The organism is Vibrio sp. 2132-1 (assembly GCF_033344315.1).
In genome coordinates this window covers 173,014-230,684 of record NZ_JAWPON010000008.1, presented here as the reverse complement: position 1 = coordinate 230,684, position 57,671 = coordinate 173,014, and the positions used below count along the sequence as shown (strand labels likewise).

The 57,671-nt window shown below is 44.3% G+C and carries 54 protein-coding genes and 1 other annotated feature (2 of these 55 only partly in view); of the genes, 16 read left to right on the top strand and 38 right to left on the bottom strand.

Annotated elements, in window-relative coordinates:
* Both R8N47_RS11440 and R8N47_RS11435 read right to left on the bottom strand, forming a co-directional pair.
* Positions 1-225: the 5' portion of a hypothetical protein gene (locus R8N47_RS11440; RefSeq protein WP_005381911.1), read on the bottom strand. The gene continues 48 nt to the left of window position 1, outside the view; the window shows 225 of its 273 coding nt (coding positions 1-225); the start codon lies at positions 223-225; the stop codon falls past the left edge of the window.
* Between the two features lie 113 nt (positions 226-338).
* Positions 339-680: a DUF2799 domain-containing protein gene (locus R8N47_RS11435; RefSeq protein ID WP_064353640.1), complete on the bottom strand. Its 342-nt coding sequence runs from the start codon at positions 678-680 to the stop codon at positions 339-341.
* 280 nt (positions 681-960) lie between these two features.
* On the opposite strand from R8N47_RS11435, the gene R8N47_RS11430 reads away from it, so the two are divergent.
* The 4 genes from R8N47_RS11430 to R8N47_RS11415 all read left to right on the top strand — a co-directional run bounded on the left by R8N47_RS11430 (position 961) and on the right by R8N47_RS11415 (position 5,614).
* Positions 961-2,445 carry a carbon starvation protein A gene (locus R8N47_RS11430; RefSeq protein WP_064353639.1) on the top strand — a complete coding sequence of 495 codons (1,485 nt, stop codon included), beginning with the start codon at positions 961-963 and terminating at the stop codon, positions 2,443-2,445.
* A gap of 193 nt (positions 2,446-2,638) precedes the next feature.
* Positions 2,639-4,309, top strand: coding sequence for a sensor histidine kinase (locus tag R8N47_RS11425; RefSeq protein WP_005381915.1), 1,671 nt, complete (start codon positions 2,639-2,641; stop codon positions 4,307-4,309).
* 31 nt (positions 4,310-4,340) lie between these two features.
* A complete protein-coding gene (gene btsR / locus R8N47_RS11420) occupies positions 4,341-5,069 on the top strand; it encodes a two-component system response regulator BtsR (RefSeq protein WP_064353638.1) in 729 nt (242 codons plus the stop codon).
* A 71-nt stretch (positions 5,070-5,140) separates the two neighbouring features.
* A complete protein-coding gene (locus R8N47_RS11415; protein WP_064353637.1) occupies positions 5,141-5,614 on the top strand; it encodes a low molecular weight phosphatase family protein in 474 nt (157 codons plus the stop codon).
* A gap of 46 nt (positions 5,615-5,660) precedes the next feature.
* Here R8N47_RS11415 and ispH read toward each other — a convergent pair whose 3' ends face one another.
* From ispH to murJ, 6 genes are all read right to left on the bottom strand, one after another.
* Positions 5,661-6,626 (bottom strand): 4-hydroxy-3-methylbut-2-enyl diphosphate reductase, encoded by a 966-nt coding sequence (gene ispH / locus R8N47_RS11410; protein WP_017636164.1) that lies wholly within the window; start codon positions 6,624-6,626, stop codon positions 5,661-5,663.
* A 24-nt stretch (positions 6,627-6,650) separates the two neighbouring features.
* Complete coding sequence (gene fkpB / locus R8N47_RS11405) at positions 6,651-7,082, bottom strand: FKBP-type peptidyl-prolyl cis-trans isomerase (RefSeq protein WP_005381922.1); 432 nt, start codon at positions 7,080-7,082, stop codon at positions 6,651-6,653.
* Positions 7,083-7,226: 144 nt separating this feature from the next.
* Positions 7,227-7,733, bottom strand: coding sequence for a signal peptidase II (gene lspA / locus R8N47_RS11400; protein WP_005385948.1), 507 nt, complete (start codon positions 7,731-7,733; stop codon positions 7,227-7,229).
* Between the two features lie 73 nt (positions 7,734-7,806).
* Positions 7,807-10,635, bottom strand: coding sequence for an isoleucine--tRNA ligase (ileS, locus tag R8N47_RS11395; protein WP_064353636.1), 2,829 nt, complete (start codon positions 10,633-10,635; stop codon positions 7,807-7,809).
* A 64-nt stretch (positions 10,636-10,699) separates the two neighbouring features.
* Positions 10,700-11,635, bottom strand: coding sequence for a bifunctional riboflavin kinase/FAD synthetase (gene ribF / locus R8N47_RS11390; protein ID WP_005381933.1), 936 nt, complete (start codon positions 11,633-11,635; stop codon positions 10,700-10,702).
* 69 nt (positions 11,636-11,704) lie between these two features.
* Positions 11,705-13,267: a murein biosynthesis integral membrane protein MurJ gene (gene murJ, locus R8N47_RS11385; RefSeq protein ID WP_064353635.1), complete on the bottom strand. Its 1,563-nt coding sequence runs from the start codon at positions 13,265-13,267 to the stop codon at positions 11,705-11,707.
* 305 nt (positions 13,268-13,572) lie between these two features.
* Here murJ and rpsT point away from each other — a divergent pair, with 305 nt between their 5' ends.
* Positions 13,573-13,833 (top strand): 30S ribosomal protein S20, encoded by a 261-nt coding sequence (rpsT, locus tag R8N47_RS11380; protein ID WP_005381938.1) that lies wholly within the window; start codon positions 13,573-13,575, stop codon positions 13,831-13,833.
* A 304-nt stretch (positions 13,834-14,137) separates the two neighbouring features.
* Here rpsT and R8N47_RS11375 read toward each other — a convergent pair whose 3' ends face one another.
* Positions 14,138-14,446: an ArsR/SmtB family transcription factor gene (locus tag R8N47_RS11375; protein WP_005381940.1), complete on the bottom strand. Its 309-nt coding sequence runs from the start codon at positions 14,444-14,446 to the stop codon at positions 14,138-14,140.
* Between the two features lie 288 nt (positions 14,447-14,734).
* Positions 14,735-15,625: a transcriptional activator NhaR gene (nhaR, locus tag R8N47_RS11370; RefSeq protein ID WP_005381942.1), complete on the bottom strand. Its 891-nt coding sequence runs from the start codon at positions 15,623-15,625 to the stop codon at positions 14,735-14,737.
* A 386-nt stretch (positions 15,626-16,011) separates the two neighbouring features.
* Between nhaR and R8N47_RS11365 the strand changes: the two genes are divergently transcribed.
* Positions 16,012-17,157: a Na/Pi symporter gene (locus R8N47_RS11365; RefSeq protein ID WP_025768431.1), complete on the top strand. Its 1,146-nt coding sequence runs from the start codon at positions 16,012-16,014 to the stop codon at positions 17,155-17,157.
* Positions 17,158-17,304: 147 nt separating this feature from the next.
* Positions 17,305-18,447, top strand: a complete 1,143-nt coding sequence (locus R8N47_RS11360; RefSeq protein ID WP_053306894.1) for a flavohemoglobin expression-modulating QEGLA motif protein — start codon at positions 17,305-17,307, stop codon at positions 18,445-18,447.
* A gap of 70 nt (positions 18,448-18,517) precedes the next feature.
* On the opposite strand, the gene R8N47_RS11355 is transcribed toward R8N47_RS11360, so the two are convergent.
* From R8N47_RS11355 to rppH, 5 genes are all read right to left on the bottom strand, one after another.
* The gene (locus R8N47_RS11355) at positions 18,518-19,369 is read right to left on the bottom strand and encodes a thymidylate synthase (RefSeq protein WP_005381947.1); all 852 of its coding nucleotides are present in this window, start codon (positions 19,367-19,369) and stop codon (positions 18,518-18,520) included.
* Positions 19,370-19,378: 9 nt separating this feature from the next.
* Positions 19,379-20,200: a prolipoprotein diacylglyceryl transferase gene (gene lgt / locus R8N47_RS11350; RefSeq protein WP_005381948.1), complete on the bottom strand. Its 822-nt coding sequence runs from the start codon at positions 20,198-20,200 to the stop codon at positions 19,379-19,381.
* Positions 20,201-20,287: 87 nt separating this feature from the next.
* Complete coding sequence (locus R8N47_RS11345; protein ID WP_005385965.1) at positions 20,288-21,079, bottom strand: sulfite exporter TauE/SafE family protein; 792 nt, start codon at positions 21,077-21,079, stop codon at positions 20,288-20,290.
* Between the two features lie 6 nt (positions 21,080-21,085).
* Entirely contained in the window at positions 21,086-23,332 is a 2,247-nt protein-coding gene (gene ptsP, locus R8N47_RS11340) for a phosphoenolpyruvate--protein phosphotransferase (RefSeq protein ID WP_054574288.1), read from the bottom strand.
* A gap of 2 nt (positions 23,333-23,334) precedes the next feature.
* Positions 23,335-23,856: an RNA pyrophosphohydrolase gene (gene rppH / locus R8N47_RS11335; protein ID WP_005381953.1), complete on the bottom strand. Its 522-nt coding sequence runs from the start codon at positions 23,854-23,856 to the stop codon at positions 23,335-23,337.
* A 620-nt stretch (positions 23,857-24,476) separates the two neighbouring features.
* Here rppH and mutH point away from each other — a divergent pair.
* Positions 24,477-25,157: a DNA mismatch repair endonuclease MutH gene (gene mutH / locus R8N47_RS11330; RefSeq protein ID WP_005381770.1), complete on the top strand. Its 681-nt coding sequence runs from the start codon at positions 24,477-24,479 to the stop codon at positions 25,155-25,157.
* A gap of 15 nt (positions 25,158-25,172) precedes the next feature.
* On the opposite strand, the gene R8N47_RS11325 is transcribed toward mutH, so the two are convergent.
* Positions 25,173-25,484: a DUF6482 family protein gene (locus tag R8N47_RS11325; protein ID WP_005381772.1), complete on the bottom strand. Its 312-nt coding sequence runs from the start codon at positions 25,482-25,484 to the stop codon at positions 25,173-25,175.
* 154 nt (positions 25,485-25,638) lie between these two features.
* On the opposite strand from R8N47_RS11325, the gene R8N47_RS11320 reads away from it, so the two are divergent.
* The gene (locus R8N47_RS11320) at positions 25,639-26,673 is read left to right on the top strand and encodes an NADP(H)-dependent aldo-keto reductase (protein WP_005381774.1); all 1,035 of its coding nucleotides are present in this window, start codon (positions 25,639-25,641) and stop codon (positions 26,671-26,673) included.
* A gap of 131 nt (positions 26,674-26,804) precedes the next feature.
* On the opposite strand, the gene R8N47_RS11315 is transcribed toward R8N47_RS11320, so the two are convergent.
* The 7 genes from R8N47_RS11315 to xerD form a co-directional block, all read right to left on the bottom strand.
* Positions 26,805-27,056, bottom strand: coding sequence for a hypothetical protein (locus tag R8N47_RS11315; RefSeq protein ID WP_005381776.1), 252 nt, complete (start codon positions 27,054-27,056; stop codon positions 26,805-26,807).
* 529 nt (positions 27,057-27,585) lie between these two features.
* A complete protein-coding gene (gene vpsR / locus R8N47_RS11310) occupies positions 27,586-28,920 on the bottom strand; it encodes a cyclic-di-GMP-binding transcriptional regulator VpsR (RefSeq protein ID WP_017635067.1) in 1,335 nt (444 codons plus the stop codon).
* Between the two features lie 242 nt (positions 28,921-29,162).
* The gene (gene lysS, locus R8N47_RS11305) at positions 29,163-30,680 is read right to left on the bottom strand and encodes a lysine--tRNA ligase (protein ID WP_005382861.1); all 1,518 of its coding nucleotides are present in this window, start codon (positions 30,678-30,680) and stop codon (positions 29,163-29,165) included.
* A gap of 34 nt (positions 30,681-30,714) precedes the next feature.
* Positions 30,715-31,813, bottom strand: a protein-coding gene (gene prfB, locus R8N47_RS11300) for a peptide chain release factor 2 (protein ID WP_100068604.1) whose coding sequence is annotated in 2 segments (ribosomal slippage) — positions 30,715-31,737 and positions 31,739-31,813 — 1,098 coding nt in all. Because the reading frame shifts where the segments join, the coding sequence is not laid out codon by codon here.
* 173 nt (positions 31,814-31,986) lie between these two features.
* Positions 31,987-33,726 (bottom strand): single-stranded-DNA-specific exonuclease RecJ, encoded by a 1,740-nt coding sequence (gene recJ, locus R8N47_RS11295; protein WP_064353634.1) that lies wholly within the window; start codon positions 33,724-33,726, stop codon positions 31,987-31,989.
* Positions 33,727-33,769: 43 nt separating this feature from the next.
* Complete coding sequence (gene dsbC / locus R8N47_RS11290) at positions 33,770-34,558, bottom strand: bifunctional protein-disulfide isomerase/oxidoreductase DsbC (RefSeq protein ID WP_213913665.1); 789 nt, start codon at positions 34,556-34,558, stop codon at positions 33,770-33,772.
* A gap of 59 nt (positions 34,559-34,617) precedes the next feature.
* The gene (gene xerD, locus R8N47_RS11285; RefSeq protein ID WP_005381788.1) at positions 34,618-35,535 is read right to left on the bottom strand and encodes a site-specific tyrosine recombinase XerD; all 918 of its coding nucleotides are present in this window, start codon (positions 35,533-35,535) and stop codon (positions 34,618-34,620) included.
* A gap of 157 nt (positions 35,536-35,692) precedes the next feature.
* Between xerD and fldB the strand changes: the two genes are divergently transcribed.
* Positions 35,693-36,211, top strand: a complete 519-nt coding sequence (fldB, locus tag R8N47_RS11280; protein ID WP_005381790.1) for a flavodoxin FldB — start codon at positions 35,693-35,695, stop codon at positions 36,209-36,211.
* 85 nt (positions 36,212-36,296) lie between these two features.
* On the opposite strand, the gene brnQ is transcribed toward fldB, so the two are convergent.
* Complete coding sequence (gene brnQ, locus R8N47_RS11275) at positions 36,297-37,607, bottom strand: branched-chain amino acid transport system II carrier protein (RefSeq protein WP_005381792.1); 1,311 nt, start codon at positions 37,605-37,607, stop codon at positions 36,297-36,299.
* A gap of 330 nt (positions 37,608-37,937) precedes the next feature.
* On the opposite strand from brnQ, the gene R8N47_RS11270 reads away from it, so the two are divergent.
* The gene (locus R8N47_RS11270; RefSeq protein WP_017635070.1) at positions 37,938-38,657 is read left to right on the top strand and encodes a tRNA1(Val) (adenine(37)-N6)-methyltransferase; all 720 of its coding nucleotides are present in this window, start codon (positions 37,938-37,940) and stop codon (positions 38,655-38,657) included.
* 107 nt (positions 38,658-38,764) lie between these two features.
* Positions 38,765-39,988: an ATP-dependent RNA helicase SrmB gene (gene srmB / locus R8N47_RS11265; protein WP_064353633.1), complete on the top strand. Its 1,224-nt coding sequence runs from the start codon at positions 38,765-38,767 to the stop codon at positions 39,986-39,988.
* Positions 39,989-40,097: 109 nt separating this feature from the next.
* On the opposite strand, the gene yaaA is transcribed toward srmB, so the two are convergent.
* Positions 40,098-40,874 carry a peroxide stress protein YaaA gene (yaaA, locus tag R8N47_RS11260; RefSeq protein ID WP_005382848.1) on the bottom strand — a complete coding sequence of 259 codons (777 nt, stop codon included), beginning with the start codon at positions 40,872-40,874 and terminating at the stop codon, positions 40,098-40,100.
* Between the two features lie 110 nt (positions 40,875-40,984).
* Positions 40,985-42,418, bottom strand: a complete 1,434-nt coding sequence (locus tag R8N47_RS11255; RefSeq protein WP_005381800.1) for an alanine/glycine:cation symporter family protein — start codon at positions 42,416-42,418, stop codon at positions 40,985-40,987.
* Between the two features lie 721 nt (positions 42,419-43,139).
* Between R8N47_RS11255 and R8N47_RS11250 the strand changes: the two genes are divergently transcribed.
* Entirely contained in the window at positions 43,140-43,325 is a 186-nt protein-coding gene (locus R8N47_RS11250; protein WP_005381805.1) for a DUF3545 family protein, read from the top strand.
* A gap of 236 nt (positions 43,326-43,561) precedes the next feature.
* On the opposite strand, the gene R8N47_RS11245 is transcribed toward R8N47_RS11250, so the two are convergent.
* From R8N47_RS11245 to nfo, 3 genes are all read right to left on the bottom strand, one after another.
* The gene (locus R8N47_RS11245) at positions 43,562-44,113 is read right to left on the bottom strand and encodes a hemerythrin domain-containing protein (RefSeq protein WP_005381807.1); all 552 of its coding nucleotides are present in this window, start codon (positions 44,111-44,113) and stop codon (positions 43,562-43,564) included.
* A 113-nt stretch (positions 44,114-44,226) separates the two neighbouring features.
* Positions 44,227-44,907, bottom strand: a complete 681-nt coding sequence (gene ung / locus R8N47_RS11240) for a uracil-DNA glycosylase (protein ID WP_005382846.1) — start codon at positions 44,905-44,907, stop codon at positions 44,227-44,229.
* A gap of 289 nt (positions 44,908-45,196) precedes the next feature.
* The gene (gene nfo, locus R8N47_RS11235; RefSeq protein ID WP_176311275.1) at positions 45,197-46,081 is read right to left on the bottom strand and encodes a deoxyribonuclease IV; all 885 of its coding nucleotides are present in this window, start codon (positions 46,079-46,081) and stop codon (positions 45,197-45,199) included.
* A gap of 326 nt (positions 46,082-46,407) precedes the next feature.
* Here nfo and grcA point away from each other — a divergent pair, with 326 nt between their 5' ends.
* On the top strand, positions 46,408-46,785 hold the full coding sequence (gene grcA, locus R8N47_RS11230) for an autonomous glycyl radical cofactor GrcA (protein WP_005381814.1): 378 nt from the start codon (positions 46,408-46,410) through the stop codon (positions 46,783-46,785).
* Between the two features lie 111 nt (positions 46,786-46,896).
* Here the strand turns inward: grcA and R8N47_RS11225 are convergent, their stop codons facing one another.
* The 5 genes from R8N47_RS11225 to thrL form a co-directional block, all read right to left on the bottom strand.
* Positions 46,897-47,556: an NADPH-dependent FMN reductase gene (locus R8N47_RS11225; RefSeq protein WP_054822993.1), complete on the bottom strand. Its 660-nt coding sequence runs from the start codon at positions 47,554-47,556 to the stop codon at positions 46,897-46,899.
* A 140-nt stretch (positions 47,557-47,696) separates the two neighbouring features.
* Positions 47,697-48,977, bottom strand: coding sequence for a threonine synthase (gene thrC, locus R8N47_RS11220; RefSeq protein WP_061007749.1), 1,281 nt, complete (start codon positions 48,975-48,977; stop codon positions 47,697-47,699).
* On the bottom strand, positions 48,974-49,930 hold the full coding sequence (gene thrB, locus R8N47_RS11215; RefSeq protein ID WP_064353631.1) for a homoserine kinase: 957 nt from the start codon (positions 49,928-49,930) through the stop codon (positions 48,974-48,976). The genes thrC and thrB overlap by 4 nt, the downstream gene beginning before the upstream one ends.
* 20 nt (positions 49,931-49,950) lie before the next feature.
* Positions 49,951-52,410 carry a bifunctional aspartate kinase/homoserine dehydrogenase I gene (gene thrA / locus R8N47_RS11210; protein ID WP_053304351.1) on the bottom strand — a complete coding sequence of 820 codons (2,460 nt, stop codon included), beginning with the start codon at positions 52,408-52,410 and terminating at the stop codon, positions 49,951-49,953.
* Between the two features lie 53 nt (positions 52,411-52,463).
* Positions 52,464-52,583 (bottom strand) — a sequence feature (Thr leader region).
* Positions 52,519-52,596, bottom strand: coding sequence for a thr operon leader peptide (gene thrL / locus R8N47_RS11205; protein ID WP_074192076.1), 78 nt, complete (start codon positions 52,594-52,596; stop codon positions 52,519-52,521). (Overlaps the previous feature by 65 nt.)
* 423 nt (positions 52,597-53,019) lie before the next feature.
* Between thrL and R8N47_RS11200 the strand changes: the two genes are divergently transcribed.
* On the top strand, positions 53,020-53,490 hold the full coding sequence (locus tag R8N47_RS11200; protein ID WP_053306887.1) for a hypothetical protein: 471 nt from the start codon (positions 53,020-53,022) through the stop codon (positions 53,488-53,490).
* Here R8N47_RS11200 and R8N47_RS11195 read toward each other — a convergent pair.
* Together R8N47_RS11195 and R8N47_RS11190 are read right to left on the bottom strand one after the other, a co-directional pair.
* A complete protein-coding gene (locus tag R8N47_RS11195; RefSeq protein WP_005381822.1) occupies positions 53,487-53,969 on the bottom strand; it encodes a putative 4-hydroxy-4-methyl-2-oxoglutarate aldolase in 483 nt (160 codons plus the stop codon). The two genes, R8N47_RS11200 and R8N47_RS11195, sit on opposite strands and share 4 nt — an antisense overlap.
* Positions 53,970-54,033: 64 nt before the next feature.
* A complete protein-coding gene (locus tag R8N47_RS11190; protein ID WP_053306886.1) occupies positions 54,034-54,441 on the bottom strand; it encodes a DUF3293 domain-containing protein in 408 nt (135 codons plus the stop codon).
* 361 nt (positions 54,442-54,802) lie between these two features.
* Here R8N47_RS11190 and arcA point away from each other — a divergent pair, with 361 nt between their 5' ends.
* Positions 54,803-55,519 (top strand): two-component system response regulator ArcA, encoded by a 717-nt coding sequence (arcA, locus tag R8N47_RS11185; RefSeq protein ID WP_005381824.1) that lies wholly within the window; start codon positions 54,803-54,805, stop codon positions 55,517-55,519.
* Positions 55,520-55,604: 85 nt separating this feature from the next.
* Here the strand turns inward: arcA and R8N47_RS11180 are convergent, their stop codons facing one another.
* Positions 55,605-56,054, bottom strand: a complete 450-nt coding sequence (locus R8N47_RS11180; RefSeq protein WP_005381825.1) for a hypothetical protein — start codon at positions 56,052-56,054, stop codon at positions 55,605-55,607.
* A gap of 1 nt (position 56,055) precedes the next feature.
* On the bottom strand, positions 56,056-57,671 hold the 3' portion of the coding sequence (gene arcB, locus R8N47_RS11175; protein WP_053306885.1) for an aerobic respiration two-component sensor histidine kinase ArcB. Its footprint extends 739 nt past the window's final position; the window shows 1,616 of its 2,355 coding nt (coding positions 740-2,355); its start codon lies beyond the right edge, outside the window — the gene reads right to left on this strand; it ends in the stop codon at positions 56,056-56,058.

Here is a 57,671-nt window from a genome sequence, read left to right as displayed (position 1 = left end):
GTCACTGAACATATGAACCATTGCTGGGTATGGTTGTGCTCCAGGGTAGACAACTTCTGCATTACAGAAAAACGCATAGTTTTGTCCGGCTACGACTTGAGTAGCCACAACCAAAGGGGAGTATTTGACACCGACAAACCCCTCGATACCTTTAGCAAATACTTCTTTATTCTCTGCTGTGAGTTCATGAAATGGACTCCAGCCACCAGCCATTTGCGTTGACATAATGTGATTCCTTTTTTCTGTGCTCACTATCAAGCAATATGAACATAGTTTAATAAGGAAGACTTTGCCACATTTATGTGATGCAGACAGTGTAACAACGGCTTTATTGACTATTAATTTGAGTATTCATTCCAACCACGTTGCCATTCCATGCGGAATTTTTGCGCTTGCTCAGTACCTTCACAAACCCCTTCGTAATACTGACCAGATAACCCCATTTGATACGCAAAAGCAGGATTACAGTACTCACGTAAACCTTCTAAATAACCTTGGTCGTAGTCACTTTGCTTAACACTACCCAATTCACGAAGCTCGCCCATCGTGCGCGATGTGTGTCCGGTTATGCCATCTTGATATCCGATCTGATGCCAATCTCCCGACTTGGCAAGATCTGCTGTCGTTGCTGTGCATCCTGCAAGTAAAGCCAGTGCCAGACCTACCGTTACCTTTTTCATGGTTCTTCCTTAAGTAATTGTTTTCAAAAATAAGCTTACCACTAATTATTGGCGCTTGCCGCTGAGCTTGCAGATTTAACCACTGATGACTCAAATCAGCCGCTCAAGACTGTCATCAACCTTTCGCCATTTTTAAAAACCGCTCAAGCAGCATATCGACCACTCAGTGCTCTATTCGACCACTCATCTACTAACCGAATGCATTTAACACAAGTGACGCATAACATGCATCCTGAGATTAAAAAATTACCCTACCCAACTAAGACCAAGGACAATTGCTATGATGTGGTTTCTAACCTGTGTCGCAGCCCTAATCGGCGGATACTTCATCTACGGTGCTTTCGTCGAGAAGATTTTCGGCATCAATGAAAAACGCCAAACGCCAGCTCACACCAAATCGGACGGTGTTGACTTCGTTCCAATGTCAACAAAGAAAGTTTACCTAGTTCAACTACTTAACATCGCAGGTGTTGGTCCAATTTTTGGCCCGATCATGGGGGCACTATACGGTCCTGCGGCGATGCTTTGGATTGTAGTCGGTTGTATTTTTGCTGGTGCAGTACACGATTACTTCTCAGGCATGCTTTCAGTGCGTAACGGCGGTGCATCTGTACCTACCATTACAGGTCGCTACCTAGGTAATGGCGCAAAACACTTTATGAATATTTTTGCCATTGTCCTATTGCTTCTAGTTGGCGTAGTGTTCGTTTCAGCCCCTGCTGGCATGATTACTAACCTCATCAATGATCAAACAAGCTTGAGCGTAAGCATGACTACAATGGTTATTGCTATCTTTGCTTACTACATCATTGCGACGATTGTTCCTGTCGATAAAATCATTGGTCGTTTCTACCCACTGTTTGGCGCCCTACTTATCTTTATGTCTGTTGGTCTAATGACAGCCGTTGCTTTCTCTAGCGAACACACAGTAATGGGTGACTTCCAAGTTTCGGACATGTTCTCTAACCTCAACCCAAATGACATGCCGTTATGGCCTGCATTGTTCATCACTATCGCATGTGGCGCTATCTCTGGCTTCCACGCAACTCAGTCTCCACTGATGGCGCGTTGTATGGAAAATGAGAAAAACGGTCGCTTCGTATTCTACGGTGCAATGATTGGTGAAGGTGTTATCGCGCTAATTTGGTGTGCTATCGCTCTGTCTTTCTTCGGCTCTCTAGACGCTCTATCAGAAGCTGTGAAAAACGGTGGCCCTGGTAACGTGGTATACAGCGCATCATTTGGTCTGCTAGGTGTGTTCGGTGGTATCCTTGCGTTCCTGGGTGTGGTTATCCTACCAATTACGTCTGGCGATACAGCGTTCCGTTCAAGCCGCTTGATCCTTGCTGAATACTTCAACATGGAACAAAAAACGCTACGTAACCGTCTACTGATGGCACTTCCACTGTTCGTTATCGGCGGTATCTTAACTCAAGTAGACTTCGGCATTATCTGGCGCTACTTCGGTTTTGCAAACCAAACAACAGCGGTAATGATGCTTTGGACTGCGTCCGCTTACCTACTGCGTCACAACAAGCTGCACTGGATTACCACTATCCCAGCTATCTTCATGACCACGGTATGTGTCACGTTCATCTTAAACAACAGCTCGCTAGGTTTTGGTCTGCCAATGCAACTATCAACTATCGTAGGTATTGTGTTTGCCCTAGCTGTGACAGGTTACGTTATCAAAACCTCTAAGGGTAAAGGTGAAACTGAACTGGCTAACGAAGAGAAACCACAAGCCGTATCAGAAACAGCGTAATACTCGTCACATCTGAGTGACTAAGATAGGAGCCTGCCAATTGCAGGCTCTTTTTGTTTTATACCCAAGTCACTTTAAGGTTCAGAAAGCACAGCGCAGCATCATTTACTTAGCTGTTCTTATCTATCTGAGCCAAGCATCTTGAGGTTACTTAGGTATACAATAACAACATTGATTCTAGGTTAGGTTCACTATGGAACTGGTCATCTCCCTTTTACAACAGATGTGTGTGTACTTAGTTTTGGCTTACATGCTAAGTAAAACGCCAATCATCTTACCTTTGCTGAGTATTTCTTCGCGCTTAAGCCACCGCCTAATTTGTTACGTACTCTTCTCTGGCTTTTGTATTCTCGGCACCTATTTCGGTCTGCACATCAACGATGCTATTGCCAATACTCGTGCGATCGGCGCAGTTATGGGCGGGCTGTTTGGTGGACCTGTTGTAGGTTTCGCCGTCGGATTTACTGGTGGCATCCATCGATACTCTCTTGGTGGCTTTACTGACCTAGCCTGCGCAATTTCAACCACCGCCGAGGGCGTAATTGGTGGCTTGCTCCACGTTTACCTTATCAAGCGAAATAAAGGCGCATTGCTGTTTAATCCAAGCGTCGTATTCAGCGTCACGTTTGTTGCAGAAGTGGTGCAAATGATTTTGCTGCTCGCCGTCGCGAAACCTTTTGATCAAGCCTATGAACTGGTGTCCGCTATTGCAGCGCCTATGATCATCGCGAACTCATTTGGTGCGGCGTTGTTCATGAGTATCCTGCAAGACAGAAAAGCAATCTTTGAAAAGTTTTCTGCGACGTTTTCGCGTCGAGCGCTCACCATTGCTGATCGCTCAGTGGGAATTCTAAGCAACGGCTTCAACACCGAAAACGCAGAGAAAATCGCACGTATTATTTACGAAGAAACCAAAGTGGGCGCTGTCGCGATTACTGACCAAGAAAAGATCTTGGCGTTTGTGGGCATTGGCGATGATCACCATAAACCAAACACGCCGATTTCATCGCAAAGCACATTAGACTCCATGGAGAAAAACGACATCATTTATCTTGATGGCGCGGAGCGTCCATACCAATGCTCCATTGCAAAAGATTGCAAGCTCGGATCTGCGCTGATCATCCCACTGCGTGCAGGGAAAGAGGTCATTGGTACCATAAAGCTGTATGAACCGAAGCGTAAATTGTTCTCGACGGCCAACATGTCGATGGCGGAAGGAATAGCCCAGCTTCTATCTAGCCAAATCCTTTATGGCGATTACCAACAACAACAAGCCTTACTCGCCCAAGCAGAAATAAAATTGCTTCACGCTCAGGTGAATCCACACTTTTTGTTTAATGCACTCAATACTATTAGTGCGATTACTCGTCGTGACCCTGACAAAGCGCGCGAGCTAATCCAAAATTTATCGCACTTCTTCCGCAGCAATTTAAAGCAGAACATTAATACCGTGACGCTAAAGGAAGAGCTTGCACATGTGAACTCGTACTTGAGCATCGAAAAAGCGCGTTTTACGGACCGCTTAGAGGTTGAAATCGATATTCAACCTGAATTGCTGGACATCAAATTACCAAGCTTTACACTCCAGCCTTTGGTTGAGAATGCCATTAAGCATGGCATTTCAAACATGCTTGAAGGTGGTAAAGTTCATATATACAGCGAAGCACACCCACAAGGTCACTTGATTACCGTCGAAGACAACGCAGGCAGTTTTGAACCGCCAAAAGAAAACCACTCAGGGCTAGGTTTAGAAATTGTCGACAAACGTCTCACTAATCAATTTGGACGTGATGCAGCGCTAAAAATTACGTGCGAGCCACATCAATTTACTAAAATGAGCTTTATCATTCCCCCAAAATCATAAAAGCACGCTGAAGCAATAAAGGTAATGTTGGATGTTAACCGCACTCGTCATTGATGATGAACAGTTTGCTCGTGAAGAGCTAGCAGAGTTACTGGATGAAACAGGCCAAGTTGAGGTCGTGGGCGATGCCTCAAACGCAATCCTTGGCCTAAAAAAAATCAATGAACTTAAGCCTGATGTAGTGTTTCTCGATATCCAAATGCCTCAAGTCACGGGGATTGAACTACTTGGGATGCTTGATCCAGAAACCATGCCTTATGTGGTTTTTGTCACGGCTTATGATCAGTATGCGATTCAAGCATTTGAAGACAATGCCTTTGATTACTTGCTCAAACCTGTCGACCCATGCCGGTTAACTAAAACGGTCAAACGACTAAACAAAGTCATTAGCCAATCCGCCCTAACGCAACAACTGTCTGCTATTACACCTGACACGTTGGCTCAGATACCGTGCATCGGACACAACCGCATCGTTATCATGGCCACCGACACGGTGGAATGTGCTTACAGTGATATCAGCGGCGTGCATGTACGCTCCACCAGCCAGACCGCGAGCACCCAACTGACATTAAAAACGTTGGAAGAGAAAACCCCTCTAGTCCGCTGCCATCGTCAATACTTAGTCAGTATTAAAGCGATTAGCGAAATCAAGTTACTGGAAAATGGGTTAGCGGAAATCATTACCAAAACAGGCTTTGAGATACCAGTAAGCCGCCGCTACTTAAAGGTGCTCAAAGAGATGCTCGGCATTAGCCACTAACACAAAAACTTCACACATCATCGCTGAGTTTCCGCTAGCGTATAAATAGGACGCTCTGAAAAGACGAGGCGATGATGTATAAAGTTTTATTCATATGTAAGCACAACGCTGGACGAAGCGTCCTCGCGGAGTCAATCGCAACCAATATCCTGCCAGCAGATTTTAGTGTCACCAGTGGAGGCTCACATCCCACAGGCAAGGTGCACCCAGTGGTACAAAAATATTTAGATGACCACCAACTCCCCATTCCGCATATCCACACGCATTCATGGGAGGAGCGAACTCAGTTTCTTCCCGACATCGTTATTATTCTCTGTGATTCTTTACATAAAGAAACCGCTCCTCAGTGGCTTGCAGGTGGTGTTCGAGTAAACTGGCAAGTTGATGCTTTTCCGACCGATGGTTCTGATGAAGACATGTACGCACATTGCGAAAAGGTTGCTCAATCGCTTGAGCGAAGAATCACGAAGATGTCTGATATGATTATCGATGGTTTAGGAAAAGACCAAATTCGTGATTACCTAAATGAGTTAAGAGAGATGTAAAAAAGGCGACCCACAGGTCGCCTTTTGAATATTCGATAAATGGAGATTAATCCACTTGCTTGATTTGCAGTTCTTTAGGTACTTCAAAGAACATATTCTCTTCGCGACCAAGTACTTCATCAACCGCTTCGGCACCAACGAGTTCTTTGATTCGCTCTAGAATCTGATTAACGAGCTCTTCCGGAGCAGATGCTCCCGCAGTCACGCCGACCTTTGTTTTGCCTTCGAACCACTCAGGTTTGATATCTTCCGGACAGTCGGTTAAGTAGCCAGGTGTCCCTAGCTTTTCAGCTAGCTCTTTAAGACGTGTAGAGTTTGATGAGTTTTTAGAGCCCACCACAACCATCACATCTACGTCACCAGCTAATTCACGTACGGCATCTTGGCGGTTTTGTGTCGCGTAACAGATATCGTCTTTACGTGGACCTTGGATATCTGGGAACACGCGGCGTAGCTCTTCGATAACATCGGCAGTTTCATCGACAGAAAGCGTCGTTTGGCTTACGTAATGAAGATCGGATGGATCTTTCACAATCGCCTTCAGTTTCTCAACATCGGCTGGAGTTTCAACCAAGTACATACCACCGGTTTCACTGGCGTATTGCCCCATCGTACCTTCGACTTCAGGGTGACCTGCGTGACCAATCAGAACCACTTCCATATTACGACGGCTCGCACGCGCCACTTCCATATGCACTTTGGTTACTAAAGGACACGTTGCGTCAAATACGGTCAAATCACGCAGCTTGGCTTCCTGACGAACTGCCTGCGATACACCATGAGCAGAAAAAATCACAATGTTGTTGTCTGGCACTTCGTGCAGTTCTTCAACGAAGATAGCACCACGCTGTTTTAGACCTTCAACCACAAAACGGTTATGCACCACTTCATGACGCACATAAATCGGTGGCTGATACATCTCTAGCGCACGCTCTACGATGCTAATCGCGCGGTCAACACCAGCACAGAAACCACGTGGGTTAGCTAACAGGATTTTCATTTCATTGCTCATGGAAGTTATCTTTTATTTGGTTCGCTATTCTACTGACAAAATTTCAACTTCGAAAGTCACGTCTTGTCCCGCTAGAGGATGGTTGAAGTCCACAGTGACTGAATCGCCTGCAATCTCTGTAATAATGCCCGGGATTTCCATGCCATCAGGGCCACTGAAGGCCATGATTGTACCAACTTCCACTTCTGCATCACCTACAAATTTAGTGCGATCCATATAGTGAATATGATCAGGGTTTGGCATACCAAACGCGTCTTCTGCCTTTAGCTCAATCGCTTTTTGTGCGCCTGTTTCGAGGCCTATCAAGCACTGCTCAAAGTTTTCACTCAAGCTGCCATCACCCATAACAAACTTCGCTGGTTTACCCATGTTATGAGTACTATCTGCAACCGATCCGTCTTTCATTTTAATCGTAAAGTGAAGGGTTACTACCGATTCATTGGTTATTGTTGTCACGTTAATGCTTCCTTGTTCTTGGGTTATTACGCTGTCAGCTTGGTCTTTTTATACATTGATATGCTGATTGGCGCTCCAACATAATAAAAAGCGTCGCTCGAATCAACGGACGACGCTTAGGGTTATTCGATATACCGCAAAAGATTACTTGTCAGCGTCTTTTTTACGGAAGCCATCCAGAATAATCATTGCCGCACCAATACAGATCGCCATGTCAGCAAGGTTGAATGCTGGCCAGTGGTAGTTACCCCAGAAGAAGTCTAGGTAATCAACAACAAAGCCATGAACGACGCGGTCAAACACGTTGCCCACTGCACCACCAATAATCAGTGCATAAGCAATGTTGTTCCATTTTTCTTTTGCTGGAAGCTTGCTCATCCAGTAGGTCAAAAGACCCGTCACAACAAACGCGATACCTGTAAATAACCAACGCTGCCAACCGGCTTGATCGCTCAAGAAGCTGAATGCAGCACCGTAGTTATGAACATAAAGTAGGTTGAAGAATGGCAACACCTCAATTCGGTTTGCCCATCCGTAGCCCATGTTGTCCATCACCACCAATTTGATGCCAATATCTGCAATAAATACCAGAATTGCTAACCACAGCCAGCGAACTCCAGATTGCTTTAACGTCAGTGCTTTTTCACTCATTACTTTACCTACAAACAGCCCCAGTAAATACTGGGGCTGTTAATTTTAAAAAAAGTTCAGTCGTTCTAGGCAATTACGCGAATTTACGTACTTCACCTTCGCCGTCTACGTTAGACACACAACGACCACAGATCTTCTCGTGACCTTCGATTGTGCCTACGTCTGGCGTGTGGTGCCAACAACGGTCACACTTCTCGCCTTCAGCTGCTGCTACTTCAACAAACAAGCCTTCGATATCTGTCGCTTGTACTGCATCAGTCTTCTCACCTAGAGGCTTAACTTTCGCCGCAGAGGTTAGTAGAACAAAGCGCAGTTCATCTTCAAGTTTGTTGATCTTCGCCGCTAGTGCGTCATCAGCAAATAGAGTCACTTCAGCTTGTAGTGCACCACCAATGGTTTTCTCTTTACGCGCATCTTCTAGAAGTTTGTTAACCGCACCACGAACCGCTTGGATCTCAGTCCAGAATTCGTTGTTCAGCTCTTCACCTTCAGCAAGACCGAATAGGCCGTCGAACCACTCACCAGTGAATACGAACTTGTCGCGCTCGCCTGGCATTTCGTTCCAGATTTCATCTGCAGTGAACGACATGATTGGCGCCATCCAACGAACTAGCGCTTCTACGATGTAGTAAAGTGCTGTCTGACAGCTACGTTGAGCGTTGCCGCCACGTTTTGCTGTGTACTGACGGTCTTTAATTACGTCTAAGTAGAAAGAGCCCATTTCGATTGAACAGAATTGCATTAGACGCTGAGTTACACCGTGTGTGTTGTACTCTTCGTATGCTTTAACAATCTCTTCTTGTGCTGCTAGTGCACGACCTACTGCCCAGCGATCTAGCGCAACCATCTCTTCAACAGGAACGATGTCTGTTTCAGGGTTGAAGCCGCTCAGGTTAGCTAGGAAGAAACGCGCTGTGTTACGGATACGACGGTAAGCATCTGCGCTACGTTTTAGGATTTCATCAGAAACCGCAACTTCACCAGTGTAGTCTGTTGAAGCAACCCATAGACGAAGAATGTCAGCACCTAGCTTGTTAGTTACGTCTTTTGGCGCAACCACGTTACCGATAGATTTAGACATCTTACGCCCCTGACCGTCAACCACGAAACCGTGTGTCAGTACTTGTTTGTAAGGCGCTTCGTCTTTCATCGCGATAGATGAAATTAGAGAAGACTGGAACCAACCACGGTGTTGGTCAGAACCTTCTAGGTATAGGTCTGCACTGTTGCCGTTGTACTCTTCACGAGCATCAACAACAGAGAAGTGAGTGACACCTGAATCGAACCATACGTCTAGCGTATCTAGCACTTTTTCGTATTGGTCAGCGTCAGCACCTAGTAGTTCAGCGGCATCTACATCCCACCATGCTTGAATGCCTTTCTCTTCAACCAGCTTCGCGACTTTCTCGATCAGCTCTAGCGTGTTTGGATGAAGTTCTGCTGTTTCTTTATGAACAAACAGAGCAATTGGCACACCCCAAGTACGTTGACGAGAGATACACCACTCAGGGCGACCTTCGATCATACCTTCGATGCGGCTTTGACCCCACTCAGGCATCCACTCTACATTCTTGATTGACTTTAATGCTTTAGCACGTAGGCCAGCTTGGTCCATAGAAACGAACCATTGAGGCGTAGCACGGAAGATGATTGGAGTCTTATGACGCCAACAGTGTGGGTAGCTGTGCTCGTAAGCGTGGTGGTGTAGTAGTGCACCTTTTTCTTTTAGTACTTCTACTACTACATCGTTCGCTTTAAATACGTGCTGACCAGCAAATAGCTCTGTATCTGGTAGATAAACACCGTTTGAGCCAACTGGGTTTGCTACTTCTAGGTTGTACTTGTTACCAACCGCGAAGTCTTCTTGACCGTGACCAGGAGCAGTGTGAACAACACCAGTACCTGAATCAGTCGTAACGTGATCACCAAGGATCGCCGGTACAGTGAAATCGTAGAATGGGTGTTGGAATTGAGAAAGCTCTAGGTCCGCACCTTTAGCAAAGCCAAGGTTGTGGAAGTGCTCGATACCCGCACGGTCCATTACGTCTTTCGCCAGCTCAGCAGCAACGATGATACGCTCAGCGTTGTCGCCTTCTGTTTGGATAAGCACGTACTCTAGATCATCACGTAGACATACTGCGCGGTTTGCAGGCAGTGTCCAAGGTGTTGTTGTCCAGATAACGATAGATACGTCACCGTGACCTTCATGACCTTCTGTCAGTTCAAATTTAGATAGCAGTGCCGCTTCGTCAGCCGCTTTAAAACGAACGTCGATAGATGGCGATACTTTATCTTTGTATTCTACTTCCGCTTCAGCAAGAGCAGAACCACAGTCTGTACACCAGTGAACAGGTTTGAAACCTTTTAGTAGGTGACCATTGCTTGCGATCTTACCAAGAGCACGAATAATGTTCGCTTCAGTTGCGAAATCCATAGTGCGGTATGGCTTGTCCCACTCACCCATGATACCAAGGCGTTTGAAGCTCTCTTTCTGACCTTCAACCTGACCTGCTGCGTATTCACGACATTTCTCGCGGAATTCCGCTGCTGTCACTTTTTGGCCTGGCTTACCTACTTTCTTCTCTACCATTAATTCGATTGGTAGACCGTGGCAGTCCCAGCCTGGGATGTAAGGTGCGTCAAAACCTGAAAGTGTTTTGGATTTAATAATAATGTCTTTAAGAATCTTGTTTAGTGCGTGACCAATATGAATGTCACCATTTGCGTAAGGAGGGCCATCGTGCAATACGAATGACTTTTTGCCTTTCTTAGCTTTACGGATTTCACCGTAAAGATCTTCTTTGTACCAACGCTTAAGCATTTCTGGCTCACGATTGGCCAGGTTGCCGCGCATTGGAAACCCTGTTTCAGGTAAGTTCAGGGTATCTTTATACTCACTCATCGATTCTTAATTCCGTTATATTGGGCGAAAATTAGACATTATGTTGAACGGTGGAATAAACCGCTCAACGCTTAAGCTGACGCAGCCACACCCTTGCTGCTTCAGCATCCAATTCGATTTGTTGTTTAAGTGCTTCAAACGATTCAAACTTTTGCTCATCTCGAAGTTTATGCAAAAGTTCCACTTCTAGTTGCTTGCCATATAAATTGGCATGAAAGTCGAATAAGTGCACTTCTAACTGTTGGCGAACACCATTGACGGTTGGTCTTTGACCAATATTAGCAACACCACCAACTGGCTTATTTCCTAAGCCAAGCGCTTGAACAACATAGACTCCGGAAACCGGAGAAACACAGCGTTTCAAAGGAATATTTGCAGTAGGGAACCCAATGGTTCGACCTAGCTTTCTTCCGTGAGAAACACGACCGCTGATGCTGTAGTTTCTTCCCAGCATCTGTTGCGCGGAATGCAAATCGTCACGCGCCAGCGCTTGACGGATAGCCGTACTGCTGACACGTAATTGTTGTAAACAAAAGCTCTGGGTACTTACGACATCAAAGCCGTATTTTTCCCCTGCTTCCTGCAGCATTGCAAAGTTACCTGTACGGCCTTTGCCAAAGCAGAAATCATCACCAACGACAAGAAACTTAACACCCAAACGCTCGACCAACAAGTCACGGATAAACTCTTCCGCGGTTAAACTTGCAAAATGGCGATTGAAATTGACACACAGTAAGCGGTCAATATCGAGCTTACTCAATTGCACGAACTTATCGCGTAATCGCGTCAACCTTGCAGGTGCCTTGTCTTTGGCAAACAGCTCCATCGGCTGAGGTTCAAAGGTCATCACAACAGAAGGCAAGGATAGCCTGTCCGCTTGCTCAGACACTTGCTGCAATACTTGTTGATGGCCTTTATGGACACCATCGAAATTGCCAATAGTCAGCACACAACCATGATGTCGCGGGTTGATATTGTGAATGCCTCTAATCAGTTCCATTGGATACTGCTTTCTGCCTCTGTTTTACTTTACACTGTGTGAAACTGACGGATTATATACTAATCACCCTCAGTCTGTCCCAGCTTTTAGGTCTTTTAAACGCGCACCAGTTAAAAATAGAACCACTAGGTAAACGACGGCTCCTAAACCAATCAACATCCCTAGCACCGCGCTTCGGTGAGCAAAGCTCCAGCCCAGCCATACTGACATATCTTCCAGTTGCCATAAGATTGCCGCAACCATCGCCGCGCCAGCAATAGCTAAACGTATAATAAAGAAGACGGTTCGCTTAGTGATTTGGTATACCTCTGCGATGTGCAGGCCACGATACAGCAGTGCCATATTCACAAATGCCGATAGTGCTGTCGCGATAGCCAAGCCAACGTAGCCATAGAAGTACGCAAAAATTGCATTAAATACCATGTTGGTCACCATCGCAATGATGCCGTATTTCACTGGCGTTTTGGTGTCTTGACGCGAGTAATAACCCGGAGCAAGCACTTTAATCAGCATAAAGTTCAACAAGCCTGAAGCGTAAGCAAAGAGTGACAATGATGCTTGATGTACGTCTTGTGGCGAAAACTCACCTCGCATGAATAACACCATCAACATAGGTTTTGCCAGTACCATCAAACCAAGCATTGCAGGAAGGCCAAGTAAGATCACCATGCGCACCCCCCAGTCCATGGTTTGTGCGAATCCTTCATTTTGTGCGTCAACATGTTTGCGTGATAATGCTGGTAAAATCACCGTTGCAATAGCAATACCAAACAGACCTAACGGGAATTCCAACAAGCGATCTGAATAGTACAACCAACTGATCGAACCGGTTTGCAGAAAGCTGGCAATAAAAGTATCAAACAACAAGTTGATTTGGCTTACCGACACACCGAACAAAGCAGGAATCATTAAGGTTCGGATCTTCACCACGCCCGGATCGCGCCAGCCCCATTTCGGCTTAACCATAACCCCCGCTTTAATAAGGAAAGGGATTTGAAATAAGAACTGAACCAAACCACCAAGGAAAACACCGATGGCAAGACCAATCTCTGGCTGTGACATCTGCGGCGAGATAAACCATGCTGCCAAAATGATCATTACGTTGAGGAAGACGGGAGTAAACGAAGAAACCGCAAACTTACCTAGTGTATTGAGAATGGCTCCCGATAGGGCAACAAAAGTGATGAACCATAAATAAGGAAAGGTAATCTTGAGCATCACGCTAGCAAGTTCGAACTTCTCAGCCGCGGGACCACCATGCATCCAGTCTAGGAACCAACCAAAACCAAACAGTGCAGTCACCACACCGGAACCTAGAATACCTAAGATGGTAACAATTGAGACTATCACCCCCAATGTGCCCGCTGCACGAGCAATGAGCTCCCGAGTTTTATCCATGTCGCCTTGAGCATGGCTTTCCGTTAAAACAGGTACAAACGCTTGGGAAAAAGCACCTTCAGCAAACAAACGTCGTAAAAAATTAGGAATTTTATTGGCGAAGAAAAAGACGTCTGCGCTTGCTCCTGCCCCCATTAAATTTGCCACTACAACATCACGAACTAGGCCAAGAACGCGGGAAATAAATGTCATAGCACTGACGATCATGCCAGACTTGAGTAGTCGTTTACTCACTGTAACCTCGGAATATCACCATAAGACAGCTAACCCTATACTGTTTCTCTGACAGGTGCTGTAAATAGACGTCAAAAATCTATCCGCGGGTTGTAAGGAATAAGTGTGCCTTTCGCGGATAATTATTAGCATTGGTATAAAAATGCTGTTAGAATCCCCGCCATCTTAACCGCGATAACCTCTCTTACCAAAATTTGTTTTGGCTTAGATCGGTTTTTGCACAAATCATTTGACATTTAAGCGCAAATGAGGGATATTCCTCGCCCTTAAATTGTCACAGAACTAAGTTTTTGGGAGTTAGACCCTTGGCAAATAGTAAATCTGCTAAGAAGCGCGCTATCCAAGCTGAGAAACGTCGTCAGCACAATGCTAGCCGTCGCTCAATGATGCGTACTTACATGAAGAAAACTGTTGCTGCTATCGAAGCAGGCGACAAAGAAGCTGCAACTGCTGCATTCGCTGTAGTTACACCTATCCTAGACCGCATGGCAACTAAAGGCCTTATTCACAAGAATAAAGCAGCTCGCCATAAGTCTCGTTTCGCTGCACAAATCAAAGCTCTTTAATAGAGTCCTGATTTTACAGTGAAGAAAAAACCGACCTTGTGTCGGTTTTTTTATATCTACAAAATTTTCTTAATAAAAAAAGCTGGCAATGCCAGCTTTTCTTTTTCTGAATGTCCCATTTAAAGACATCAGCTTATTCATTACCCATATAACGCTCAAACTAGAAAGCACTAATAAAACACTTGAGAACAAAGCAAATTGGTCGATGAGTAGTACCCTATCATCAAAAGTTTAACGCCACTCTCAAATATTCCAACAAGTTAGATTCACACTCTAAGATGAGCAGTATATTAGGACTATTTAATTAATGTTGAGCACTCTCAGCACAATAAAGACTATGCAGTGTTTTTATTAACGCTTTCACTTCATCACTCTTTAATGTGTAGTACACCGTTTGTGCTTCTTTCCTTGTCGTGACTAACTCATCACGGCGAAGCCAAGCAAGATGCTGAGATAATGCCGACTGGCTTAGCTCTAACTTTGCACACAGCTCTCCCACGGACAGCTCTTGGTTATGCAGCATACAAAGGATTTGTAGGCGTCTCTCGTTTGCCATCGCTTTGAGCAACACGACGGCTTTTGCGGAGTTCTGCTCCATTTCTTGTAGATTCATGTGTTGGACCTCTAGCTACAACTTACTTATTCCAACCCTGGCCAGCTTGTTGTGTTGCACTGATTTATATATCTAAGAAAATCAAGATACACTTCCAGAGTCTTCATTATTAGAACCTCTAATTTAGTTGTTAGTGATACACCAATATTATCCACCAAGGATTTTAATTGGTGCGCCATCAATAATTAATAGTTTTGCTCACTAAAACAAGTATCTTGCTTACTTAGATATTATTTAGAATTATATTTTTATTGATAGTAATCTATTTATTTACGCAACGATACGGGTTTACTCAAACATTTGACTGAAATCAGCATCACAAACATTTTTTACCGCGGGGTGTTGGATCATTCGTTCCGCAAAAATCACGTAGTACTCTTCTTTTAGCCCATCGACATGGCCAATTAGCTGTAAATTTCGGTCGTCTTCAATCTCCGACATGTATACGGTCGGTGCCAAGAAAATCACATCATCGTGGTACCGAGCAAAAGCTTTCATCAACGCAACATCATCAAACTCCCCCAGCACATTGGGTTGAAGGCCTTGACGATCAAACCATTGAATAACTTTACGCCCCATAGCCGTTCGGCTCGCGGGAATCAGAAGTTTTTTTTGTTCCAAGATCTCAGGGAATCGCACATTTTCAATTTCAGAAGAAGCAAAAAAGCTCATGCTACTTTCACCTAACTTTTTGCTATAAAGGCCAGGACTTTGAGTAGAATCAACGGGACAATCCGAAAGGATCATATCTAGCTTGTGCTGAGAAAGGCGTTCAAGTAGCAGTTCGTGGGTCGATTCATAACAGCGTAAATGAATACTGTTATCTTCCGGGACGGTCGTCATCAGTACTTTACTGACCAAGCGTTTAGATAATGCATCGGCTACACCAACTTCAAATAGAATGTTCGAGTGCTGGCTGTAATTGACGATATCTAACATCTCATAGCTCAAACCGAACATCCGGTCGGCGTACTTAAACACAAGCTGACCTAACTCAGTGGGCTCAACTGTACGACCATTGCGCTTGGTTAACTTTCCTTTCATGCGCTCTTCAAGCGCTTTAATCTGTCCTGTCACGGTTTGCGGTGTCAGGAAGAGCGCGTCAGCCGCCTTAGTTACAGAGCCCTGTTTGCACACCATCCAGAAATAATAGAGATGGTTGTAGTTTAGATGTGACATGATCGAGTCCCGAAAAGAAAGTGATACTTTTTATACCAAATGTGACAGAGACAAACAATAAACTCGACAAAACCATACAATACCTTACAAAAGCATAAGTTTTACCGAAAGTATAAAGTCAACACTGTCATAAAAGTTGAACTGAGGCGCATTTTCTCTACAAAAAAAACGCAAAAATCAAACAAAAAGAAATCAAAATTCAACCATTAAAATCAACAAGTTAAAAATTAATTTTCTTCCTCTTTTACGCCATTATCAAAAAGAACAATAAAAATCTCTCACAGCAAGAAATCTGTAATATTACTGAAATATTTGTTCTCTAACATCGCCCGCAGATTCAACTACAGACCGAAAAATGAACTGAAAGGTCAACGGAGAAAATTATGATGAACCAAGCTACTTCAACAGTGGCACCAATTTCGAGCACAGCTCGTTGGTTACGCTGGGCTAACTTGGCATTCATGTTATATCTGCTTCTTCTAGCAGTATCTATGGTTGGTAGTGGCTTTAAATGGGCAACTGGCGATCAAGCTAAGGTGCTATTTGAATTTGCCGCACACCCAGTTGCAGGTCTAATGATCGGCTTGGTGGCAACAGCCTTAATTCAGTCTTCAAGTACTGTAACGTCTATTATTGTAGGCTTGGTTGCAGGTGGCTTACCTGTAGAAACCGCTATCCCTATGGTGATGGGTGCTAACATTGGTACCACAGTGACCAATACGCTTGTGTCTCTTGGCCACGTGCGCTGTAAAGAAGAGTTCAAACGTGCATTTGCAAGTGCAACCATTCACGACTTCTTCAACTTGCTTGCTGTCGCTATTTTCCTTCCGTTGGAAATGATGTTCGGCATTTTAGAGAAAGTTTCTCACTGGCTTGTTTCTCCACTGCTTGCTACTGGTGATATGAGCATTAAGGGCTTCAACTTTATTAAACCAATTACAAAGCCAGTCGTAGGCGCAATTAAAGAGCCACTTTCTACCTTCGGTGATACTGTTGGCGGCGTCATGCTTATTGCTTTGGGTATTGCGACTATCTTCGTTGCAATCACAGTGATGGGTAAATTGATGAAGAGCCTAATGGTTGGTCGCGCACGTGAAATTTTGAAAAACGCCATCGGTCGTGGTCCTATTCACGGCATCGTATCAGGCTCAATCGTGACCGTTCTAGTACAATCTTCCTCAACCACGACAAGTTTAATGGTTCCGTTGGTTGGTACTGGCGTGTTGAAAGTACGAGATATCTACCCTTTCACTCTGGGTGCTAACATTGGTACTTGTATTACGGCACTACTAGCAGCGACAGCGGTATCTGGAGAGTTCGCAGTATTCGCACTACAAATCGCTCTAGTCCACTTAGTATTTAACATCATGGCGACGCTGTTTATCTTTGGAATTCCATTCCTACGTGAGATTCCGGTTAAAGGCGCTGAGATGATTTCTGAAATGGCTATTAAGAATAAAGCAGTTGTTGGTGGTTACCTAATGTCAGTATTCGTTATTCTACCAGGTGCAATTCTAGCCCTAACAACGTAACAACAACGACATACCATCGCTTATTGTTTAGGCTCCACATCGTGGAGCCTTTTTTATGATAATTAAACTGTTCAAATCGATTGTCCGGTGATAATTTGAGCCACATCAGCACGCTTATGCTGAGCTATCTCATTTGGAGTCGACAACATGACGCAGCTTAATGACGCTATTTCTGATCAGCTACTCGCAATAGACGAAAACCTAACCCAACTGGTTGCTGATATTGATATCCTCAGTAGCGTGAATCCTCTTAATTATGCTCAAGAAAGAGAACGTTTCATTAAAAACAAATATTCTCAAGAGCCTAATTTTCAATATTCAATTACTAACGTAGATACCCACAGCGCAAAGCGACGCCTATATGAGCTACCTCTAGAAAACATTCAAGACACCCAACTGCAGAGGCTGTACGCGGATGTAATTCAGTCTTATGCAGATAAACTGGATCAAGTGAATACCATAGGTACGCAAGAGTTTCTTTATAACTCCTTACGCTATTATGGGGAACCGAGCGCCAAAGATATTGCCAACGCCCATTTCATATTGCACCTTCCTACTGAAGAAGAAAAAGAACCTCAGCACGATAGCCGTGCAATAGCACGTTTCATGCAAAATTTTGCTCAACGCAATGGGTATGAATGTGAAATACAGGTGTTGGACGGGATGTTAGCAAACGCACTAGTTTCAGGGTCTCGAGTCAAAATTAACCACGCGGCGTACATCACCACTGATGAGCTGGAGGCTCTTGCACATCATGAAATGGGAGTACATCTCCTGACTACGCTTAACGGTCGTCAACAACCGCTAAAAGTCCTGAGCTTAGGTTGTCCTGCCAATACCAACACTCAAGAAGGGCTGGCTATATTATGTGAGTATCTGTCAGGACATTTCAGTATCAAGCGCCTAAGAACCTTAGCCTTACGAGTTCTGGCAGTAGAGTCGATGATCAAGGATCGCGATTTCCGCCATACGTTCATGCTATTAAAAGAACAGTATAAAGCTTCTGATCTTCAAGCATTTACAACGACTGCCCGAGTCTATCGAGGTGGAGGTTTAACGAAGGATTACTTGTATCTTAGAGGATTCCGAGAGGTGCTCAATGCCTATGATAAATTGGGCGATGACTTTTCACTATTGTTGTGCGGGAAAACAGAGCTGAAGTACTTTGAGCTTATCCGTTCATTAGTGAGTAAAGAAATATTCACTCAACCTAAGTTTATTAGCCCGGCACTGTCCACACCGATGCAGACCAACCCAATTCACCGTTATATTGTCAGTGCACTAAAATAATACCTTCTAAGTACAAAAAAGAAAAAAGCTCCATTCGGAGCTTTTTCTATATCTTGAAGAACGATACTCGTTACACTGAGAATGGGTAACGAATAGGATCGTGATGCTCGTACCCTTCAACCCAAAAGTCATCCAGTGTGACCCATGTTTCCAAATCTTCTAGAGATTTAATCTCTGGGTTGATATGGAACGTCGGCGCTTTTAATGGCTCACGCTTCAACTGAACATCGCGCATCAGTTCAAGCTGGTCTTCATAAATGTGAGCATTCACAATCTTATGAAATGCCTGACCAGGTTTCTTGCCCGTAATTTGCGCCATAATCGCCAAGAACACGTAAACTTGAACCATATTGAAGTTTAAGCCAAGCGGTACATCACACGAACGCTGAGTACTATTCAGGTAAAGCGTATCATCCAGCAATGAAAAATGGTGACTGTACATACAAGGACGCAAGCACCCCATGTGGAACTCACCCGGGTTGTAGAAGTTCAAGATTTCACCGCGGTCATCAACACCACGCGTTAAGTCATCCACTATCTTACGTAGCTGGTCAACATGACCACCATCAGGTTTCGCCCAGGCGCGCCCTTGAACCCCATAGACACGGCCCATGTCGTCTTCACCTTTACGGTATGGGTTATTCAACCAGGCATCATTTAGGTTGGCATTGGCATCCCAAGTTTTCGTGCCCAGCTTACGAAAATCTTCCGCATTATCGTAACCACGAATATACCCTAATAGCTCTGCAACGGCCGCTTTCCAAAAACTTTTACGTGTGGTGACCAACGGAAATTGATTGTTCGCAACATCGTAGGTTAAATCCGCGTTGATTACGGTCAGGCAGCGCTTGCCTGTACGCTCATTTTCAACCCAAACACCTTGGTCAACGATGCGTTGACACAAATCTAAATACTGTTTCACACCAATACCTTACTTCGTCTTTTGTGGTAATTCGTCTTTGTAATGACCACGTTTGTATGCCCAAACCATCATGAGGACACCGATAACCACCATTGGCAGGGATAAAATCTGTCCCATGGAAATAAAGCCACCGAATAAACCCAAATGAGCGTCTGGTTCGCGCACGTACTCAACTAAGAAGCGGAATGTACCATATCCAGCTAAAAATAGCCCTGAAACAGAACCTAGAGGACGAGGTTTCTTGATGAACCAATTCAAGATGAAGAAAAGTACGATACCTTCAAGCGCCATTTCATAAAGCTGTGATGGATGACGTGGCAGTGGACCGCCATTTGGGAAAACGATCGCCCAAGGCACATCCGTTACTCGGCCCCACAACTCGCTGTTCATGAAGTTACCTAAACGCCCCATACCCAAACCAAATGGCACAAGCGGCGCGATAAAGTCAGCAACACCGAAGAAAGTTCGCCCGTTTTTGTGTGCATACCAGAACATCGCGGTAATCACACCCAGTAAGCCCCCGTGGAAAGACATACCACCGGTCCACACTTTAAATAGATACAAAGGGTCAGCCAGGAAGAGCTCAAAATTGTAGAAAAGCACGTAGCCTACACGGCCACCAATCACCACGCCAAGGAAGCCTGCGAACAACAAATCAGAAACCTGCTCTCGTGTCCAACCACTTCCAGGCTTATCCGCACGTCGGTTCGCTAACCATAGAGCAAACATAAAGCCCACAAGGTACATCAAACCGTACCAACGAACCGAAACAGGACCAATAGAGATTAAAACCGGATCAATATTGGGAAATTCAATATATCCCTGAGACATAAATCATTCTCTTCTTATCACAACAAAATAAATATACCCAAGTAACCTCTAGATGCTTGGTTCAGCGAGAATGACTTGGGTACAAACTTAGAGCAGCATGGTCGCTGCAACAAACATTAAGAACACCGCGAATATCTTTTTTAATACCGCAGTTGGAAGGTTAGTTGCCAGCTTCGCACCCACTTTTGTTGTGAGCATCGAGGCCATAGCAATCGCTAATAAAGCGGGAAGATAAACATAGCCAATACTGTATGAAGGTAAGCCTTCCACTTTATAGCCATGTAAGATGAAGCCGATCATACCAGAAATAGCAATCACGCAACCACAAACGGAGGATGAGCCCACCGCTTTACGCATCTCTATCCCATGTTTATTTAAAAATGGTACCGACAGTGAGCCACCACCAATACCAGCAAGGCTTGATACGACACCAATTCCCGTGCCGTAAACTACAGTCACAGGGCTGCTCGGCATAGGTTTACTGCTCGTAACTTTAATGGAACGAAACATTTGTACTGACAGGCAAAGAACAATGACACCAAACACTTTCGGCAAATAGTGTGTAGGGATCCACTCAGCAATATTGGCACCAACAAAGCCACCAATGACCACACCAGGCATCAACCATTTTACGACAAACATATCGACATTGCCGAGCTTAAGGTGATTCATCGCCGATGAGCCAGACGTGACAATAATACTCGCTAACGAAGTGGCTAAGGCCATGTGCATACTCATTTCTGGAGAGATCCCAGCAAGAGGAAGCAAATACAACAAGGCAGGAACAACAATCAAACCACCACCGATACCGAGTAACCCCGCCATCACACCCACAAAAGCGCCTAGCGCCAACAATAACAAAAATAAAGAGACGGTCACGATTTCCTACTTTTTACCTGCACGGATAAAGCCCGCAAAGCCCTGTTGAATGAAGAAGTCATGCATCATTTGATGAATGTCCTCCCCATAGGACTTTGTCATTGCTTGCTCCGCTAATTTTTCTAATTCTTCTTGTTGACTATGACGAATCAAATATTTCACCTTAGCCACGTTGGAGGTGTTCATACTCAAACTGGTATACCCTAACCCAAGTAAGAGAAGAGCGCCAAATGGATCACCCGCTAGCTCACCACAAATACACACGGGCACCTGATATTTATCACACACCTCATGGATTTGCTTAAGCGCTAACAGTACCGCAGGATGCATAGATTCATAGACATCCGCTACGCGCGAATTGTTCCTATCTACCGCTAATAAATACTGAGTTAAATCGTTTGTCCCGACAGAAACAAAATCAACACGGTGAGCAATCGTTGGCAACAGATACACCATCGATGGTACTTCAATCATGACCCCAATTTGTGGGAATTGAATTCTATCATCAAGCAAAACGGCTTCGCTGTGAGCTTGATTAATCAAGCTAATGGCATCGTCTAGCTCTTTTACCCCTGACACCATTGGCAATAAGATACTTAAGTTTCCGCTTTCTGCACTCGCTCTTAACATTGCACGCAGCTGGATCAAGAAAATGTCTGGATGATCCAATGTAAAACGAATGCCACGCCAGCCTAGAAACGGATTATCTTCTTCAATGGGCAAATACGGCAAAGGTTTGTCACCACCAATATCCAAAGTACGCATCACTACTCGTTGATTCGGATAGCTGTTAAGTATTGCTTGGTATTGATGATACTGCTCATCTTCCGAAGGAAAGTGATGCTGAAGTAAAAATGCAATCTCAGTTCGGTACAACCCAACACCATCAACACCTGTGTTGATGGCAATATTACTGTCTGCACTGAGTCCCGCATTCAGCATAATTTCGATATGGTGATTATCTTGCGTAACCGCAGGGAGTGCGAGGTCCTGGTTTACCATGGCAAACAGTTCAGACTCTTCGCTTACTAAGCTGCGATACTCTCGCAACAACTGGCGGTTTGGCTCTAAGAAGATCTCACCCGTATAGCCGTCGACTATCCCGAGTTTGCCATTCACCACATCCGGATTAATGTTGGCGCCCATGACTGCAGGGACCCCAAGAGCTCGAGATAAAATGGCAGCGTGAGAGTTTGCGCCTCCCTCTAATGATACGACGGCTAACAAGAACTCTTTAGGTACAGAAGCGAGCAAGGTGGCAGTGAGTTCATTCGCCACCAAAATAATGGGACGATCAATTGCAGAATTTTCTTGCTCGCTGTTGTGCAGAAAATAGAGCAGCCTTTGCCCTAACTCTCGGATATCTTGCGCTCTTTCACGCATGTATACATCCGACATTCTGGCAAATCGATTCGAGTATGACTCTACAACTTGGCGTAACGCCCAGTCTGCCCTGTCTCCTTTTTCAATCTGCTTCTTCAAATCACCGCGAAGCATCGGATCATTCAGTAAGTGAGTAAACAGATCGAAGATCGCCAGAGCATCTTTGTTGATTTCACTGTCCAGTTTTTTCCGCATACGGCGAAAGTCATTTAACGCTCGCTCTATGGCCACCAGTAGTGTCTCGTGCTCGCGTTCCTTATCTAACGTGGACGAAGGGAAAATATCCGATAAACTCGGCTGGGTATTGTCGAACCAAAACTCTCCAATCGCGACACCAGTAGACGCAGGCAAACCTTTTAATACCGTGGGTTTAGATGCTAACTGCCAATGCCCAAGATTCTGCGCATGTGCAATGAGCACCGCTAACTGAGCGGATAAAGTAACAAGAAACGATTCTTCCATTTCACTAAACAAGCGCGGCGTTTTTTGTTGGATCACCAACACACCTAAAACTTGTTTACGATGAATGATTGGAGTAGCTAAAAAAGAGTGGTAAATCTGTTCGCCGAGTTGAGGAAAGAATTTGAACTCGGGGTGTTTTGAGGCTTCGGCAAGGTTAAGGGGTTCAGCGCTTCGTTTTACCAACCCAACCAAGCCTTCATTGAAGTTGATATGAATACTATCACCTTCAAAAATAAGGCCTTGAGTTGCCATTAACTCAAGGCGCTGCATTTCTTCATTAGCAAGATAGATAGTACAGCACTCAGTACTAAGGGCAGCACAAGTCTCTTTCACCAATATATCGAGTGCCAGATGCACATCATCGACCCTGGAGACTTTCTCAACTATTTCCCTTAGCTGACTGAGCATGATTATCCTCTACGTTGCTTTTTTCTTTTCCCTTTCGCTTTTCTCTCTCGAAAAGGCATGGCTAAGGATGCAAATTCTTTCATCGCTCGTCGATAAACATCTCGCTTGAAAGAAACAACTTGCCTAACTGGATACCAGTAACTTACCCAGCGCCAACCATCAAATTCAGGGGATTTTCCGCGTTGCATATTAATGCGAGACTCATCGCATTCTAATCTCAGCAGAAACCATTTCTGTTTTTGGCCGATACAAACAGGCTTGGAGTCCCAACGCACCAATCGCTTTGGTAGCTTATATCTTAACCAATGACGACTTGTTGCAATGATCTTAACGTCTTTTTTCGTTAAACCGACTTCTTCGTATAACTCCCTGAACATGGCTTGTTCAGGGGTTTCACCTTCGTCAATCCCACCTTGTGGAAATTGCCATGAGTGTTGCCCGTATCGTTTAGCCCAGAAGACCTGACCATGGTTATTACATATCACAATACCAACATTAAGTCGGTAACCATCGCCATCTATCACTGGCTAACCTCTATGAATAAATTTTTTATTACCGTGATTTTTCCACATATCCCCATTACTAGCAAACTTACTGATGTGATATGAGCAAGATTTATTACCTTTTCACCATTTTTGGATATCTTTTAATCAAACCATACCTTATCAACACAAGAGTGAGACATTGCCCACATTTATTCACCTTTTCTGTGAATAACTTTGTGAAGAATTCAATTCAAATGAGTAATTCAGTTCAATCCCATCAAAAGCAAAACAAATGAAGAAACAAAAAAAACAAACATAACATATTGATAAAAAAGCATTTATTTTTAAAAATAACGATAATTCGATCTTCAGTTTCTTGATGATCTTTTCACCAAACTCAGATCGGTCAAAGATCCACCAACAGGCTATTTATCCACACTCACCTGCTATTCGTTTAGATGATTACAACAAAATCAACCCCAAAAATGCATTTTAACCCCTGTTTATTCATACAGACCTCGTCAGGATCTTATCAATACCTCCTCCACCTGTGGATAAGTTATGAATTGATCGTTCTTACACCGCCTCGGTGAAATCTTAAACAGTAGATTTGGTCGGAGTTTGATAAACTATATTTTTTGTAATACCACCTTGTAACTATGAAACCAGAACCACAAACAGAAGCAGAGCTATTGGAACGAGCGCATGATATGGCAGGACTCAGTTTTGCTGAGTTGGCCGCCGAGGCGAATATGATTGTTCCTGAAAACTTAAAACGTGATAAAGGTTGGGTGGGTCAATTACTCGAATGGCACTTGGGCGCTCCAGCTGGCAGTAAACCTCAACAAGATTTCGCAAAACTAGGGATCGAGTTGAAAAGTATTCCGATCAGTTACTCTGGCAAACCTTTAGAAACAACCTTTGTTTCTGTGGCGCCCCTCACTGGCGTTCATGGTCTTACATGGGAAACAAGTCATGTTCGAAACAAGCTATCTCGTGTCCTTTGGGTACCCGTAGAAGGAGAACGAGAAATCCCACTCCCTGAAAGACGTGTGGGCAGTCCACTCATTTGGTCACCAGATGAAGAAGAAGAGCGGATTTTGCGAAATGACTGGGAAGAGTTAATGGAGATGATCGTCTTGGGAAGATTTGATCAAATTTCCGCCAGACACGGAGAAGCGCTGCATCTTCGCCCTAAAGCCGCAAATGCAAAAGCGCTCACCGAAGCATACAACTCAAATGGTAAGCCGATGAAAACTCTGCCCCGAGGCTTTTACCTTAGAACACAGTTTACTGAACAGATCTTACTCAAGCACTACATTAACACTCAACCAGAATAAAACTATATCAGCTATTTAGTGCGTCACGAGCGATAACTCAATATCGCAGTATGAGGCTGCCTCTTCAGTGCCACATTCGTCATACGCATTGCGCAGCCTTAAATACGCTTTATCGACCCCTAGCCTCAATAGTTCTTCTTTTACTAAGTCTAGAGAGCCAAAATGTATCGGGTCTTCACCGTCTTTAATCGGCTCAAGTTGATGCTTGTACTCCACAGCTAAAAGATAGTCAGAGACATCAGAACACCCAATCACAAATACTTTGGGAGTTTTATAAGTATCTTTATGTGGACCATGTAGCCACATGTCCAATTGATGCTTCTGCATAACATACCTCCTTCACACGATCATTTAAGTGTAGTTAGGCTAACTGTAGCTTTCGAGTTTGCTCTTCCTTTATACGTAAATCATTTGCGATTGCGGCTACAAATCCCCTATATTGGAGTCACTTATTTAGTCGGTAACTCTTCAAGGACGTGATATGCAATACACAAAACTACCGCACTCATCACTTGAGATCAGTAAAATCTGCCTCGGCACTATGACGTTTGGCGAGCAAAACACAGAAAAGGACGCCTTTGAACAGCTCGACTTTGCCCTCGATCATGGGGTGAACTTCATCGATACCGCAGAGATGTACCCTGTACCGCCAAACTCGGAAACACAAGGGCTCACCGAGCAATACATCGGTAATTGGTTAGCAAAAAGCGGCAAAAGAGAGAAAGTAGTACTGGCAACAAAAGTGGCAGGCCCTCGCAATGTTCCTCACATTAGAGACAACATGAGCCTTAATCGTCGCCACATCCATACAGCAATTGATGACAGCCTTAATCGTCTACAAACCGATTATGTCGATTTGTACCAACTGCATTGGCCGCAGCGTCAAACCAACTGCTTTGGTCAACTCAACTACCCATACCCTGACAAACAAGAAGAAGTCACGTTAATTGAAACGTTGGAAGCGCTTACTGAATTAGTGAATGCAGGTAAAGTGCGCTATATCGGCGTATCCAACGAGACGCCGTGGGGTGTGATGTCGCTATTGCGTTTGGCAGAAAAACACGATTTGCCAAGAATTGTCTCCATTCAAAACCCATATAACTTATTGAACCGCAGCTTCGAAGTTGGCTTGTCTGAAATCAGCCATTACGAAGGCGTTCAGTTACTTGCCTACTCTCCTTTGGCATTTGGCTGCCTGAGTGGTAAATACCTAAACGGGGCAAAACCTGAAGGCGCTCGATGCACTAAGTGGGAGCGTTTTGCGCGCTACTTCACTCCGCAAGGTGTTAAAGCGACCGAAGCTTACGTCAATTTAGCTCAAGAGCATGGTCTAAACCCTGCACAAATGGCGCTCGCGTTTGTCAATCAGCGTCCATTTGTTGCTTCTAACATTATCGGAGCAACAAACCTAGACCAATTAAAAGCCAATATCGACAGTATTGATTTGCAACTTAGCGACGAACTACTTACTGAAATTCAAGCAATAGGTACAACTTACTCGAATCCTTGCCCTTAACAGTACCACCTTCAAACGAAAACAGCTGATCTTCAAGATCAGCTGTTTATCCAATGAAGTCATACTTCATATAAAAAGTTAAGCGTGTTGAATGACTCGTTAGCAACTCAGTCAGCCCAACACGCTAACGATTACGTCATTATTCGCGACGTTAAGACTCGACGAAGGTGACGAACTCGACGTTCAACTTTTACTGCATCCGGAACATTGGCACGTGTAGAACGACCATCGCGATCTAAACCAATATCCCTCAATAGATGAACATTCGTCCATGGAATATCATGAGCAGTTCGGCGTATGGTACGCTGCCATTGCTTTTCTTCGCGTTTAAGGTCTGCTTTCAATAGCAAAGTGGCCAATTGTAAGTAAATAGAGTGACGCATAATATTTTCTCCGATTATCGATGTATTCGACTGGGAAAAATAGTGCGTAAAATGAACAGAAATATTCTGTTGATACTAAGCCGCTACTTTCCCGCAGCCTAGTAATAAATATGATAGGTTACGGATTAATTTTTATCTTGTGAGCCAGTGGTATTGGTATCATCCGATTTAAGGGTTATCGGAGCGATAGGCATACGATCAGCGCAAGCAGTGGTGTTAACAACGTAATGTTTCATCTTGCGCCTCCTAGCTAAAAATTAATCCGTTTATGAAAGGTATAACTCATTGAGTTACGGTTAAATTGTAAGCTTTGATGAATATATATCAAACATTTTTTGCCTTTTTGATTAAAAACAAATCAATACACCGCAATTTAGTTTCATATACTTTTATGTATAACATATTCACCTGAGGAATATATAAATTTACGGATTTTATAAATCAAACCAAACAAAAAATAAAAAGAGCGGCTCTGTGGCCACTCTCTTTTATTGTATTTATTCGCCTATTTGACACAGGGAAAGGCCAACTACATGGCTTGTTCGGAAATCAAGTTATGTTTATTAAGTAGTCGATACATGGTTGCACGCGAAACTCCGAGCTCTTTCGCCGCATTTGAAACTTGACCAGAATGAGATTCCAAAACAACCAGCAACGCATCACGTTCACTCTTCTCTCGGATTGATTTCAAGCTGCGCTTTGAGTCATTACGTTGAGGTAAATCTAAGTGATGCTCTTCAATCATTACGCTGTCGGACATTAATACCGCTCGCTTCACTTGGTTCATCAGCTCACGCACATTTCCAGGCCAGAAATAACGTGTCAGTGCCTTGAATGCATCCTCAGAAAAGCTTTTTGCTTGCGAGTTGTACTCTTTTGAGAACTCTTGTAAGTAGAAACGAGCCAGCAATGCGATGTCACTCGCACGTTCTTTCAAGCTAGGGACATTGATGCGCAGAACGTTGATGTAATGGTAAAGTTCTTCATTGAAGTCACCGTCAATCAAAGCTTTTTCAACATCTGACGAGTTAGCAGCAAGAATGCGTACGTTAACCGCTTTTACGCCATCTTTGGTATCAATGGTGCCTTCTTGCAAGAATCTCAGCAGATTCATTTGCTGCTCTTTTGAAATGGTAAGAATGTCATTAAACAACACGGTGCCACCATCTGCTTGTTCAAGCAGGCATGCTTCCATATCTTCATCGGCGTTAATACCAAATACTTCAGCTTGGAAACGTTGTTCATTGAGTGCGCGACAGTTAATTGCCATAAACGGTTTATGAGAGCGTGAAGAGACTTTATGGATGGCCCTAGCAACCGCCTCTTTACCAGTCCCACTTTCCCCAGAAATCAGAATGCTGACGTCCGTTGGACCAATGCGCTTCACTTGATCGCGTAAACGTTTCATCGGGATAGATTCACCGATCAGACCCATATCTAAACTGCTACCAAAACTAGGCCAAACTTTTTTCTCCAACTTAAGCATGCCAAGCTGGTGACCTATTGTGCTTAATAACTGTGCATCTGGGATCGGCGCTGTGAAAAAGTCGATACAAAAGTTAACAATGAACTGGCATATGGTGTCAGTGCCAAGCTGAGATTCACGAATAAACGCTAACCAACGTACGTGTTTGTGAGAGCTGACTAAGTTCGCCAAACCATTCAAGCTGAACTCGTCATGGCTGAGATCAACAATACCGATACATGGACCAATATCTTCTAACAGCGTATTAGCTTTGCGTAAATCACCTACTTGGTGACACTTCCAGCCCACTTGCTCCAGTACCGATAACCAAGGCTCATAAGTACCGCCAACTACCACAAGCGATCCCGGGATGGAATCCATCTTAAACTGCCCAGCCATTCTCTAACCCTTTTTCATTGTTAATAGAAATTTTGTGCCACAAACTTATCTTTGCGAGCGGGTAACATTATCGAGACTCCGCCCCCTCACGTCTGTCTCAGTATTAAGACTATGCAATAGATTGAGATTTGGCGAATGTTTATTTGCATATCCCATTAAAAGGCAAATGCAACAACTTGAATTAACTTAACTAAAAGGCAAAAAAAACCACCCGAAGGTGGTTTTTTACTCATCCTATCGAATTACGCTTGCGGGCGCATTGCAGGGAATAGGATCACGTCACGGATAGTGTGCGTGTTAGTCAGTAGCATAACCAAACGGTCGATACCGATACCTTGGCCTGCTGTTGGCGGTAGGCCGTGCTCTAGAGCAGTGATGTAGTCTGCATCGTAGAACATTGCTTCGTCGTCACCAGACTCTTTCGCTTCAACCTGTGCTTTAAAGCGTGCATCTTGGTCTTCAGCATCGTTAAGCTCTGAGAAACCGTTCGCTACTTCACGGCCACCGATAAAGAACTCAAAGCGGTCTGTAAAGAACGGGTTATCATCGCTACGACGAGCCAACGGAGAAATATCTGCTGGGTAACCAGTGATGAACGTAGGCTGCATTAGCTTAGGTTCTGCTGTTTCACCAAAGATCTCTTCAAGAAGCTGACCACATGTCCAGAAAGGTTCTACTTCAACGTGAACAGATTTCGCGATAGAAACCATTAGATCACGGTTTTGTAGGTCTTCTTCTGTTAGCGCTTGGATTTGCGCGTGGTCTGGGTTGTAGTGCTTGATTGCTTCGAACATGCTCATACGAGTGTAAGTACCACCAAACTCAACCGTTTCATCACCGTAAGGCATTGACGTTGAACCTAGAACTTCTTGCGCCACTGAGCTTAGTAGTTCTTCAGTTAGGTCCATCAGATCTTTGTAGTCTGCGTACGCCATGTAGAATTCCATCATTGTGAATTCTGGGTTGTGGCGTGGAGAAAGGCCTTCGTTACGGAAGTTACGGTTGATTTCGAATACGCGATCAAAACCACCAACAACTAGACGCTTCAGGTATAGCTCTGGCGCGATACGTAGGTACATTGGCATGTCTAGTGCGTTGTGGTGCGTGATAAATGGACGCGCACTCGCACCGCCAGGGATAACGTGCATCATTGGCGTTTCAACTTCCATGAACTGCTTAGAGATCATGAAGTTGCGGATTGCAGACATGACTTTAGAACGTACTACAAACGCTTGACGAGAGTCTTCGTTAACGATCAGGTCAACGTAACGTTGGCGGTAACGCATCTCTTGGTCAGTTAGACCGTGGAACTTCTCTGGAAGTGGACGTAGTGCTTTGGTTAGCAACTCGTACTCTTCCATGTTCACGTATAGGTCACCTTTACCAGACTTATGAAGTGCACCTTTAACACCGATGATGTCACCGATATCTAGACCTTGGTATTTTTCTTTAAGTACTTTTTGAACCGCTTTGTCAGCGTAAGCTTGGATACGGCCAGAAGTTTCTTGAATTACCAAGAATGGACCACGTTTAGCCATGATACGGCCAGCGATTGCTACTACGTGGTTAAGCTCTTCTAGCTCTTCCTTCGTCTTTTCACCGAACTCTTTCTGAAGGTCGCCCGCTAGTGCGTCACGACGGAAGTCGTTTGGATGGCCGTTCGCTTTGCAGCTCTTTCGGATTGCATCCAGTTTAGCGCGGCGTTCAGCAATCAGCTTATTTTCTTCTAGTACAGTTTCGTTTTGAACAGCATCAGTCATTTTCGATGTATCCTGTTTTTGTCGGTGAAAAGCTTTATAGACCTGATTTCAGGCTAGCTTCAATAAATTTGTCCAGATCGCCATCAAGAACCGCTTGAGTATTACGGTTTTCAATGCCCGTACGGAGGTCCTTAATACGTGAGTCATCCAATACGTAAGAACGGATCTGGCTACCCCAGCCAATGTCAGACTTAGCGTCTTCATTAGCTTGTTTTTCCGCATTTTGCTTTTGCAATTCAAGCTCAAATAGCTTCGCTCGAAGCTGTTTCATTGCCTGATCTTTGTTCTTATGTTGAGAACGGTCATTCTGACACTGAACCACTGTGTTCGTAGGTACGTGCGTAATACGTACCGCAGATTCTGTGGTGTTTACGTGCTGACCACCTGCGCCTGACGCACGATAAACGTCAATGCGTAGGTCGGAAGGATTAATGTCGATGTCGATGTTTTCATCAATCTCTGGATAGATGAACGCAGAAGCAAATGACGTATGGCGACGACCGCCTGAATCGAACGGAGATTTACGAACAAGACGATGAACGCCCGTTTCAGTACGTAACCAACCGTACGCATATTCACCAGAGATGCGAACTGTTGCCGACTTAAGACCCGCGACTTCACCTTCAGAGACTTCAATCACTTCAGCTTTGAAGCCCTTCGCTTCTGCCCAACGTAGGTACATACGCAGCAGCATGTTAGTCCAGTCTTGTGCTTCTGTACCACCAGAGCCAGCTTGCAAATCGATATAACAATCAGAGCTATCGTGGTCGCCAGAGAACATACGACGGAATTCAAGCTTTTCTAGCTTCTCTTCCAACTCAGCAAGTTCTGGTTCAATTTCGTCAAATGTTTCTTGATCTTCTTCTTCTACAGCCAGCTCAAGAAGACCTTCTACATCTTCCACACCTTGCTCTAGTTGATCAATGGTTTCAACAACCGCTTCTAGTGATGCACGCTCTTTACCCAGTGCTTGCGCACGCTCAGGTTCGTTCCATACATCTGGTTGTTCAAGTTCTGCGTTGACTTCTTCTAGACGCTCTTTCTTCGCGTCATAGTCAAAGATACCCCCTCAGGACATTTGTGCGCTGAGACACGTCCTGCAGACGGTTTTTAATTGGATTGATTTCAAACATGTTTACTCAACATTTTAGAATAGAATTTAACCGAGAAATTCTACTGAAAAATGTGACCGAGATACAGGAAAATTTCGGATGAGAAATCAGATTGCGGTGAGAGAGAGCACGGTCATAAAATTTTACGCCCACTTAGGGGCAACCGTACTCTATAAGAAAGGTTGATCTAGGTATTACTTAGCTTCGATATGGTCGATCATCAATTGCAATGATTGATTACCACGAAATTCATTCACATCCAGCTTATACGCGAGACGTACTGTTTTAACCGATGCATCTGGCCATCGACGTAGATCAACATTGAATGCGATACCGTCGATCATCACATTGGTAGGGTGACCTTTATAAAGCGGCTCTAACATCAATTTAAGATGCTTCTCACCCACCAGCTTTTGATGCAGTACTTTAAACTCACCATCAAAGATTGGCTCTGGGAAAGCTTGTCCAAAAGGGCCACCCGATCGCAGCTGTTCAGCAACATGCATAGAGAACTCTTCCGGCTTAAGTTCGCCATCTGACATGATCACGCCTTTTAGCGCCGCTTCATCGAGTTCCTTTTTTACCACTTCATCAAACAAACGACTGAAACGCTCAAAATCCTGCTCTTTAATCGTTAAGCCTGCTGCCATGGCGTGTCCACCAAACTTGATGATCAAACCCGGGTTTTGCGTGTCGATGAAATCCAACGCATCGCGCATGTGTAGCCCCGGAATAGAACGACACGAGCCTTTAATCGTCCCTTCTCCACCATCAGCAAATGCAATGACTGGACGATGAAACTTCTCTTTAATGCGCGAAGCCAAAATACCAATCACACCTTGGTGCCAATCACGTTGGAATAAGGCTAAGCCATAAGGAAGCTCATTGCCTTCACCAAACTGAAGGCGCTCACAGAAAGCCATCGCTTCTTGCTTCATGCCTTCTTCAATCTCTTTACGAGTCTGGTTCAAGCCATCCAATTCACTTGCCATGCGACGAGCTGCGTGGATGTTGTTACACATCAGCAGTTCAACACCGAAAGACATGTCATCAAGACGGCCTGCTGCGTTAATACGTGGACCTAAAGCAAAGCCAAAATCGGACGCAACTAAACGACGCGCATCGCGCTTAGCGACCTCAATTAACGCTTGGATGCCGGGACGCGCTTTGCCCGCACGAATACGTTGCAAACCTTGGTGTACAAGAATGCGGTTGTTTTCATCCAATGGAACGACGTCGGCGACGGTACCCAGTGCAACAAGGTCAATCAGTTCCATCAACTTGGGCTCTTGCATCCCCTGTTCTGCAAACCAATTGTGTTTTCGCATATGAACGCATAGTGCCATCATGAGATAAAACGCGACCCCCACACCCGCAAGCGCTTTAGATGGAAAGCTACAGCTCTCAAGGTTTGGGTTCACCATCGCATCCACATCAGGCAACACTTGTCCTGGCAAGTGGTGATCGGTAACAAGCACGGTAATGCCACTTTCTTTTGCGTAACGCACGCCTTCGATTGATGAGACGCCGTTATCCACCGTCATGATCATCTCAGCGCCAAGCTCTAAGGCTTGGTCAACGACTTCTGGGCTTAACCCATAACCGTCTTCAAAACGATTTGGCACTAGGTAATCCACATTGTGACTACCAAGCATACGCAGCGCGAGCACTGATAATGCTGAGCTTGTCGCGCCATCAGCGTCAAAATCACCGACAACGATGATGCGTTTTTGTTCTTTTATCGCCTGAAACAAAAGATCGACAGCTTGCTCAATCCCCCCGAGTTTTTGATATGAATGCAACCCACGGGCCGACGTTTCTAATTGTGAAAGATCCGTTATCCCACGGTTGATGTAGATACGTTTAAGAATCGGAGGAATGGAATCAGGAAGAAGGGAAAGATCTGGTTCAGGACGTCGTTGAATTTCTATCATGCTTGAAAGAGCCGACAACTTTGCCGGCTCTGCTCCTAATGGATTATAGTTGCTTTAAACGTTTCAATAGCTCTGCAGGTGGTAGGTAGCCACCAACCATTTCGCCATTCGGTAAGAAAATTGCTGGCGTACCAGAAATACCCAATTGGCGACCTAGATTGTAATGCGCCTGGATGGTTTCTTTACATTGTTTTAAGTCTTTCGCAGGGTTATCAAATGTACGATTCACTTTCGCATTGTGCATTGCCGACGCCGGATCTTCAGCACACCAAATCGTTGCCATTTGCTCTGCCACAGGGCCAGTTGCACCTTGGCGAGGGTAAGCCATGTAACGCACTGTAATACCTAGATCATTATAGCCTTGCATTTGGCTATGCAGACGCACACAGTAACCACAGGTGATATCAGTGAATACGGTCACAACGTACTTTTCATCGTCAGCTTTGTATTCGATCATGCTATCGGAGAACTGAGCAATTTTCTCGGCGTTAAGCGGCGCTTGACGCTCTGCTATGACATCTTTGTAACTGCCATCATCATTAATGGCATAAAGCGTACCGGCGATAAAATGGCTACCATCATTTGAAGCAAACAGGATCCCGCCATTGGTTTGAATTTCCAATAAGCCAGCGACGTCTGATGGTTGAATATCAACGATAGATAAACCAAGCTTTGAGAACTTAGTTTTTAATGCTGCTTCATCAAAGCCGCTTTGTGCATCTGGCGCCACTTGTTGCGCAGGAGTCTCCGTTTGAGCCTGACTTTCTTCTGCACCACAAGCGGTAACAAAAAATGGTAAAGTCAGCAGAGTTAGTCGGCGTAATACGCTCATGAAATTCACCTTAATGTAAAATCGTTTTTCCAAGAAGACATGGATGAATCTAACCATTGTTATGCTCTTGGGTGGTGTTGACTGTGGATCTGCTTCAATCGTTCAGTCGCCACGTGAGTATAAATTTGCGTGGTCGATAAGTCACTATGTCCTAAAAGCATCTGTACGACCCTGAGATCTGCGCCATAGTTCAATAAATGCGTGGCAAAGGCATGACGCAGTACGTGCGGCGACAGCTGATCAGTATCAATCCCTGCTATCAAAGCATAGTATTTAATACGGTGCCAAAACGTCTGACGAGTCATTTGTCTTGCGCGTTTACTAGGAAAAACAATATCAGATGATGTATCACCAAGTAACGCAGGGCGCCCTTGTTGAATGAACGTCTCGATCCAATCGACCGCGTTTTCCCCCATAGGAACCAGGCGTTCTTTACCACCTTTACCAGTCACGCGCACCACCCCTTGGCGCAAGCTAACATTTTCCATGGTCAAACTGACGAGCTCTGTCACACGCAACCCTGTCGCGTAGAGTAGCTCTAGCATCGCTTTATCGCGCAATTCTATAGGGTCATTCGGGTCTGGCGCTTCGAGCAACGCGTCCACTTGCTCTTCACTAATATCTTTGGGTAAACGTTGTGGCAGTTTAGGGCTAACCAAGAGCGCACTCGGGTCATCAGCACGCACCTTCTCACGATGCAGGTATTGAAATAAACGACGAATAGCCGACAACATACGCGCACGGGACGTCTGTTTGTAATCTAAGTCTACAAGGTGGCTTTGATATTCTTGCAAGCCAGACAAACTGATAAAATCAAGACGGTATCGATGTTTTTCCATCCACACGAGCAGCTTCATTAAATCGTTTCGGTAGGAAGCCAACGTGTTCTCTGATAGACCACGCTCCATCCACATCGCATCTAAGAATTGCTCAACAAGCGAAAAATCTTGTTGATTGACAGGCTGTTGTGCCGTCATGAATGCTTCCTTATCTGTTTATATTTACAGTATTTAGATTAAAGCACCTGCCAATCCAATACCATAAAAAATCATCCCACATAGGATATTCGCTGCAATCTTCCTCAATTTATGGTTAGAATCTTCCACAACAGCAACACAAATAACGACGAATATAATGAAAATCGGACTCTTTTACGGCTCAACGACCTGCTACACCGAAATGGCAGCAGAGAAAATTCGTACCCTTATTGGTGAAGACCTTGTCGACATTCACAATGTGAAAGAGACACCGTTATCACTAATGGCGGACTACGACTTATTACTCCTTGGCATCTCAACTTGGGATTTTGGTGAAATTCAAGAAGATTGGAACGCGATTTGGCAAGACATCGCGACCACACCACTGAAAGGCAAAGTTGTAGCGCTGTTTGGTCTGGGTGACCAAGAAGGTTACGGAGAGTGGTATTTAGATGCGATGGGCTTACTTCACGATGAATTGCAAGCCACAGGCGCAACCTTTATCGGTTACTGGCCAAATGAAGGCTACGAATTTGAAGCATCGAAAGCATTGATCGAAGATGGCAGCAAGTTTGTTGGACTTGCGTTAGATGAAGACTCACAGTACGAACTGAGTGATGAACGCATCGAAAAATGGTGTGAACAAGTTCTTGTGGAATTCCACGACACGCTTTAATAGCGCAAACACGTCATCATTAAAAAGTAAAAAGCCCGATGAAGTAATTCATCGGGCTTTTTATTATCTTGATAACGCGAAGTGATTACGCGGTTTCTTGTGCTAGCTCTGGGCGAGGTTTCGCGATGAAGAACATGCACACGATAGCCGCAAATGTTGGAAGCACCCAGCCCATGCCGACTTCGAATAATGGCAACATGTTAAACGCAGAAACATCAATACCCGATACTTTTGCCGCATCAACCAACGCAAACAACAGAGATACAAGCAGTACCGCGCGGTAAGCAAAACGTGGATTTGGCAGTTTGCTGCGCACAAATGTTAGTGCAACCAACGCAATCGCCACAGGGTACAGCGCAAACAATACTGGCACTGACAGAGAAATCAGCTGTGCAAGACCAACGTTTGCAACCAATGCACAAACAGAACCATTAATCAGTACCCATTGCTTGTATGACAGTGGTGTTTTCGAGCTGAAGAAATCTGAACACGCAGAAATCAAGCCAATCGCGGTTGTCAGACACGCTAGCAATACGATGACAGACAGAACGATTTGACCGTATGGACCAAACAACGCTTGAACGTATTGGCTAAGCACTAGGCCACCATTATCAGCACCAGCAGCAACCGTTGCACTCGTCGCACCTAAGTAAAATAGTGAGATGTAAACAAACGCAAGACCAGCAGCAGCAATACAACCTGCATAGATCAGATATTTAGTAGTTGCAGAGCGCTCAGTAATGCCTTTACCGCGCAGTGCATCAACCATCAGCATACCAAACATCAATGACGCGAACGTATCCATTGTGTTGTAGCCTTCTAAGAAGCCTTTGGTCAGAGGCTGCGTTAGGTATTCACCGTGCGCGCCAATCATATCGCCCTGAGGATCAAGGAAGACAGCGACAGCAAGAATGATCAAACCAACGAACAATGCTGGTGTCAGTACTTTACCGATAAGATCGATCAAACGGCCTTGGAACCATGAGAACATCATCGCCGCAATAAAGAAGATCACTGAAAATGCAGTGAGATGCGTTTGTGACGCTTCAAGGAAGAAAGGTTTCACCGCCATCTCGTAAGCCACTAGGCCAGTACGAGGCGCAGCAAACGCAGGACCAATGATGATGAAAATCAGTGCAGCCATAAGAACTGCCGCTTTTTTCGGAAGATCTTGCGTCAAGTGATCCCAAGAACCACCAGCAACAGCAATAGCAACGATAGTAATAAGAGGTAGACCTACCGCTGTTAGCAAGAAACCAAACATAGCTGGCATTAAGTTTTCACCCGCTAACTGACCCGCTAGAGGTGGAAAGATAATATTGCCCGCACCTAAAAAGAACGCAAATAGCATAAAGCCTACTGCGATAATATCTGTTAGTTTTAACGTCTGCTTCACAGATAACCCTTGTCTTTTAATTAATGAATGTTGTGTATGCTTAGACCACTTTTTGTATACCTAAAGTCAATAAGTACACGTGGTTCAATCTATAAAATTTTCGCCGCATAATGACGAAAGACTCATCATTTGGCAACCTTTAAGAAAAAAACACCATATTAATTTAGTTTTCAAACTTAAAAGCAGTGGATATAACCAGATCCAAATAACAGACCAGTTCTTTATCTCGATCAATTAACAATACAATTTAGTAACCAACAAAACAACAATCTATACAATTAATAAACAATAGAGCAATCCACTTAATTATTGAGCAAATATAAAACAATCATGAAGAACAAAAAACTGAAAACTAAAGGCTTCAATTTTAAGCAATTTTGTATTGAGGGCGGCGAGAGTGGTATGCCAGTCAGCACAGATGGGGTAATGCTTGGTGCTTGGATTCAAAGCCCTAACGACGCTAAAATTCTCGATATTGGCACTGGCACTGGCCTGCTTGCCCTGATGTGTGCTCAACGCTTTACAGAAGCTCAAATAACCGCGGTCGATATCGAATTAACAGCCGTTGCTGCCGCGCAAAAAAATATGGCCCAGTCTCCTTGGTCAGATCGTGTAAGTGTGCATCACACCGACATACTGCACTTTACGCCGACACATCCATTCCAACGCATCATTTGTAACCCGCCCTACTTCAACAGCGGCGAGCAATCGAAACACAGTCAACGTGCAACCGCGAGGCACACTGATACGCTAGGCCATAACGCATTGCTACAGCGTTGCTATCATTTGCTTGATGACGAAGGGAGAGCTAGTTTTGTGTTGCCAATCACCGAAGGCGAGCAGTTCATTGAGCTAGCATTAAACCAAAGTTGGTATCTATCGCGGATCTGTCGTGTGCAACCATCAGAAAAGAAACCAGTACACCGACTGTTATTTGAACTGTCAAAACGACCTTGCGATTTGCAGACGTCACATTTAATTATCCGTTCAAATGACGGCTATAGTGATGATTTCATCCAGTTAACCCGCGAGTTTTATCTTAAGATGTGAAATAACATGTGATCCTTATCACCAATCACTTTATAATGTGCGACCTTTTTGTATTCTATGCTGTTGTGGCGAACCATTAACCAAGCTTTGCTTGTGGAGAACTCATTGTGATCAGAACCTTTGCTGAACTTGATCTAGACCAAAACCTACTTGAAGCCATTGAAGAGATGGGTTACGAACGCCCAACAAAAATTCAGGCAGAAGCGATTCCACAAGCGTTGGACGGTCGTGACATTCTAGCGTCAGCGCCAACAGGAACTGGTAAAACGGCCGCCTTCGTCCTGCCAGCATTGCAATACTTGCAAGACTTCCCTCGTCGTAAGCCTGGGCCTGCGCGTATTTTGATCCTAACGCCTACTCGCGAACTGGCGATGCAAATTGCCGATCAAGCACGTGCTTTGGCAAAAAATACCAAACTCAACATTTTCACCATCACTGGTGGTGTTCAGTACCAAGAGCACGCCGACATCCTTGCAACAACACAAGACATTGTGGTTGCGACACCTGGCCGTTTAAAAGAATACATTGATGCAGAACGTTTTGATTGTCGTGCAATCGAATGGTTAATCCTTGATGAAGCAGACCGTATGCTAGATATGGGTTTTGCTCCTACTGTCGATCGCCTATCTAACGAATGTCGCTGGCGTAAGCAAACCCTTCTGTTCTCAGCAACGTTAGAAGGGAAAGGCGTAGAAGGCTTTACCGCTGATCTGTTGAATGATCCAGCAGAGATCGATGCAAAATCACCTCTGCGTGAGCGTAAGAAAATTGCTCAGTGGTATCACCGAGCTGATGATGCTGAACACAAACTAGAATTACTAAAACACATTATTACTCAGCAAGCTGAGCGCACTATCGTCTTTTTAAAGACTCGTGAGCGTTTGGCTGAGCTACGAGCGCAGCTTGAAAGTGCACAGATTCCATGTTCTTGGATTCAAGGTGAAATGCCGCAAGATCGTCGTAACAATGCGATTTCTCGCTTCCGCGATGGAACTGTGAACGTTCTGCTCGCGACGGACGTTGCTGCGCGTGGTATCGATCTTCCGGATGTATCACACGTTATCAACTACGACATGCCGCGCACGGCTGATGTTTACCTTCACCGTATCGGCCGTACGGCTCGCGCGGGTAAAAAAGGTAACGCTATCTCAATCGTAGAAGCACACGACCAACCAATGATGGATCGCGTTGCGCGCTACGTGAAAGAAGACATCAAAGAGCGTTTCGTGAAAGAGATGCGTCCTAAACACAAAAAGCCTGTGTTTAAGAAGAAAAAGAAAAAAGACGACAATAAAAAAGTAGCGAAAAAGAAAACCGCTAAGAAGAAGTAACCTTGTTGGGGCGAAGTAGCTCAAGCTAAAAAATAACAAAGGGTTGGCAATGCCAACCCTTTTTCGTTTGTGCTGATAGAGATTAACGTAGACTACGTCTCAATCAGCTTTATTTTTGCTCTTCGCGTTTAAATACTAACTCTGTTGGCGTCGATTCATCTTCCACAAAGTAGTAACCCGCCGTATCAAACTTAGTCAGGTCTGCCACGCTCTCAACACGGTTCTCAATGATGTAACGCGCCATCATACCGCGCGCTTTCTTCGCGTAAAAACTGATGACCTTGTATTGACCATTCTTACAATCTTTGAATACTGGCGTGATCACTTGCGCATCTAAATTCTTTGGCTTAACCGCTTTAAAGTATTCATTTGATGCAAGGTTGATAAGGACATTATCGCCTTGAGCAGAAATCGCTTCGTTAAGCTTGTCCGTAATAACATTGCCCCAAAACTGGTACAAGTTCGTACCCTTGTCGTTTGCAAGCTTGGTACCCATTTCAAGGCGGTATGGCTGCATCAAATCAAGTGGTTTTAGTAAACCATAAAGACCCGATAGCATACGCAGATGATCTTGAGCATATTCGAAGTCCGCTTCAGATAAACTTTCGGCGTCTAGCCCGGTGTAAACGTCACCTTTAAATGCAAGAATGGCTTGTCGTGAGTTTTCCGTGGTAAACGTTTCACTCCACTCTTGGAATCGGCCCACATTTAAATCGGCAATCTTGTCGCTCACTTTCATTAAAGAGGCAACATCAGCAGGAGTCAGTTTGCGGCAAACATCGATAAGCTCTTTTGAGTATTCGACCAACTCAGGTTGAGTAAATTTTTCTGTCGCTAACGGAGACTCGTAATCAAGAGTCTTCGCTGGAGAAACTACGATAAGCATGACTTTCCCTTCTCTAATTTTGTTTTTAATAGGGTACAAAAAAAGCCATGCATTGTCTGCATGGCTTTTTACATCGTACTAATAGCTTTCAACTATGAGTGATAGCTCACTTAGTCTTTTTTATCGTTGTACCAAATGCCTTCTTCAAGCTGAGATTTCAGCTCTGGGAAATCATTCGCATCAAATGTTGGCACTTTGCCTTCACCAAGCTGGCGGTTGTAATCTTTGGCCAGTTTAATCACGATGCCAGATAGCAAGATGATCGCCACTAAGTTAACTATCGCCATCAGACCCATAGAGACATCAGCAAGCGACCATACGACTGGTAACGAAGCTAGTGCACCAAACATCACCATACCAAGAACAATAACGCGGAAAATGCTTAAGCCCGCTTTATGATTGTGCTCTAGGAAGATTAAGTTCGTTTCAGCATACGAGTAGTTTGCAATGATTGAAGTAAACGCAAAGAAGAAGATTGCCACAGCAACAAAGATGCCGCCCCAATCGCCAACTTGTGAGCTCAATGCTCGCTGAGTTAGCTCGATACCCGTCACTTCTGTTGCTTGACCGACATACTCACCAGACATCAGGATGATAGCCACTGTTGCAGAACAGATAACGATCGTATCCATGAACACGCCTAGCATCTGTACGTAACCTTGAGACGCTGGGTGTGGTGGGTAAGGTGTTGCTGAAGCCGCCGCGTTAGGTGCCGAACCCATACCTGCTTCATTCGAGAATAGACCGCGCTTGATACCGTTAATCATTGCCTGTGCAATTGCGTAACCAAGACCACCTGCTGCTGCTTCTTGCAGACCAAATGCACTCTTAAAGATAAGCATCAATACATCAGGTAATTTCTCTAGGTTAGAGAACATGATGAACAGCGCTAGGGCTAGATAAAGTAGTGCCATGATCGGAACGATCATCTCAGCAACTCTTGCGATACGCTTGATGCCACCGAAAATAACAATTGCAGACAGTAAAACAACGGCAATACCGACATACAGGTTATTCCAACCAAATGCGTTGCTCATTGCATTGGCAATTGAGTTAGCTTGTACGGCGTTGAATACCAAACCAAAAGCGATGATTAGGAAAACTGAGAACAACACGCCCATCCAACGCATGCCCAAGCCTTTTTCCATGTAGTAGGCAGGGCCACCACGGTAGTTGCCATCATCATCTTTGGTTTTGTATAGCTGCGCCAGTGTGCTCTCAGCAAACGATGTTGCCATACCAAGCATTGCAATCAGCCACATCCAGAAGATCGCACCAGGACCACCCGCAGTCAATGCAACTGCAACGCCCGCCATGTTACCTGTACCAACACGTGCAGCAAGACTAGTACAAAGCGCTTGGAAAGAAGAAATACCAGCTTTGTCTGCTTTACGGCTGTTCTTAAGAACAGAGAACATGTGGCCGAAATGGCGGAACTGAATGAACCCTAATCGAACGGTGAAGTAAATACCAACACCAACAAGAAGATAAACCAGAATCGAACCCCAGAGGAGATCGTTCATCAAATTGATTAAGTCTGTCATGTGTACCTCAAAGTGAGTTGCGCCAGTCTATGCGTCCTAGCCATCCACCAAATTGCCTGCTAAGTGTCAAAGTGTGCTTAGCTTTTTAAGTAATGTTTATGGGCAATCTAGAATCGTAAACGTCGCTTCATGCATCCATTTTACGTACCAGCGTATTTTTTGACGGGCGGATAATGCAACCTAGGAGCGCAAAAATCAATATGCAACAACAGGAATAACATTGTTATTTTTCACTATAAAGTCACCAAAAAATAACATAAATAGAAGACTTAACACTCAAACTGCGCAACATTTCAATTACCAAACACCAACATAAATAATTATTCTTCATTAAATGGAATGGTAAACCGTATAAACAAGAACAAGCTAGTATTCACAAGGTGTTACATAAATTTACGCTAGTGACTTACCATCTAATTGAACACTATTTCATCAAACTGATTTTATGCAACTTTAACCTTTGCGCAGTACACCCATTCATCAAATCGAATTAACATAGAAAATCTCTCTATTTAATCGTTTTCTTGAGATCGTTTGTGCATTTTTTATCCACATCGTTGCAATAAAAAGTGTGATTTTGAGAATATTTTTGCACGAAAATGTCATGCTACCGACACAAATGCGAAATATATCATGGTTATTCTCACGGCTATTGTGGTACTTAAAAAACTCCACAAGGACTGGTTACAACAGTTTAGCTTAAGAAAGGTAAAGGTGGCTTATGGAAGGCTTTCAACTAGATGACATTTTTAATCTGGATACTACCTCAACAACCAAATCTCGTGCCAAACCAGTAAAGCGAAAGTGGCGTGAAATAGAAGAGATGAACGACAGACGCAATTTGCTTAAAGAGCTGCGCGAACTTGATGTCTGTACCGATTATAACTTGGAAGACATTAAACTCTAATTCAAACAAAAGGCACCTTACAGGTGCCTTTTGTTTTTTGTTTACAGTGACCGTAAACACCGTGAGTTTATGTACCAAGGTTTAAGTATGAATACCATTATTACTCAATGAGAATCTTCCGTACTTTTTGCCGAGAAATATGCACACTAAATTTTCGGTTGATTCCCAATAAATAAGAAATGTATCTCACAAACCCGAGAGACGGCTTTCGCTCGCTCAGGTTTCATCACTCAGGCTTAAACATACTCAGTATCACTTTGACGAACACGTTCGGCCAACTGCTTATAACGATCAGCAATCGTGTCACCAAACACAGGATCATCCTCACTGACGCTCCATAAGCTCTCGACATGCTGCCAATCTTCTGTGGTAAATAACTCTTCAATGAGAGGCAAAATTTTTCGCTCTTCTAGCTCCAAGTGGTGCCTTTGCGATTCTATGAAATCTTCTAGGTGAGCGACAAACATGTCTTGTGGCACAACAGCATCCTGAAGGATCATCTCTATCACGGATGAAAACTCTCTGGTTTTACTCGCTAACTCTAGATGTTCTTTCTCTAAATTTTCCATGGTTTGTTGCTTACCATAGTGTTCAAGAAAGTGGTGATAGAGGATATCTTCTTTCGGGTGGTGTACTTTCTCCGAATGATTAGAGAGGTAATCAACAATCTCGCTTACTAACGCATAGTTGATTACACGTTCTTTTTTTATCTCATTAAGCTTATGGCGCAGTATCGCCAACAGACGAACCATATAACCATGTTCGCGTCGAATTCTTTCGATCATCATAGCGTCTCTCCTTAACACCTACTTTTAGTAAGTGTACATGAGAAATTTACTATCAGCCTCGAGCGTGCTCAAAAAAACAGCGATCATAGCATCCATGATCGCTGTCTCTTCATTTATACCGTTAATGGCAAATGCCAGTTGATTGGTGCTTTTTCTTGTGATGTAAGTAACTGGTTTGCTTGAGAGAAATGCTTACAACCGAAAAAGCCTCGATGTGCAGAGAGTGGCGATGGGTGTGGGGCAGCTAACACATGGTGCTTATTGCGATCGATAAAACGACCTTTCTTCTGTGCATGTGACCCCCACAACAAGAACACTACACCTTCTTGATGCTGGTTAATGGCCTCAATAACGCGGTCAGTAAAGGTTTCCCAGCCAGTTTTCGAATGTGAGTGTGCTTTGCCCTGCTCTACTGTTAATACGGTATTGAGTAGCAACACCCCTTGTTCAGCCCAGCTTTGTAGAAAGCCATGTTGAGGAATTTGGAAACCCTCAATATCCTGCGCCAGTTCTTTGTACATATTCACCAAAGATGGTGGCGTTTTAATGCCAGGAAGTACAGAGAAACACAGGCCATGCGCCTGATTTGGGCCGTGGTATGGGTCTTGTCCTAGAATCACGACCTTAACGTCTTTGAACTCGGTAAAACGAAACGCGTTAAAGACATCTTTTGCGGGAGGAAAAATAGCTTTGCCTGCGGCGCGTTCGGCTTCAACAAAATTCAAGGTGTCTACAAAGTAGCTCTGCTTTTTCTCTTCGCCGATCACATCGTGCCAAGTGGGTGACTGATTCATGGAAAGTTCCTGTCCTAAATTTTGCTTCTATTCTAACGAGCGAAACTCAAACAAACAAAAACTTACCACGAACTTGAGACAAGCAATAAAAGACTAATGCTTCTGTGGCGTTCGAAAATGCCCCTGTCCGGTAATGTGACGATTAGGAATCGGTAAGCGAAGCACGCGACGAGTGAAAGCATAAGGAGTAAAAGAGAGTGGTCGAGACATGTTGGCATCCTTCTTTGCTAATTCAGAGATTGATGTTCAATGACTAAGAAAGAAAGGTGCCAACTTTGTGGTTACGCCATTAACTGGCAATGGCCGCTAAATGGAATTGACGCAACGTGTTGATCTCTTGCTGCCAAATATCTGGATCAATTGTTTCCAAAATCAGAGGGATACCATCAAAACGAGGGTCTTTCGCGATGTACTCAAAGCAATCCCACCCGATCTCTCCTTTACCTAGCGAATGGTGGCGATCTACTTTGCTGGCAAACTCTACTTTTGAATCATTTAGATGCATTGCTCTTAAATAGTGCATACCTACGATACGGTCGAACTCTGCAAAGGTGCGCTCGCAATCTTCTTTTGTACGTAAGTCATAACCAGCCGTAAAGGTATGGCAGGTATCAATACAAACGCCGACACGATCTTTATCTTCCACTTGCTCGATGATTTCAGCAAGGTGTTCAAACTTCCAGCCTAAGTTAGTGCCTTGACCTGCCGTATTCTCGATAACAGCGATCACATTCGGCACCGCTTTATGCGCAAGATTGATCGACTCGGCGATCATCGCGAGGCACTCCTGTTCAGAGACTTTCTTTAGGTGACTACCCGGATGGAAGTTAAGCAAAGTCAGCCCCAACTGATTACAACGCTCCATTTCATCAATAAATGCCGCGCGGGATTTATTCAGCTTTTCTTCTTCCGGCGCACCCAAGTTAATCAGATAAGAATCATGGGGAAGAATATGCTCTGCTCCGAAACCCAGCATTTTACAGTTCGCTTTAAACGCACTGATGGTTTTTGCTTCTAAAGGCTTCGCCACCCACTGGCGTTGGTTTTTTGTAAATAGTGCGAAGGCATTCGCGCCAATTTCACGAGCTCTCAACGGAGCTTGATCGACCCCACCAGCAGCAGAGACATGTGCACCAATGAGTTTATTCCCAAGCTTGTTTTTCATGTTTGTCATTTAATCACTTTAGACTTTCAGTATTGCTACCTAAATACAGATAGTTGCGTTAACCAGTTTAAACTTTAATCTCAATTTGTAGTAAATTTACAACAAAACCAGTTATTAAATATTTTTTATATTATCAAATAAATTGTAATTATTTTGTTTTCAAAGGTTTTATTGATTTAACTCAATAAAATTACCTTAATAAAAATAATGTTTTTGGTTGTTTTTTGACTTAAATCAATATTAAAATAGTGGATATTAGCTATATAATACTCAGCTCAACGAAAATTCGAAAATTAACACCAATAATCACCACGTAAGTGGTCTAGGAGATAGTGATGATCCAAGGTATCCAAATTACAAAAGCGGCAAACGACGACCTACTAAACTCTATCTGGCTATTAGATAGCGAAAAAAATGAAGCTCGCTGTGTTGCTGCAACTGCTGGCTACGAAGCAGACCAAGTTATCGCAATCAGCGACCTAGGTGAATACGAAAGCCGTGAAGTTGCAATCGAAACTGCTCCTCGTATCGAAGGCGGCCAACACCTAAACGTGAACGTGCTTAAACGCGAAACACTAGAAGATGCAGTTGCACACCCAGAGAAATACCCACAACTAACTATTCGTGTTTCTGGTTACGCAGTACGTTTTAACTCGCTAACTCCAGAGCAACAACGTGATGTAATCGCTCGTACTTTTACTGAGACTCTATAATCTCTCAGTAAACTAGCTCGCTAGAATTTAAAAAGCTTGGTCAGCAATGACCAAGCTTTTTTTGTTTCAGAATCCTTCTAAACCCTTTCTATAATGGAAAGCAACTCGCCTCTAAGGTGCATTTCTTTGCGAAGGATCTTTCTGAAACGCTTGCGCTAAAGAGGTTGGATCAAGCCTATCTCTTTGCAGTGACGCCCCTTCTGCCCACCAAATCAATTGATACATAGTGCGATTCATATAGCTGTCCCACTGCACCTGATCCGACTCATCCGCAGCAACGCCCTGTTCATCAAACACCTCTTGTGCTTTCGGAATATGGATCATTGCCGACACAGGCAAGCACCCCAGCTCAGATAAGAAAGTACGCATCGACACTGCAGCACGAGCACCACCCCATTGCCCAGCAGAGTAGGTCACGATCGCACTTGGCTTATAGGAAAACAGCGAACTGCCAAAATGGTTAAGCATGTTTGCCAAGGCTGGACTCATCGAATGGTTGTATTCCGGGCTAACCATCACATACCCATCGGCATGTTTGATTTTGTTTGCCAACTCGCTTAGGTGCTCTGGCACTTTAGAGCGGTGATAAGCAAACTCGGGCTTAAACACATCGCCAAAGTCATAGTCCAATGGGTCAATGATTTCGACAGTATGTTGCGAATGCTGACTCACGATGAGTTTTTCACACGCTCTACTGACTCGCATTCCTAAACGGGCTGGTCTTGGTGGCGTGCTGTCTCTCACCGAACCTAGAAAAATCAAAAAATGCATGCTTCTCTTTCCATCTCATTTAGTTAAGTTCGTTTCTCAATCATAAAGAGAGTTAAAACTTACCGACAATAAAAAAGGTGAATGATTGCTCATTCACCTCTCGTTATTTGTGTTTTTGATACTGACTGTATTTTTGAAGCTTACTGCACGCGGCGCAGTACTTGCTTCAGTGCGTCAAAGTCTGCGTCGAGATCTTCCGATAGCAGCTCCATCGCAGCGTGCTTCGCTAGTGGCGCAGGAAGGTCGATATCTGATTCTAGAATATCATCCACCACTTCTTTGAACTTCGCAGGGTGAGCAGTACATAGGAACAGACCGGTTTCACCGTCTTGCAATTGTTCTTCAAGAACGCGGTAAGCAATCGCACCGTGCGGTTCACACAGGTAACCCATGCTGTATAGATCTTTTACTGACTGTGCGCTTTGCTCATCAGATACTGCACCTTTACCTAGCGTCTCCAAGCCCCACTCTTTCACGCGACACAGCTCTTCAATACGAGGCCAGTTGTTTGGTTGGCTCACGTCCATCGCGTTCGATGTTGTTGCGACTGTTGGTTTTGGCTCCCACTTACCTGTTTCTAGGTAGCGAGGAACCGTGTCATTGGCATTCGTTGCAGCGATAAAGCGTTTGATAGGCAAGCCCAGCGCTTTTGCCAGTAGACCAGCAGTTAGGTTACCAAAGTTACCACTTGGTACAGACACGACTAGGTTTTCACGCTCTTGCTTGCTCATTTGCGCAGCTGCTTCAAAGTAGTAACAGATTTGCGCCATCAAACGGCTGATATTGATTGAGTTTGCTGAGTTCAGACCGATCTCTTCACGCAGTGCAGAATCATCAAAAGCTTGCTTAACCAGAGCCTGACACGCATCGAAGTCACCATCGATCGCAACAGTGTGAATGTTTTTACCAAGCGTACAGAATAGCTTCTCTTGCAGCGGGCTGATTTTGCCTTTTGGGTAAAGAATCACAACGTTGATGTCTTCCATACCGTAGAAAGCATGCGCAACGGCTGCGCCAGTATCGCCAGAAGTTGCAGTCAGAATAGTGATCTTGCCGCCATCCGAAACCGCAGCAAGAGATTGCGCCATAAAGCGACCACCAAAGTCTTTAAACGCAAGCGTTGGACCATGGAACAGCTCCAGTGCATAGACACCGTCTTTTACTTGGTTGATAGGCGCAGGGAATTGGAACGCAGCATCAACAAGAGCATTCACTTGCTCTTCTGCAAGTTCATCGCCAATTAATGCCGATAGAATCTTAGTGCTACGAGAGACAAAGTCTTCTGCAAGCAGCGCATCGATATCTTCAAATTTTGGTAATTCCGATGGGAAAAATAGGCCTTGATTGCGACCTAACCCTTGGCGAACGGCTTGGCCAAAGGAAACTTGTTCATCATTTTCTTTTATATTGTAAAGCTTCATAGCTCACTTCCTGTTACTTTCGAACCCTGCTTATCTAGACGACAAACGTGGACGAATCCTTCTTCGTTTTGTACGTAGTTCTGTTCTAACCAGCGAGCAACTCGCTCAGCGACATCTTTTTCTTTGCAAATACTGAACAGTGTCGGCCCACTGCCAGAAATACCGGTAGCCAATGCCCCCGCAGACGCTGCGTATTGACGTGCATTCGCAAAACCCGGAAGCAGTTTCTCACGATACGGTTCTGCGATCACGTCTTTGATCATTTTTGCAGCAAGTTCTGGCTGACCAGAATGACACGCATGAATAAAGCCTGCAAGGTGGCGACCATGGGCAATGATATCTTGTCGGCGGTATTGAGATGGTAGGATCTCACGCGCTTCTGCTGTGGATACTTTGATACCCGGATACGCCATCACCCAGTACCAATCATCAAAGCAAGGCACTTCTTGGCTGATGACACCCAACTCTTCAAGCATCAATTGCACACCGCCAAGGTAACATGGTGCGACGTTGTCGTAGTGAATACCACCAGAAATCTTGCCTTCCATTTCTCCCATCAGTGCCAGTAACTCTGTCTCGTTAAGTGGCTGTCCATGGAATCGGTTCAATGCATCTAATGCAGCAACGATAGAACATGCACTTGAGCCTAAACCAGAGCCAATTGGCATGTTCTTTTCTAGCGTCATCTCAAGTGGTTTTAGCTCGACGCCTTTTTTGTCTAGCTCGCGAGAAAACACGAGCCAACAGTCGTAGACGATGTTCTCTTTTGGTTCAGTTGGCAATTTCTCAACAAAATCACCCGCCGTTTTAAGGCTGAACGGATCAGCCCCAGATTTCACCAATACACGGTCACCCAATAGTGTGCCATCCACTGGAGACACGGCAGCCCCCAGCACATCAAAGCCAACGCTTACATTACCAATTGATGCTGGGGCATAAACCACTACATCCATATCACTTGAACTCATTATTGTTATACCCCTAGTTTCCAACCTAAAGTACGCATCACGTCAGAAAATACACCCGCAGCCGTTACTTCGGTGCCTGCACCATAGCCACGTAACACTAGTGGGATTGGCTGATAGTAACGGCTGTAAAATGCCAGTGCGTTTTCACCGTCCTTGATTTTATACATTGGATCGTTTTCATCCACCGCTGCGATGCTTACTGTGCACTTGCCCTCATTAATCTCACCAACGTAGCGCAGTACTTTGCCTTCTTCCGCTGCCTTTGCAGATAATTCTTTAAAGTAGGCGTCTGCTTCAGGTAAACGCGCCATAAATTCATCAACGCTACCAGAATCATCAAAACCTGGTGGCAGTGCTTGATCAACCACAACGTCTTCTAGTTCTAGAGACATGCCAGCTTCACGAGCTAGGATCAGAAGCTTACGCGCGACATCCATACCAGAAAGGTCATCACGAGGATCCGGTTCAGTAAAACCATTTTCTTTTGCGATATTAGTTGCTTCACTTAGGCTCATACCTTCATCTAACTTACCGAAGATGTATGACAGAGAGCCAGAAAGAATACCGCTGAAGCGCTCTAGCTCATCACCCGCTGAGATTAGGTTTTGCAGGTTTTCGATTACCGGTAGACCCGCCCCCACAGTTGTTTCGTACATCAGCTTGCGACGAGAGCTGCGCGCAACATCGCGAAGCTGATGGTAGTAAGCCATGCTTGCTGTATTTGCTTTTTTATTTGGTGTAACGACATGGAAACCAGCAGCTAGGAAATCAGCGTATTGGTTCGCGATATCTTCACTTGATGTACAGTCAACCAATACTGGGTTGATGATGTGGTTACGTTGAACCAAAGAAATCAAACGCGCTAGGCTGAACTCTTCTGTCGCAGCCGACATACGATCACGCCAATGATCGAGTGGCAGACCTTCACTATCAAGCAGAAGACCTTTGCTGTTTGCCAAGCCACACACGCGAATAACGATGCCTTTTTCCGCAAGCTTCGCCTGTTGACGCTCGATCTGATCCACCAGCTCACCACCAACGCCGCCAATACCAACCACGAATACGTCTAAGAAGTGCTTAGAGTTGAATAGGTTCTCGTGACACGCTTTGATCGCTTCAGAGATTTTATCTTCAGGAATCACGGCTGAGATTGCACGCTCAGATGAGCCCTGTGCGATGGCTACAATGTTTACGTTCACTTCAGCAAGAGATGAGAAGAAGCGAGATGCAACACCGCGCGATGTACGCATGCCGTCACCAACCAACGTTATGATTGAAACATTATCAATAAACTCGACCGGCTCTAATAAGCTATCTTTCAGTTCCAACTCAAACGCATCGGCCAGTACTTGTTGCGCTTTTGCTTTATCTTCTGCCTCAATACAGAAGCTAATGCTGTACTCAGAAGAAGACTGAGTAATAAGAACAATAGACACACCAGCGGAAGACATTGCGCCAAATACGCGGCTTGCCATGCCAACCATACCCTTCATACCTGGGCCGGAGACGTTAACCATGGTTAGGTCGTTTAGCGTCGTGATACCTTTGATCGCCAGATTGTCTTCACCAGTGTCTTGCCCAATCAGAGTTCCTGCACCTTGTGGGTTAAAGCTGTTTTTGATCAGACATGGGATGTGGAACTGCGCGATAGGAGCAATGGTCTTCGGATGCAAAACGGAAGCACCGAAGTAAGAAAGCTCCATTGCTTCTTGGTAGCTAAGAGATTTAAGTAAGCGAGCATCTTCCACTAAACGAGGGTCGCAGTTGTATACACCGTCTACGTCAGTCCAGATCTCACAACAATCTGCGCGCAGACACGCCGCAAGAACCGCCGCTGAGTAGTCTGAACCATTACGACCTAGTGTAACTAGTTCACCTTTCTCGTTACCGGCAGTAAAACCAGGCATGATGTTCACATGACCTTGAGGAAGAGGATTCTGGCGGAAGTTCTGAGTCGAAACTTCAACATCGACCATGGCTTCTAGGTGATCGCCTTTTGCGTATAGATACTCGACTGGGTCGATAAGATGCGCAGGTTGGCCTTTCGCTTCAAGCACTGCCTTCATCAATTGAATTGAAACGCGTTCGCCTTTGCTGATGATGCGTGCATTGACGTTATTTGGGCACATGCCAAGAAGGTTGATGCCATGAACGAACTGGCGTAATTGAGAGAGAGAAGTTTTCACTTGGTTATCGAAAGCTGAACCATCGATATTGGGTAGTACTGCTTGGATTTGAGTGAAGAGCGTTTTAAACGACTCCTCCAACTCTTTGATTTGTAGTTCTGCTTCACCATTGCGCAATGCGCCTTCAATGACCGCAACCAATTTGTTTGTTGTTTTACCAGGAGCGGAAAGAACAACCGCTACTTCTTCTTGTTGAGCGTTATTGGCAATAATGTCTGCCGCTCTCAAAAAGCGATCTGCATCAGCTAGTGATGATCCGCCAAACTTCAATACTCGCATCCCTTCCTCCGGTATATCTTCTTAAATTTGTCTAAATTCTGGATAAAAAAGCATAAAAAAAGGCCTGTATCTTGTTGGATACAGGCCTTTTTTGTGAATTTCTTTCGCTCAGCAGCCTGCCCCAACATGTGTCGTGTCGGTAATAATAATGGTCGTGGTCATTACTACTAGGCTGTTAGATGGCATAAATAAATATTCAACGTTAATTGTGTTTGCTTAACTCTACGTTTACCGAGTTTCTGATACATAGTCAACAAAAAATTGTTTGTTTTTCCATCTTTCAGAGATTTCTGCTAAGCAATGTCATTGATATTTATAGTTAATTACACATTATTGATCATTTGGAAATCTACAGTTAGTTTTTGTAAAGGACTTAACTATCATCACCAGTTCGGTTTTTTATCTAATAACTAGTCTAATCTGTGCCATAAAACGTACGATCAAATAATTCGAGAGGGTTGTGACACATAACAACAACTTAACTGTGACTTATGTTCATAGGATCGAATTATTTAGAAAATAGGTGAGCTAGCTTTCATATTCTATGCTTTAATAGTGAGAAGCTTTGGGCGCATACTAATAAAAAAGTTGACACAAGGAGTGGTGAACATGAAAAGATGGCTTTTTCTGTTGCTGTTTTTTGTGCCTGGTGTTTGTCTAGCCAACGTGCTTCCGCCGCTTCCAGGTAAAACATCCCCTTCTCCTCATAAACTATTCATTTCCAGCGACAGTTATCAGTCTGACAGTTTTGATGTTTGGAATATCGATACGGGTTACGCCTACGAACTTTTTGATTCGGTAGACGTTTATGTCGGTGCGCGAGTCAATAACTCTCCTACCCAAAATCAAAGTGGTTTTTTGAGTGGGATCAGCTATCACTTTAATGATCGTGTCACGCTGAAAAGTACAGTTCGCTCTTACAAGAACGAAACAGCGGAAGGTATTCGCCAAGACGACAGCAGCCTCGCGGCTGAAGTATCAAGTCGCGTAAAAATTACCGATAAACTGGATCTTCACGCGACTCTTGATTACCAAGATTGGCAACAAGGCTTTGAGGTTGGTTTAGGCTTTCGTTTTTAGAAGTCCAGCTTTTGCTTAGAAATCAATACACCGTTCCAGTCCGCGTAAACGTAGTGCTTAGGTTGAACGATTTGGTTTTGCATCGTTAAGGTTACGTTTACCTCTCCTATCCCGCGTTTCTCTGTTTTAAACGGGTTAGTTCCAAGAGCTTGAACGCCAATGTCCATTTGAGATATTTGTGCTACGTCGCGTATTGCACCATAGACAATGATGCCTTCCCACCCATTTTCTATTCCGAGTATCGCTAATTGATCGCCGAGTAATGCTCTCTGACACGATCCATGCCCGTCAACAATCAATACTTTACCCGTTCCATCTTCGCCCAGTACTTCACGCACTTTCGAGTTATCGTGATAGCAGCGCACCGTAACGATTTCACCGTAAAAAGCGCTACGTTGACCAAAGTTCTGCAATGGTAAAGTAAGCAAGCTCACTTGGTCTTCAAATTGGTCACAAATATCGGGTGTAATGTCTCTCATATTTCCTCCGTGAATTTTCTCACCCAAGCGATGCTTCAGTGAGCAGTATCCTTTTCTATACCTTCTATACGAGCCGAGGTTTAATGGAGCCTAACGTATGAAAAACTTTCGGCTGCGAGCACGCAATAAGATAAAGTTGGTCATTAATGACGTAATAAATCGCGTTTTGTTGAAAGTCATTCGCCAATTCAACAGCTACCTCTGGCGACAACTCGACGGCAAAGCTTTCCTCATACCATGTAAAAGCGCTATCACCTACCGTGACAGGCGCGTAATTAACGTGCTGTAGCTGTTTTTCTAACGCGTGATTGTTTATGCTGTTCTCTTCTTTGGACCTCAAGTTACTGTATGGGTTCCAAGCGGTTATCACAGCATAGTTTGAAACACGCCACTCGGCTTCGAATCTGAAAAAAGATTCTGAATAAGCATTCCATAACGATGCGTCTATGTTCGTATTACTTTTTTCTATCATAAGTCTTAAACGATTAATAACAGTTACATTTCATCAATTGATATAAATCAACAAACTGAATGGAATTAACATTTGAGCATTGTTAGCATGCTGTTAACAATATAAAATCCGCTCAATATCTTAGGGTGTTTACGTTTCAGGCCCCACTGAAAGCAGGAAATGAAAGGTAAACAAGCCCTTTAGAATAAACGTCGCCATTGGATACTGGTGAGTTGGCAAAATTCCATGGAGGGCGGATAACTGAAAGAAGTGTTTTTTTGATCAACTTGATTTATTATCAAAATCACATTACCTGTATGTTATATTTTTGCCTAGAATTTATTCTATTAGCACAATTTTGTCACAAATTTAGGTACCGCCAATGCAAACCCCGCAGATTCTTATCGTTGAAGATGAGCAAGTAACTCGTAACACTCTTAAGAGTATTTTTGAAGCAGAGGGATACGCTGTTTTTGAAGCCAGTGACGGTGAAGAGATGCACCAAGTGTTGTCTGATAACTCAGTCAACTTGGTTATTATGGACATTAATCTTCCAGGCAAGAATGGCCTTCTACTAGCGCGTGAACTACGCGAGCAAGCGAACATTGCTTTAATGTTCCTGACAGGCCGTGACAATGAAGTAGACAAGATCCTAGGTCTTGAGATTGGTGCAGATGACTACATCACTAAACCATTCAATCCACGTGAGCTAACTATTCGTGCACGTAACCTACTTAGTCGCTCAATGAGCTCTAACGCGGTGCAAGAAGAGAAGCGCTCGGTAGAAAAGTATGAATTCAACGGTTGGGTACTAGACATCAACAGCCGCTCTCTAGTAAGCCCTGCTGGTGATAGCTACAAGCTACCTCGCTCTGAGTTCCGCGCACTACTGCACTTCTGTGAGAACCCGGGTAAGATTCAAACTCGTGCCGATCTTCTTAAGAAGATGACTGGTCGTGAACTTAAGCCACACGACCGTACTGTAGACGTAACGATTCGTCGTATCCGTAAGCACTTTGAGTCTGTTTCAGGTACGCCAGAAATCATCGCCACTATCCACGGCGAAGGTTACCGCTTCTGTGGCGATCTAGAAGACTAGATTTAACCGCTAATATCCGAAGGGCTTGCTCATTGAGCAAGCCCTTTTTGTTTTAGGTCTAACGACTAATGCAACATCATTGCGGTTAATAAACCTTGTTAATCTTCACGTACTTTTCGACTAACCAACGCTGTTTACCCGCATCGTCTAGAAGCACTGCGATATCAACCGATTTTTCTGTGTTCACATCAATGTGAGACGAGAACGCCACCTCCCATCGGCTTTCACTGTGCGTTCGAGTATCTAAAGACGCACTGTCCACCAACCACTCTTTTTGCCCCTGTTTAATAATAAGAGCTTCTGCCGTTAGATTTGCAGGAAGTAACTGATCTCCTTCGAGGTAAAGTGCACCTTGAATACTTTGCTCTTCCACGTCCCCAATATTCGGCATGAGGTTAACCCATAAATTACTTTTGAGCTCAACATTAACCTCATTAATCGTAATCTGACTGTTTTGTTGCCAATTCACATTTGGAACGGAACTACAGCCTGCCATCAATGCCATGGCTAATGCCAATGGTGCGATTCTTTTCATGTTATTTCCTTTGTTCCAACCAACTTTTGAGGACTTGAATATCGTTTTGGTATTCATTTTTGATCTCTTCAACCCAGTCTGAAATGTTTTCCCACCATGCTGGCATATCAGGCGATTGCGCTTTTTGCGCCACACTTTGGATACGTTTCAGGCCAATTGAACCTGCAGCACCTTTGATTTTATGCGCTTCAGAAACAATCCCATCTTGATCTTTCGCTGTCATGTTCGAATCTAAGACATCGATATAGTCTGGCATCATATCTTCAAACATTTTTATGCTGTCGTAGACAGGTGTTGCACCAACAATGTCGACGTAAGACTCTAACATATCCATATCGAGCAAATGTGTCTCAATCACAGGAGAAGGCACTGGCTCTTCCACTGTTTCGGGACCGCTCACTACTTCCTTAGGTTGTTCTAACTGGTGAGCGAAGAATTTATCAATCACTGACTGAATGGCATTCACTGCCAGCGGCTTACTGATCGCATCATCCATGCCGTTATCTAAGTATTCACGACGATCTTTCATTACATTAGCAGTTAAGGCGACCAATGGAGGAAGATTGTTATAATGCTCGCGGTAATAATTGGCGACATCAAAGCCCGTCATATCAGGCAGTTGGATATCCAACAACGCTAAGTCGTATTTTTCTGGCACAAAGTTCACTAACGCTTCTTGGCCCGTCATTGCCACGGTGACAGAGTGCCCTAGGCTCTCAAGTAACGATTTAGCCACAGTTACGTTAAGCTCGATGTCTTCGACCATAAATATGTTGAGGCGCACATTGTCGCGTTTCGCATCAATGACTGGCTCAGCTAGTTCAACAATCGGAACGTGGATCGATACAGTAAAAGTGCTACCAAAGCCTTCCTCACTGGTAACCGTAATGTCACCATCCATCATATTGATCAGTTGTTTAGATACCGCCAAACCAATACCTGTACCGACCGCATGCAGGTTGTCCTTGCCTGATTTCACTTGGTAGTACATCGCAAAGATCTTATCTAGCTCTTCGTCTGGAATACCAATACCTGTGTCTTCCACTTCCATAATAATGGTCGCAAAATCGTCTTCGACATCCGCGCTCACTGTCATCACAACGCCACCTTCTTTGGTGAACTTCATTGCGTTGCTGACCAAGTTCCAAATCACCTGACGTAGACGGGTTGCATCCACTTCAATTGCTTTTGGCAAGTCGCTTAAACGTTCTAAGTCAAAGCGTAACCCTTTTTGTTCCGCCATCAGAGCTGAGATACTCTCAATCTCTGCGACGAAGTCTTCGAAGTTAAGTGGCGCAGGTAATAGTTCTAACTTACGGCGATCAAATTTATCCATATCGATAATATCGTTGAAGATGTTACCTAGCGTAATCGCACTCACATTGATGGTCTGCATGTGTTTACGCTGCTCTTCTGTCAACGGACTATCTAGAAGCATACGACTTAAGCCTACAATGCCATTCAGCGGCGTTCGCAGCTCATGACTGATGGTTGAGATGAAGGTAGTTTTGTCGCGGCTTGCTTTCTCTAACGACTCTTCATGGCGCTTACGTTCAGTGATATCACGACCGAACCCAACGAGACCAAGGTGGCGGCCATCTTTGCTGTAAAATGGCA

Excerpts from the sequence above, each read along its gene's own strand:
- vpsR (WP_017635067.1), bottom strand. The coding sequence starts at position 28,920 with ATGGCTGGGCAGTTTAAGATGGATTCCATCCCGGGATCGCTTGTGGTA.
- R8N47_RS11195 (WP_005381822.1), bottom strand. The coding sequence starts at position 53,969 with ATGAGAGACATTACACCCGATATTTGTGACCAATTTGAAGACCAAGTG.
- R8N47_RS11315 (WP_005381776.1), bottom strand. The coding sequence starts at position 27,056 with ATGCGTCACTCTATTTACTTACAATTGGCCACTTTGCTATTGAAAGCA.
- mutH (WP_005381770.1), top strand. The coding sequence starts at position 24,477 with ATGAAACCAGAACCACAAACAGAAGCAGAGCTATTGGAACGAGCGCAT.
- R8N47_RS11245 (WP_005381807.1), bottom strand. The coding sequence starts at position 44,113 with ATGATGATCGAAAGAATTCGACGCGAACATGGTTATATGGTTCGTCTG.
- lspA (WP_005385948.1), bottom strand. The coding sequence starts at position 7,733 with ATGAGTGAAAAAGCACTGACGTTAAAGCAATCTGGAGTTCGCTGGCTG.
- R8N47_RS11375 (WP_005381940.1), bottom strand. The coding sequence starts at position 14,446 with ATGAATCTACAAGAAATGGAGCAGAACTCCGCAAAAGCCGTCGTGTTG.
- R8N47_RS11200 (WP_053306887.1), top strand. The coding sequence starts at position 53,020 with ATGAAAAGATGGCTTTTTCTGTTGCTGTTTTTTGTGCCTGGTGTTTGT.
- R8N47_RS11365 (WP_025768431.1), top strand. The coding sequence starts at position 16,012 with ATGAACCAAGCTACTTCAACAGTGGCACCAATTTCGAGCACAGCTCGT.
- ispH (WP_017636164.1), bottom strand. The coding sequence starts at position 6,626 with ATGAGCAATGAAATGAAAATCCTGTTAGCTAACCCACGTGGTTTCTGT.
- R8N47_RS11360 (WP_053306894.1), top strand. The coding sequence starts at position 17,305 with ATGACGCAGCTTAATGACGCTATTTCTGATCAGCTACTCGCAATAGAC.
- thrC (WP_061007749.1), bottom strand. The coding sequence starts at position 48,977 with ATGAAGCTTTACAATATAAAAGAAAATGATGAACAAGTTTCCTTTGGC.
- recJ (WP_064353634.1), bottom strand. The coding sequence starts at position 33,726 with ATGATAGAAATTCAACGACGTCCTGAACCAGATCTTTCCCTTCTTCCT.
- fldB (WP_005381790.1), top strand. The coding sequence starts at position 35,693 with ATGAAAATCGGACTCTTTTACGGCTCAACGACCTGCTACACCGAAATG.
- xerD (WP_005381788.1), bottom strand. The coding sequence starts at position 35,535 with ATGACGGCACAACAGCCTGTCAATCAACAAGATTTTTCGCTTGTTGAG.
- R8N47_RS11320 (WP_005381774.1), top strand. The coding sequence starts at position 25,639 with ATGCAATACACAAAACTACCGCACTCATCACTTGAGATCAGTAAAATC.
- arcA (WP_005381824.1), top strand. The coding sequence starts at position 54,803 with ATGCAAACCCCGCAGATTCTTATCGTTGAAGATGAGCAAGTAACTCGT.
- yaaA (WP_005382848.1), bottom strand. The coding sequence starts at position 40,874 with ATGCTTATCGTAGTTTCTCCAGCGAAGACTCTTGATTACGAGTCTCCG.
- R8N47_RS11430 (WP_064353639.1), top strand. The coding sequence starts at position 961 with ATGATGTGGTTTCTAACCTGTGTCGCAGCCCTAATCGGCGGATACTTC.
- R8N47_RS11270 (WP_017635070.1), top strand. The coding sequence starts at position 37,938 with ATGAAGAACAAAAAACTGAAAACTAAAGGCTTCAATTTTAAGCAATTT.
- R8N47_RS11415 (WP_064353637.1), top strand. The coding sequence starts at position 5,141 with ATGATGTATAAAGTTTTATTCATATGTAAGCACAACGCTGGACGAAGC.
- R8N47_RS11225 (WP_054822993.1), bottom strand. The coding sequence starts at position 47,556 with ATGCATTTTTTGATTTTTCTAGGTTCGGTGAGAGACAGCACGCCACCA.
- nhaR (WP_005381942.1), bottom strand. The coding sequence starts at position 15,625 with ATGTCACATCTAAACTACAACCATCTCTATTATTTCTGGATGGTGTGC.
- thrB (WP_064353631.1), bottom strand. The coding sequence starts at position 49,930 with ATGGATGTAGTGGTTTATGCCCCAGCATCAATTGGTAATGTAAGCGTT.
- thrL (WP_074192076.1), bottom strand. The coding sequence starts at position 52,596 with ATGCCATCTAACAGCCTAGTAGTAATGACCACGACCATTATTATTACC.
- R8N47_RS11435 (WP_064353640.1), bottom strand. The coding sequence starts at position 680 with ATGAAAAAGGTAACGGTAGGTCTGGCACTGGCTTTACTTGCAGGATGC.
- grcA (WP_005381814.1), top strand. The coding sequence starts at position 46,408 with ATGATCCAAGGTATCCAAATTACAAAAGCGGCAAACGACGACCTACTA.
- R8N47_RS11250 (WP_005381805.1), top strand. The coding sequence starts at position 43,140 with ATGGAAGGCTTTCAACTAGATGACATTTTTAATCTGGATACTACCTCA.
- btsR (WP_064353638.1), top strand. The coding sequence starts at position 4,341 with ATGTTAACCGCACTCGTCATTGATGATGAACAGTTTGCTCGTGAAGAG.
- R8N47_RS11325 (WP_005381772.1), bottom strand. The coding sequence starts at position 25,484 with ATGCAGAAGCATCAATTGGACATGTGGCTACATGGTCCACATAAAGAT.
- ribF (WP_005381933.1), bottom strand. The coding sequence starts at position 11,635 with ATGGAACTGATTAGAGGCATTCACAATATCAACCCGCGACATCATGGT.
- R8N47_RS11190 (WP_053306886.1), bottom strand. The coding sequence starts at position 54,441 with ATGATAGAAAAAAGTAATACGAACATAGACGCATCGTTATGGAATGCT.
- thrA (WP_053304351.1), bottom strand. The coding sequence starts at position 52,410 with ATGCGAGTATTGAAGTTTGGCGGATCATCACTAGCTGATGCAGATCGC.
- R8N47_RS11425 (WP_005381915.1), top strand. The coding sequence starts at position 2,639 with ATGGAACTGGTCATCTCCCTTTTACAACAGATGTGTGTGTACTTAGTT.
- ung (WP_005382846.1), bottom strand. The coding sequence starts at position 44,907 with ATGAATCAGTCACCCACTTGGCACGATGTGATCGGCGAAGAGAAAAAG.
- R8N47_RS11255 (WP_005381800.1), bottom strand. The coding sequence starts at position 42,418 with ATGACAGACTTAATCAATTTGATGAACGATCTCCTCTGGGGTTCGATT.
- nfo (WP_176311275.1), bottom strand. The coding sequence starts at position 46,081 with ATGACAAACATGAAAAACAAGCTTGGGAATAAACTCATTGGTGCACAT.
- ptsP (WP_054574288.1), bottom strand. The coding sequence starts at position 23,332 with ATGCTCAGTCAGCTAAGGGAAATAGTTGAGAAAGTCTCCAGGGTCGAT.
- R8N47_RS11180 (WP_005381825.1), bottom strand. The coding sequence starts at position 56,054 with ATGAAAAGAATCGCACCATTGGCATTAGCCATGGCATTGATGGCAGGC.
- dsbC (WP_213913665.1), bottom strand. The coding sequence starts at position 34,558 with ATGAGCGTATTACGCCGACTAACTCTGCTGACTTTACCATTTTTTGTT.
- lysS (WP_005382861.1), bottom strand. The coding sequence starts at position 30,680 with ATGACTGATGCTGTTCAAAACGAAACTGTACTAGAAGAAAATAAGCTG.
- ileS (WP_064353636.1), bottom strand. The coding sequence starts at position 10,635 with ATGAGTGAGTATAAAGATACCCTGAACTTACCTGAAACAGGGTTTCCA.
- lgt (WP_005381948.1), bottom strand. The coding sequence starts at position 20,200 with ATGTCTCAGGGATATATTGAATTTCCCAATATTGATCCGGTTTTAATC.